The organism is Streptomyces sp. NPDC101152, from assembly GCF_044768275.1.
Lineage (GTDB): Bacteria > Actinomycetota > Actinomycetes > Streptomycetales > Streptomycetaceae > Streptomyces.
In genome coordinates, this window is record NZ_JBIWPO010000021.1 from 1 (window position 1) to 54,683 (window position 54,683).

The 54,683-nt window shown below is 70.6% G+C and carries 55 protein-coding genes and 3 pseudogenes (1 of these 58 running past the window's edge); 38 read left to right on the forward strand and 20 right to left on the reverse strand.

Annotation, left to right across the window (positions count from 1 at the left end):
- Positions 1–584: 584 nt before the first annotated feature.
- From ACIRVK_RS25155 to ACIRVK_RS25165, 3 genes and pseudogenes are all read left to right on the forward strand, one after another.
- Complete coding sequence (locus ACIRVK_RS25155; RefSeq protein WP_404250678.1) at positions 585–737, forward strand: hypothetical protein; 153 nt, start codon at positions 585–587, stop codon at positions 735–737.
- A gap of 322 nt (positions 738–1,059) precedes the next feature.
- On the forward strand, positions 1,060–2,847 hold the full coding sequence (locus ACIRVK_RS25160) for a cellulose binding domain-containing protein (RefSeq protein ID WP_404250680.1): 1,788 nt from the start codon (positions 1,060–1,062) through the stop codon (positions 2,845–2,847).
- A 264-nt stretch (positions 2,848–3,111) separates the two neighbouring features.
- A pseudogene (locus ACIRVK_RS25165) lies at positions 3,112–3,321 on the forward strand (hypothetical protein); the annotation flags it as partial.
- 252 nt (positions 3,322–3,573) lie between these two features.
- Here the strand turns inward: ACIRVK_RS25165 and ACIRVK_RS25170 are convergent.
- On the reverse strand, positions 3,574–4,158 hold the full coding sequence (locus ACIRVK_RS25170) for an RICIN domain-containing protein (protein ID WP_404250682.1): 585 nt from the start codon (positions 4,156–4,158) through the stop codon (positions 3,574–3,576).
- Between the two features lie 115 nt (positions 4,159–4,273).
- Positions 4,274–6,823, reverse strand: coding sequence for an ATP-binding protein (locus tag ACIRVK_RS25175; RefSeq protein WP_404250684.1), 2,550 nt, complete (start codon positions 6,821–6,823; stop codon positions 4,274–4,276).
- A 301-nt stretch (positions 6,824–7,124) separates the two neighbouring features.
- Between ACIRVK_RS25175 and ACIRVK_RS25180 the strand changes: the two genes are divergently transcribed.
- The 3 genes and pseudogenes from ACIRVK_RS25180 to ACIRVK_RS25190 all read left to right on the forward strand — a co-directional run.
- Positions 7,125–7,397 (forward strand): DUF4242 domain-containing protein, encoded by a 273-nt coding sequence (locus ACIRVK_RS25180; protein WP_404250686.1) that lies wholly within the window; start codon positions 7,125–7,127, stop codon positions 7,395–7,397.
- Between the two features lie 620 nt (positions 7,398–8,017).
- Positions 8,018–9,367 carry a hypothetical protein gene (locus tag ACIRVK_RS25185; protein ID WP_404250688.1) on the forward strand — a complete coding sequence of 450 codons (1,350 nt, stop codon included), beginning with the start codon at positions 8,018–8,020 and terminating at the stop codon, positions 9,365–9,367.
- A 295-nt stretch (positions 9,368–9,662) separates the two neighbouring features.
- Positions 9,663–10,250, forward strand: a pseudogene (locus tag ACIRVK_RS25190) (MFS transporter); the annotation flags it as partial.
- Positions 10,251–10,438: 188 nt separating this feature from the next.
- Here the strand turns inward: ACIRVK_RS25190 and ACIRVK_RS25195 are convergent.
- Complete coding sequence (locus tag ACIRVK_RS25195) at positions 10,439–12,910, reverse strand: SpoIIE family protein phosphatase (protein ID WP_404250690.1); 2,472 nt, start codon at positions 12,908–12,910, stop codon at positions 10,439–10,441.
- A gap of 136 nt (positions 12,911–13,046) precedes the next feature.
- Between ACIRVK_RS25195 and ACIRVK_RS25200 the strand changes: the two genes are divergently transcribed.
- Complete coding sequence (locus ACIRVK_RS25200) at positions 13,047–14,510, forward strand: aldehyde dehydrogenase family protein (RefSeq protein WP_404250692.1); 1,464 nt, start codon at positions 13,047–13,049, stop codon at positions 14,508–14,510.
- A gap of 118 nt (positions 14,511–14,628) precedes the next feature.
- On the opposite strand, the gene ACIRVK_RS25205 is transcribed toward ACIRVK_RS25200, so the two are convergent.
- From ACIRVK_RS25205 to ACIRVK_RS25215, 3 genes are all read right to left on the reverse strand, one after another.
- Complete coding sequence (locus tag ACIRVK_RS25205; protein WP_404250694.1) at positions 14,629–15,042, reverse strand: PIN domain nuclease; 414 nt, start codon at positions 15,040–15,042, stop codon at positions 14,629–14,631.
- Positions 15,039–15,302 carry a type II toxin-antitoxin system VapB family antitoxin gene (locus ACIRVK_RS25210; protein ID WP_404250696.1) on the reverse strand — a complete coding sequence of 88 codons (264 nt, stop codon included), beginning with the start codon at positions 15,300–15,302 and terminating at the stop codon, positions 15,039–15,041. The genes ACIRVK_RS25205 and ACIRVK_RS25210 overlap by 4 nt, the downstream gene beginning before the upstream one ends.
- 689 nt (positions 15,303–15,991) lie before the next feature.
- Positions 15,992–16,369, reverse strand: a complete 378-nt coding sequence (locus tag ACIRVK_RS25215; RefSeq protein WP_404250698.1) for a MerR family DNA-binding transcriptional regulator — start codon at positions 16,367–16,369, stop codon at positions 15,992–15,994.
- A gap of 76 nt (positions 16,370–16,445) precedes the next feature.
- On the opposite strand from ACIRVK_RS25215, the gene ACIRVK_RS25220 reads away from it, so the two are divergent.
- Positions 16,446–17,174, forward strand: a complete 729-nt coding sequence (locus ACIRVK_RS25220) for an SDR family oxidoreductase (protein ID WP_404250700.1) — start codon at positions 16,446–16,448, stop codon at positions 17,172–17,174.
- Positions 17,175–17,521: 347 nt separating this feature from the next.
- Here the strand turns inward: ACIRVK_RS25220 and ACIRVK_RS25225 are convergent, their stop codons facing one another.
- Positions 17,522–17,821, reverse strand: coding sequence for a hypothetical protein (locus ACIRVK_RS25225; RefSeq protein WP_404250702.1), 300 nt, complete (start codon positions 17,819–17,821; stop codon positions 17,522–17,524).
- On the opposite strand from ACIRVK_RS25225, the gene ACIRVK_RS25230 reads away from it, so the two are divergent.
- From ACIRVK_RS25230 to ACIRVK_RS25240, 3 genes are all read left to right on the forward strand, one after another.
- The gene (locus tag ACIRVK_RS25230) at positions 17,816–17,965 is read left to right on the forward strand and encodes a hypothetical protein (protein ID WP_404250704.1); all 150 of its coding nucleotides are present in this window, start codon (positions 17,816–17,818) and stop codon (positions 17,963–17,965) included. The two genes, ACIRVK_RS25225 and ACIRVK_RS25230, sit on opposite strands and share 6 nt — an antisense overlap.
- Positions 17,962–18,240 carry an LLM class flavin-dependent oxidoreductase gene (locus ACIRVK_RS25235; protein WP_404250706.1) on the forward strand — a complete coding sequence of 93 codons (279 nt, stop codon included), beginning with the start codon at positions 17,962–17,964 and terminating at the stop codon, positions 18,238–18,240. Before ACIRVK_RS25230 ends, ACIRVK_RS25235 begins: the two co-directional genes overlap by 4 nt.
- 61 nt (positions 18,241–18,301) lie before the next feature.
- Positions 18,302–19,210: a M56 family metallopeptidase gene (locus ACIRVK_RS25240; RefSeq protein ID WP_404250708.1), complete on the forward strand. Its 909-nt coding sequence runs from the start codon at positions 18,302–18,304 to the stop codon at positions 19,208–19,210.
- A 266-nt stretch (positions 19,211–19,476) separates the two neighbouring features.
- On the opposite strand, the gene ACIRVK_RS25245 is transcribed toward ACIRVK_RS25240, so the two are convergent.
- The 3 genes from ACIRVK_RS25245 to ACIRVK_RS25255 form a co-directional block, all read right to left on the reverse strand.
- Entirely contained in the window at positions 19,477–21,759 is a 2,283-nt protein-coding gene (locus ACIRVK_RS25245; protein WP_404250710.1) for a heavy metal translocating P-type ATPase, read from the reverse strand.
- A gap of 111 nt (positions 21,760–21,870) precedes the next feature.
- Positions 21,871–22,173, reverse strand: a complete 303-nt coding sequence (locus ACIRVK_RS25250) for a heavy-metal-associated domain-containing protein (protein WP_404250712.1) — start codon at positions 22,171–22,173, stop codon at positions 21,871–21,873.
- 143 nt (positions 22,174–22,316) lie between these two features.
- Positions 22,317–23,093, reverse strand: coding sequence for a DUF5134 domain-containing protein (locus tag ACIRVK_RS25255; protein ID WP_404250714.1), 777 nt, complete (start codon positions 23,091–23,093; stop codon positions 22,317–22,319).
- 895 nt (positions 23,094–23,988) lie between these two features.
- Here ACIRVK_RS25255 and ACIRVK_RS25260 point away from each other — a divergent pair.
- The 6 genes from ACIRVK_RS25260 to ACIRVK_RS25285 all read left to right on the forward strand — a co-directional run bounded on the left by ACIRVK_RS25260 (position 23,989) and on the right by ACIRVK_RS25285 (position 30,468).
- A complete protein-coding gene (locus ACIRVK_RS25260; RefSeq protein ID WP_404250715.1) occupies positions 23,989–25,119 on the forward strand; it encodes a PLP-dependent cysteine synthase family protein in 1,131 nt (376 codons plus the stop codon).
- Positions 25,116–26,396 (forward strand): MDR family MFS transporter, encoded by a 1,281-nt coding sequence (locus ACIRVK_RS25265; protein ID WP_404250717.1) that lies wholly within the window; start codon positions 25,116–25,118, stop codon positions 26,394–26,396. The genes ACIRVK_RS25260 and ACIRVK_RS25265 overlap by 4 nt, the downstream gene beginning before the upstream one ends.
- Positions 26,397–26,565: 169 nt before the next feature.
- Entirely contained in the window at positions 26,566–27,204 is a 639-nt protein-coding gene (locus ACIRVK_RS25270; RefSeq protein ID WP_404250719.1) for a hypothetical protein, read from the forward strand.
- A gap of 132 nt (positions 27,205–27,336) precedes the next feature.
- Positions 27,337–27,792 carry a hypothetical protein gene (locus ACIRVK_RS25275; protein ID WP_404250721.1) on the forward strand — a complete coding sequence of 152 codons (456 nt, stop codon included), beginning with the start codon at positions 27,337–27,339 and terminating at the stop codon, positions 27,790–27,792.
- Positions 27,793–27,891: 99 nt separating this feature from the next.
- Complete coding sequence (locus tag ACIRVK_RS25280; RefSeq protein WP_404250723.1) at positions 27,892–29,544, forward strand: multicopper oxidase family protein; 1,653 nt, start codon at positions 27,892–27,894, stop codon at positions 29,542–29,544.
- A gap of 129 nt (positions 29,545–29,673) precedes the next feature.
- The gene (locus ACIRVK_RS25285) at positions 29,674–30,468 is read left to right on the forward strand and encodes a polysaccharide deacetylase family protein (protein ID WP_404250725.1); all 795 of its coding nucleotides are present in this window, start codon (positions 29,674–29,676) and stop codon (positions 30,466–30,468) included.
- A 5-nt stretch (positions 30,469–30,473) separates the two neighbouring features.
- Here ACIRVK_RS25285 and ACIRVK_RS25290 read toward each other — a convergent pair whose 3' ends face one another.
- Positions 30,474–31,514, reverse strand: coding sequence for an NlpC/P60 family protein (locus ACIRVK_RS25290; protein ID WP_404250727.1), 1,041 nt, complete (start codon positions 31,512–31,514; stop codon positions 30,474–30,476).
- 319 nt (positions 31,515–31,833) lie between these two features.
- Entirely contained in the window at positions 31,834–32,205 is a 372-nt protein-coding gene (locus tag ACIRVK_RS25295; RefSeq protein WP_404250729.1) for a BlaI/MecI/CopY family transcriptional regulator, read from the reverse strand.
- A gap of 818 nt (positions 32,206–33,023) precedes the next feature.
- Between ACIRVK_RS25295 and ACIRVK_RS25300 the strand changes: the two genes are divergently transcribed.
- From ACIRVK_RS25300 to ACIRVK_RS25315, 4 genes and pseudogenes are all read left to right on the forward strand, one after another.
- The gene (locus tag ACIRVK_RS25300) at positions 33,024–33,401 is read left to right on the forward strand and encodes a VOC family protein (protein WP_404250730.1); all 378 of its coding nucleotides are present in this window, start codon (positions 33,024–33,026) and stop codon (positions 33,399–33,401) included.
- Positions 33,402–33,433: 32 nt separating this feature from the next.
- A pseudogene (locus ACIRVK_RS25305) lies at positions 33,434–33,664 on the forward strand (VOC family protein); the annotation flags it as partial.
- A 286-nt stretch (positions 33,665–33,950) separates the two neighbouring features.
- Positions 33,951–34,220, forward strand: coding sequence for a hypothetical protein (locus tag ACIRVK_RS25310; RefSeq protein ID WP_404250732.1), 270 nt, complete (start codon positions 33,951–33,953; stop codon positions 34,218–34,220).
- An 85-nt stretch (positions 34,221–34,305) separates the two neighbouring features.
- A complete protein-coding gene (locus ACIRVK_RS25315) occupies positions 34,306–34,602 on the forward strand; it encodes a hypothetical protein (RefSeq protein WP_404250734.1) in 297 nt (98 codons plus the stop codon).
- Positions 34,603–34,853: 251 nt separating this feature from the next.
- Here ACIRVK_RS25315 and ACIRVK_RS25320 read toward each other — a convergent pair whose 3' ends face one another.
- Together ACIRVK_RS25320 and ACIRVK_RS25325 are read right to left on the reverse strand one after the other, a co-directional pair.
- The gene (locus ACIRVK_RS25320; RefSeq protein WP_404250736.1) at positions 34,854–35,531 is read right to left on the reverse strand and encodes a GPP34 family phosphoprotein; all 678 of its coding nucleotides are present in this window, start codon (positions 35,529–35,531) and stop codon (positions 34,854–34,856) included.
- Between the two features lie 120 nt (positions 35,532–35,651).
- Complete coding sequence (locus ACIRVK_RS25325; protein WP_404250738.1) at positions 35,652–36,560, reverse strand: serine/threonine-protein kinase; 909 nt, start codon at positions 36,558–36,560, stop codon at positions 35,652–35,654.
- Between the two features lie 104 nt (positions 36,561–36,664).
- On the opposite strand from ACIRVK_RS25325, the gene ACIRVK_RS25330 reads away from it, so the two are divergent.
- The 5 genes from ACIRVK_RS25330 (at position 36,665) to ACIRVK_RS25350 (ending at position 40,555) form a co-directional block, all read left to right on the forward strand.
- Entirely contained in the window at positions 36,665–37,210 is a 546-nt protein-coding gene (locus ACIRVK_RS25330; protein WP_404250740.1) for an RNA polymerase sigma factor, read from the forward strand.
- Positions 37,211–37,271: 61 nt separating this feature from the next.
- Positions 37,272–38,018, forward strand: coding sequence for a hypothetical protein (locus ACIRVK_RS25335; RefSeq protein ID WP_404250742.1), 747 nt, complete (start codon positions 37,272–37,274; stop codon positions 38,016–38,018).
- A 133-nt stretch (positions 38,019–38,151) separates the two neighbouring features.
- Positions 38,152–38,787 carry a hypothetical protein gene (locus ACIRVK_RS25340; protein WP_404250744.1) on the forward strand — a complete coding sequence of 212 codons (636 nt, stop codon included), beginning with the start codon at positions 38,152–38,154 and terminating at the stop codon, positions 38,785–38,787.
- A 141-nt stretch (positions 38,788–38,928) separates the two neighbouring features.
- Positions 38,929–40,353 carry a cytochrome P450 gene (locus tag ACIRVK_RS25345; RefSeq protein ID WP_404250746.1) on the forward strand — a complete coding sequence of 475 codons (1,425 nt, stop codon included), beginning with the start codon at positions 38,929–38,931 and terminating at the stop codon, positions 40,351–40,353.
- On the forward strand, positions 40,313–40,555 hold the full coding sequence (locus ACIRVK_RS25350; protein ID WP_404250748.1) for a helix-turn-helix domain-containing protein: 243 nt from the start codon (positions 40,313–40,315) through the stop codon (positions 40,553–40,555). Before ACIRVK_RS25345 ends, ACIRVK_RS25350 begins: the two co-directional genes overlap by 41 nt.
- 7 nt (positions 40,556–40,562) lie before the next feature.
- On the opposite strand, the gene ACIRVK_RS25355 is transcribed toward ACIRVK_RS25350, so the two are convergent.
- Genes ACIRVK_RS25355 through ACIRVK_RS25365 form a run of 3 tightly spaced genes read right to left on the reverse strand, consistent with a single transcriptional unit; the run spans position 40,563 to position 43,355 of the window.
- The gene (locus ACIRVK_RS25355; RefSeq protein WP_404250750.1) at positions 40,563–41,354 is read right to left on the reverse strand and encodes a MerR family transcriptional regulator; all 792 of its coding nucleotides are present in this window, start codon (positions 41,352–41,354) and stop codon (positions 40,563–40,565) included.
- Positions 41,355–41,369: 15 nt separating this feature from the next.
- On the reverse strand, positions 41,370–42,131 hold the full coding sequence (locus ACIRVK_RS25360) for an ABC transporter permease (protein ID WP_404250752.1): 762 nt from the start codon (positions 42,129–42,131) through the stop codon (positions 41,370–41,372).
- Positions 42,132–42,140: 9 nt separating this feature from the next.
- Positions 42,141–43,355, reverse strand: coding sequence for an MFS transporter (locus ACIRVK_RS25365; RefSeq protein WP_404250754.1), 1,215 nt, complete (start codon positions 43,353–43,355; stop codon positions 42,141–42,143).
- Between the two features lie 136 nt (positions 43,356–43,491).
- Here ACIRVK_RS25365 and ACIRVK_RS25370 point away from each other — a divergent pair, with 136 nt between their 5' ends.
- Both ACIRVK_RS25370 and ACIRVK_RS25375 read left to right on the forward strand, forming a co-directional pair.
- On the forward strand, positions 43,492–44,739 hold the full coding sequence (locus tag ACIRVK_RS25370) for an MFS transporter (protein ID WP_404250756.1): 1,248 nt from the start codon (positions 43,492–43,494) through the stop codon (positions 44,737–44,739).
- A 226-nt stretch (positions 44,740–44,965) separates the two neighbouring features.
- Entirely contained in the window at positions 44,966–45,856 is an 891-nt protein-coding gene (locus tag ACIRVK_RS25375; RefSeq protein WP_404250758.1) for a polysaccharide deacetylase family protein, read from the forward strand.
- On the opposite strand, the gene ACIRVK_RS25380 is transcribed toward ACIRVK_RS25375, so the two are convergent.
- Entirely contained in the window at positions 45,850–46,248 is a 399-nt protein-coding gene (locus ACIRVK_RS25380) for a hypothetical protein (protein ID WP_404250760.1), read from the reverse strand. The two genes, ACIRVK_RS25375 and ACIRVK_RS25380, sit on opposite strands and share 7 nt — an antisense overlap.
- Before the next feature lie 16 nt (positions 46,249–46,264).
- On the opposite strand from ACIRVK_RS25380, the gene ACIRVK_RS25385 reads away from it, so the two are divergent.
- From ACIRVK_RS25385 to ACIRVK_RS25395, 3 genes are all read left to right on the forward strand, one after another.
- Positions 46,265–46,507, forward strand: a complete 243-nt coding sequence (locus ACIRVK_RS25385; protein WP_404250762.1) for a hypothetical protein — start codon at positions 46,265–46,267, stop codon at positions 46,505–46,507.
- 24 nt (positions 46,508–46,531) lie between these two features.
- The gene (locus tag ACIRVK_RS25390) at positions 46,532–47,185 is read left to right on the forward strand and encodes an anti-sigma factor family protein (protein WP_404250764.1); all 654 of its coding nucleotides are present in this window, start codon (positions 46,532–46,534) and stop codon (positions 47,183–47,185) included.
- An 88-nt stretch (positions 47,186–47,273) separates the two neighbouring features.
- A complete protein-coding gene (locus tag ACIRVK_RS25395; RefSeq protein WP_404250766.1) occupies positions 47,274–47,741 on the forward strand; it encodes a hypothetical protein in 468 nt (155 codons plus the stop codon).
- A gap of 7 nt (positions 47,742–47,748) precedes the next feature.
- Here ACIRVK_RS25395 and ACIRVK_RS25400 read toward each other — a convergent pair whose 3' ends face one another.
- Entirely contained in the window at positions 47,749–48,639 is an 891-nt protein-coding gene (locus ACIRVK_RS25400) for a UbiA family prenyltransferase (RefSeq protein ID WP_404250768.1), read from the reverse strand.
- 100 nt (positions 48,640–48,739) lie between these two features.
- Here ACIRVK_RS25400 and ACIRVK_RS25405 point away from each other — a divergent pair, with 100 nt between their 5' ends.
- The 5 genes from ACIRVK_RS25405 to ACIRVK_RS25425 all read left to right on the forward strand — a co-directional run bounded on the left by ACIRVK_RS25405 (position 48,740) and on the right by ACIRVK_RS25425 (position 52,360).
- On the forward strand, positions 48,740–48,997 hold the full coding sequence (locus ACIRVK_RS25405) for a hypothetical protein (protein ID WP_404250770.1): 258 nt from the start codon (positions 48,740–48,742) through the stop codon (positions 48,995–48,997).
- Positions 48,998–49,000: 3 nt separating this feature from the next.
- Positions 49,001–49,549 (forward strand): isoprenylcysteine carboxyl methyltransferase family protein, encoded by a 549-nt coding sequence (locus ACIRVK_RS25410; protein WP_404250772.1) that lies wholly within the window; start codon positions 49,001–49,003, stop codon positions 49,547–49,549.
- The gene (locus tag ACIRVK_RS25415; protein ID WP_404250774.1) at positions 49,534–50,565 is read left to right on the forward strand and encodes an NAD(P)/FAD-dependent oxidoreductase; all 1,032 of its coding nucleotides are present in this window, start codon (positions 49,534–49,536) and stop codon (positions 50,563–50,565) included. The genes ACIRVK_RS25410 and ACIRVK_RS25415 overlap by 16 nt, the downstream gene beginning before the upstream one ends.
- 104 nt (positions 50,566–50,669) lie before the next feature.
- Positions 50,670–52,037, forward strand: coding sequence for a DEAD/DEAH box helicase (locus tag ACIRVK_RS25420; protein WP_404250776.1), 1,368 nt, complete (start codon positions 50,670–50,672; stop codon positions 52,035–52,037).
- Between the two features lie 80 nt (positions 52,038–52,117).
- A complete protein-coding gene (locus tag ACIRVK_RS25425) occupies positions 52,118–52,360 on the forward strand; it encodes a DUF5302 domain-containing protein (protein WP_404250778.1) in 243 nt (80 codons plus the stop codon).
- Between the two features lie 103 nt (positions 52,361–52,463).
- Here ACIRVK_RS25425 and ACIRVK_RS25430 read toward each other — a convergent pair whose 3' ends face one another.
- Positions 52,464–53,327, reverse strand: coding sequence for a LysR family transcriptional regulator (locus tag ACIRVK_RS25430; protein WP_404250908.1), 864 nt, complete (start codon positions 53,325–53,327; stop codon positions 52,464–52,466).
- 93 nt (positions 53,328–53,420) lie between these two features.
- Between ACIRVK_RS25430 and ACIRVK_RS25435 the strand changes: the two genes are divergently transcribed.
- Together ACIRVK_RS25435 and ACIRVK_RS25440 are read left to right on the forward strand one after the other, a co-directional pair.
- Positions 53,421–54,158 carry an SDR family oxidoreductase gene (locus tag ACIRVK_RS25435; protein WP_404250780.1) on the forward strand — a complete coding sequence of 246 codons (738 nt, stop codon included), beginning with the start codon at positions 53,421–53,423 and terminating at the stop codon, positions 54,156–54,158.
- A gap of 141 nt (positions 54,159–54,299) precedes the next feature.
- On the forward strand, positions 54,300–54,683 hold the start of the coding sequence (locus tag ACIRVK_RS25440) for a glycosyltransferase family 2 protein (protein ID WP_404250782.1). The gene runs 1,599 nt beyond the window's last position; 384 of the gene's 1,983 nt are visible here — the first part of the coding sequence; it begins with the start codon at positions 54,300–54,302; its stop codon lies beyond the right edge, outside the window.

Below are 54,683 nucleotides of genomic sequence, written 5' to 3' on the forward strand. Positions count from 1 at the left end.
GGCACCCCTGCCCGGCCGAACGCAAGCATCATACGAAGCCTGCCCGACCCCAACTCCACCAACCAGAAAGACACTTAGTCGCGACAGTCTACTAGGTTCGCTCAGACAGAAGCCCGAACGACGCGGTTCACGCTCGAAAGCCTCGGGCACGCCCGGCTGATCCCGCATGGGTGTTGAGCCAGAACCACTCGTTCATGCGAACGAGACTCCGCGACTGGCGTCCTCGGCGAACGTGACGTCTCTGACGTGGTGATGCGCCTCGATCCCCCAGTGCCCTCGAACGATCTTCGCCAGCCGTGCCGGGGTGGCCTGGGCCGCGGTGAGGTCGGTGAGGGCGTAGACGCACTACAGGGTGACCTTGCCGGTCTGCAGGGCCTGTACGGCGCGCGGGAAGGCCGGCCGCTTGGGCACGGTGGCGGCCTTGAGATGGCGGATCTCATCGCGTCCGTGCGCGCGGTCGCGGGTGCGGTACCCGAGCGGGATGTCGGCCCAGGGCAGTTCGCGCAGAACGCCGCGAGCTTTGGGTGATTGTCCTTGATCAGCGCGACGTAGTGGGCGTTCTTCGTCTCGACGAGGTAGCGGGCGTGCTCGTGCTGAGAGTGCAGGGCGTCGAAGGTGACGGTGCGGCCGGCCAGGTCGAGGTCGGCGCGCGGCGGGCGAAGCCGGGCGAGGAACAGCTTCAGCGGCTGGCCGGCCTCGGGCTGGACTGGGCGGCGCGGGCCTTGGGCACGGCGTAGCCGGACGGGGAAGTCATCGAGGTCCCTACCTCTGCTGCATCAGGCTTTGGCCATTTCGCGGTGGTGGCCGGGGGGTTCGGGATGGTGGGCCCGCCGGACACCCAGCCACCGCCTGGGAGCCCCCATCCCGCTGACCAGGTAATTCTCACCCAGTGACCAGCAATCCTCACTTCACTGTCCACACCCCGCCCCCTCGAGACCGGGTTGCAAGAGTGGTGGATGAGTGCCGTCCATCCTTTTTCCGGTGCGCGGCAACCTTTCGGCGACCCGGGGCCACTAGATGGTGTGCGCGTCCCCGCGCGACGATCATCTTCTGGATGGAATGCTCGCAATGCCCCTGCATAGAAAATCCCGACGCCGCTTTGCCGTCGCCGCCGGTGTGCCGGCCGTGCTGGCGCTGACCGCGGGCGGTTTCCTGTTCGCCCAGGGCGCGAAGGCGGCCAACACGATCGCGGTCGACGTCAACGCGACCCAGCGCCTCGGCACCGTCTCGAACATCGCCAACGGCCTGAACACGGCGACGTTCGACGGCCACCTCAATGACAGTGCGATCATCCCCGCGCTCTCGACCGCAGGCATCAACGCACTGCGCTACCCCGGCGGCTCAACCGCTGATGCCTACCACTGGCAGACGAACACGACGGTCGACGGGCTGGGCTACGCCAACCCGAACAACGGTTTCGACGACTTCATGGGCATCGCGCGGAAGACCGGTGCGAGCCCGATCATCACCGCGAACTACGGCTCGGGCACCGCGGAAGAGGCGGCGGCGTGGGTCAAGTACGCGAACGTCACCAAGCACTACGGGGTCAAGTACTGGGAGCTCGGCAACGAGATTCCTGGCGACGGCACCTACGGTTCGCACTGGGAGGAGGAGAAGAAGCCTCTGGGCGCCACAACCTACGCGAACAACATTGCGGACTACATCACCCGGATGAAGGCCGTCGACCCGAGCATCAAGGTCGGCGCCGTGCTGACCACCTACAACAGCTGGCCCGACGGGTCGATCGCCACCCGATACGGCGACACGGCGGACTGGAACACCACCGTGCTCAAGCGCGACGGCGCCAAGCTCGACTTCGTGATCGTCCACGACTACCCGAGCTCGAACTCCGAGTCACAACTGCTGGGCCAGTACCAGCACATCGCCTCGGTGATCTCGCACACCCGCGCCGAGATCAACCGGTACGCCGGTAGCAACGCCTCGAACGTGCAGATCATGATCACCGAGACGAACGCGAGCTACGAGTCCGACTCCGTTCCGGCCGCCCTCTACGCCGCCGACAGCTACATGACGTACCTGCAGCACGGAGTCGCGAACGTCGACTGGTGGGACCTGCACAACGGCCCCTCGAACATCAGCAAACTGCCCGACGGTACGACGGACTTCGGCGACGGCGGCGTGCTCTCCGCCGGCGGCTGCACCGGCAGCGTGTGCGAGCCCGCTGCGAACACCCCGTTCCCCGTCTACTACGGTCTTCAGGCCGTGGGCGGATTGGCCACCCCGGGCGCCGAGATGGTCGGCACCAGCACCTCCAGCTCCACGGTCACCTCCTACGCGGTCAAGACTTCGACCGGCCTGAACCTCATGCTCGTCAACCACAACGCGCAGACCAGTGAGCCGGTCAGCATCGACTACGCCGGATTCACCCCAGGCAGCGTCACCTCCGCGCAGCAGTTCAGCGAAGCGAACCGGAAGCTCGTGCCGATCAGCGGCCTCGACGCGCGCGGCCTGACCCTGCCGCCCTACTCCATCACGATCCTGAAGCTCTCCGCCGGCTCCACCCCCAGCGCCTCGTGCACCGTGACCGCCAGCACCGGCTCGTCCTGGTACGGCGGCTACGTCGAGAACGTCAAGATCACCAACCACGGCCCCGCCACCAGGAACTGGACGATCACCTTCGGTCTCCCGGCCAACACCCGCGTGACCAACAGCTGGAACCTGACCCGCAGTCAGGACGGCGACACCATCACCGCCCGAGCCGTGAGCTACGACAAGACCATTCCCGCGGGAGGCACCCTGCCCTTCGGCTTCGTCACCGCCGGCTCCGTCCAGAAAGTGGCCCAGCCCACCTGGTACGCCCTCAACGGCGTGCGCTGCGGCAGTTAGCCGCGCCCCGTTACCTATTTGGTGGCCCCGGAAATGGGGCTCCCGGCCTCCGGGCCCGGCATGACTGAGTCCCCCTGTCGCACGGATGATCCGGGGGGTGGTGTCACCGGGCATCGGAGGCACCGGTAGACCGCTGATCAGGGGCACGACCGCCGACCCGGCGACGGGTACGGCAACGTTGCGCTTGGGGGCCGGTCGGAGAACGGTGGAAGCGGTCGTTGATGATCAAGGTGTCTGACGCCTCATCAACAACAACCGCTTCCGATGCCATCATCCTCGATCATCGCGCTCGAGCGCCACCGCGACCACGATGCGGCCGCCTCCCTCGACTCCGCCGGCCTCGACCAGGCGGTCGACCTCGCCGAGGTCCTGGACGGCCTGCCCGATCCCCGGCGCCGCCAGGGCCGCCGCTACCGTCTCGGCTCGATGCCCGCGCTGTGCACCCTGGCCGTACTCGCCGGTGCCCGCACCCTCTCCGCGATCGCCCGACATGCCGCCGAACTCCCACCCCACCTGCACGATCGACACCGCCGTCGGCGCCTGGCGCGCCCACCTTGCCGACCCCGGCGAGGCCGTGGCCCTGGACGGCAAGGCCCTGCACAGCTCTCGTATCGCCGAACAACGCGCGATCCACCTCGTGTCCGTGATCAAGAGTGGCGAGATCACGCAGACCTGCCAGAACATCGAAAGGCGAGGCTTGGTGTCGGACGGGGTTTTCAGCCGTGGTCAGGCCTGGGAGAGGTGCCAGAACTGTCCACTGGTGGTGCTACAACCGTTGATCACGACGGCGGTGCCGTTCTTGGACGTGTTGGGGAACAGCGCGATGCACTCGCTGCTCAGCCCGGAGGCCAGCCACAGGTGGCCGAACCCGTCGGCGGGCCGCAGCTGCCAGGACTCCTGCGGGAGGGAGGCGTTGCACGCCTCCTGGTCGAGCTGGGCGCCGTCGACGGGTTCGGTCACGCTCATGCAGTAGCCGCTGCCGGTGTTCTCCAGCAGGAAGAACCCGTTGCCGAGGTCGATCGGCCGCCACACCTGGTTCAGCTCGCCGTCGCAAGACCACTCGTGGACGAGCGTGCCGGGGTCTAAGCGGCCGTTGCCGTCGACCTCGGCGCACTTGCCGGCGTGGTCGTTGACGATGGTGTAGTTCTGGGCCGCCGCCGGCCGCGTCCCGCCCGGCGCCCGGCCGGCGGCGTGCGGTGCCGCCGGTACGGCGCCGGCGGCCTGGGCTGACCCCGCCCCGGTCAGCGCGGCCCCCGCCACCAGGACGCCGGCCAGTAGGATCCCGGCGCTTCCCGTCCTCGTTCTGGTCATTTGGTTTCCCCTCCCGTAGTGAAAGTGACGGGACGTCACCGCCTCGTCGCGCCCGAACGGTGCGCCGGCGGCGGTGGAACGGCGGTACGGAAGACCGCCGGTCCGTCGCCCGCTCTCATGGACGGGAACCAGTGTCCGGCGCGCGGTGCGGCGGGACATCGGGAGCCGCTCCCCATCCCGGGGCGACGATCTCCCTACGCCTGGTCACGTCGCGTCGGCTGCGCACGCCGAGTTTGGCCAGGACGGCGGAGACGTGGTGGCCGACTGTCTTTGTGGAGATGTGCAGCCGCTGCGCGATCTCCGTGTCGCGCAGACCCGCCTCGAGCAGCGCGAGCACCTCGGCCTGCCGGGCGGTCAGCCCGTCGGGGTGGCTGAGCGTGGACCGGCGGGGCGCACGTCGGCCCTGCCGGCGCAGCTGTTCGGCGATCCGGTCGGCGGCGGCGCGGGCACCGAGCCGTTCCAGCTGGTGCAGGGCCCGGGGGAGCTGCTCCGGGTCGCGGGCCAGCGCCAGCCCGGCCTCGTACGGGCAGCCGAGCGCCTCCCACGCGGCGGCGGCCTCGGCCGGGGGCAGCCGGTAGGGCTCCGCCGCGGCATGAGAGCACGGTGTCCGGCCCGGGTCGAGCCACTGCCCGAGTTCGCCCACCGCCCAGCCGTGGTCCAGCCGTACGGCCAGCTCGTAGGTGGGGCGGACCAGGTGGTCGGTCGGCCTTCCGGCCAGCCAGGCCAGCTCCGCGCGGGCCGCCGCGACGGGCCAAAGGCGTTGCAGGGATTCGGTGCGCTCGGCCAGGTCCCATGCGGAGTCGAGCGTTCCGGCGGCTCGTGGGTCGCCGCGTCTGGCCTGCAACCGCCCGAGCACGGTCAGGGCGACGATCCGGGCCGACGTACCCGCGGTTGGATCGACGTCCGTCAGCGCGGCCTCGGCCTCGGCCCAGCGGCCGCGCTCGAACAGGCAGCGCGCCCACCAAGCGGCGGCGTACGACCGGTGCGCGTCGAAGTCCCGGGCCCCGCACCAGGCGATGGCTTGGTGCAGCCAGGGCTCGGCGGTGGTGTAGCGGCGGATCTCACCTGCGCCCGTGCCGATGTTCGTCATCGCCATACCGACGGCCGCGTCGTCGCCGACGCTCCTGGCCGCCTCGAGACTCCGGACGAGGGTCGCCTCCGCGAGTTCGGGTTCACAGAACCACTGGGCTGAGCCGACCGCGTTGAGGGCCTGCGCGAGCAGGTGCTGCTGTCCGTACCGCTCGGCCAGCTCAGCCGCCTGGCGCCCGGTCCGGACGGCCTCAGGGATCTCCCGGGAGAGCATCAGCAGGACGGCCAACCAGGCATAGGCGGCGGCTTGGCCGGGCCCCGGGCGTGACCGGTCGGCCGCCGCGCGGGCGAGGCGGCCGTTCTCCAACGCCTCGGCGCCCCGGCCGTTGCGCCACAGGTAGTAGGCGCCTCTGGCGAGCAGCGCGGCCTCCTGGGCCCGCTCGCGCCGCTCGCTCAGGCACTCCAGGGCCTGCCGCAGGGCGTCGACGGCCTCGTCGTCCCGGCCCAGGCGTCCACAGGCGTCGCCGTAGGCCTCCAGGAGCTCGGCGCGATCCGCCGCGGGCAACGGGTCCGCGAACCGCAAGGCCTGCGCGTAGTGCTCGGCGGCCTGCCGGTGGGCCCCGAGCGCCGCGGCACGTCGAGCCGCCGCGGGAGCATGGCACAACACCGCGGGGCCCTGGTCCGCCTCTTGGGCGTGGTGGGCCAGCCGGGCGGGCTCCGCGCCCGCAGCGGTCAGGCCGTCCAGGGCGTCGCGGTGCAGGGCGACCCGCCGGCCGGGCGGGGTGCTCTCCTCGACGGCCAGCCGCGCCAGCTCGTGTCGGAACCGGACGTGGTTTCCCTCGACGACGAGCATGCCGGCGTCCACGCAGGCGTCGACGGACCGCGCCGGGACCAGCGACAGCGGAGCGCCGTCGGGGAAGACCGCCACCGCTTCCAGGGCCTTCCGCCGGTCGGCGCCGAGCGCGGCCGCCCGGGCCAGCACGGCGTCCCGGACGGTCTCGGGTAAGCGCCGTCCCGGCTCGGCGAGCGCCTCGGTGACGAAGAAGGGGTTGCCGCCGGTCCTGGCGTGCAGATCGGCGACGTCCCGCGGGTCGCCGGGGCCCGCCAGTGCGGCGACGGCCGCGACCGAAAGCGGCGCGAGACGGACCCGGACGACGGTCCGGTCGGTGGCGAGCGATCCCAGCAGCCTGCGCAGCGGGTGGGTGGAATCCACCTCGTCGTCGCGGTAGGTGACGACGAGCAGGCTGCGCGTCGCGGCGATCCGCCGTCCGACGAAGACGAGCAGGTCGACGGTGGCCTCGTCGGCCCAGTGCGCGTCCTCCACCACGACCAGCCACTCACGTGCCGTCAACTCGTCCAGGAGCGCGGTGAAGAGAGCGTGCCGAGGGCCGTCCGCCCGAACCAGCCCGGCCAGCGCACCGCCTGCCGTGGCGGCCATGTCGTGCAGCGGGCCGAGTGGCCGCGGCGTGTGGAGCGCGTCGCAGACACCGCGCAGGACCGGTCTGGCCGCCTCCTCGCAGAACGCCCGCACCACCGCGGTCTTGCCGATCCCCGCCTCTCCCCCGACCAGGGCGATCCGGCCCGGCGGGCAGTTCCGTAACGCAGCTATGGCATGTTCACGCTCCAGCAGTCCCATGCCGGGAGTCTAGGTGTCGATGGGCGGGGCCAAGGCGGAAGCGGCCGCGCGGAAGCCCGGCGGGTGCCCGAAGATCGTTTCAGTCGGCAGGCGGGCGGGGTCGGCAAGGCGCTCGCGATCGTCGGTCCGGGTCTGGGTCTGGGTCTGGAGGTCGGCGCAGGGGGCGGTTTCGGCTGCAACTGCGGCTGGCTTCGCCACTCCGGCCTGGCATGGGGAGTGAGCGGAACACAGATAGGGATGTGTTCCCGATGAGGCGAGGCCGTCGCTGCACGATGCTCGTGGTGAGAAGGGAGCGTGGGACATGCCGCGATACCTCGTTCAGAGGCACTTCACCGAAGGGCTGCACATCCCGGTCGACGCCGAGGGCGCCAAGAGCTGCTCGATGGTGGTTCACACCAACGCCGAACTCGGGGTCACCTGGGTCCACTCCTATGTGAGCATCGACAAGAGCGTGACGTGCTGCGTGTACGACGGGCCGTCCGAGGACGCCATCCGGAGGGCTGCGGACGCTTCCGGTCTGCCGGCCGACCAGATCACCGAGGTCAGGGTCCTGGATCCGTACTTCTACCACTGAGCCTCGGCTCATTGTCGGCTGGCACTGCCCAGGGTCGCCGGCGGCTTCGGCGCCCCGGGGTGGCCGCGATGGTGCCGCCCGCGACATCGATGCCGGAAACCGGACGCTCGGCGGGATCGCAGGCCTGTGATGCGGTGCGGCAGCACGCAACAGCACCACCCGCGCACCGCGGCGGCGGTTATGCACCTCGCGGACCTCGACGCACCGCCCCATCGCACCGCCCGAGCCGCGACCAGGGCCGGGCCCGAGCGTTTCGCGTCGCGGGGAGCCGCCACGGCCCGGCTCCCCGCCGAACTGCTCGCCACCTGAGAAGGCGGCCGCCGGCGGTCACGACACACAGGCCTGGTAGCCGGCCGCTCTCCTGACGACCAGCCTGCGGAGCGTCCGGTGCTGGGCCGAGCCGCCCCCGTCTGAGAGATCGGCTCGGCGGCTGCGCGGCGCTCCGGTTCCGACGTCGGACTCGTACTCGTGACGCGGTCCGCGGACCTCGCCGCCACCCGCCTTCGGCCCGCCACCGGCGGTTTTGGACCGGATCCAGCGCCATTTCAGCGCACCGGACGGGAGTGAAGAACGACACCGCGGCACCGTCGCCGCGGAACACCTCGAAAAGGAGTACAGCCATGCGTGTTCCATCGGTGCGGGCCGGTCGCCTCGGCGCCGCCGCAATTCTGGTGCTGACCGCCGGGAGCCTGGCCGTAGCGGCAGGGCCCGCAGGGGCCTCGCCGACGACGGTCGCCGACTGCGACCCGGCCGGCAACATCATGCTGAACCCGACGACGGTCGTGTCCGGTGGCTCGGTGAACGTCGGCTGGCACGTCGTCAACATCGCCGGCTGCAATCCGGCGATCATCTCCGAGCGGATCTCCGGACCCGGCTTCCAGGGCGACGAAGCCGTGACGACGTCCGGCAGCCGCACCGTGACGCTCTCGCAGCCCGGGCCGAGCACGGCGACGTGGACGCTGAGCGTCGCCACCCGGTTCGGCGAAACCGCACTGGACGAACAGTCGGCCACCGTGGAGCCGGCGTTCACCGTGAACGGTCTGGCCGGCGCGACAATCGCCTTCCCCGATGCCTCGGGCACCGAGACCAAGACGCAGATCCACTCCGAGGCCCGGAGCACGGGCGCCCCGGTCAAGTCCGGCACCCGGGTGTCACTGTTCAATGTCGGCGCCGACTACGAGGCCGCCTACCAAGGCGCCAACGGCGACCTGTGGGTGGTGGCGCCGGACGGCACCGCGACCGACACCGGCCTCGGAATGGCGGCGGGGACCGGTCCGAGCATCACAGCCACGGGCGCGAGCAGCTTCACTGTCGCGTTCCAGGCCAACACCGGCGCCTTGTGGACCTACTCCTCCGTCACCGGTGGACGCAGCGTCGGCTTCGGGATGGCCCAGGGCACCAGCCCGAGCGTGACCCTGACGTCCGCCGGCGTCGCGATCGCATACGTCGACCCGAACGGCAACCTGGCCGTCATCGACCCCGTGACCGGGTTCGGCGGGTACGGCACGCCGCACGCGCCGGTCGCGCCGGGGACGAGCCCCGCGATCACGTACATCCCGAACCAGAAGGACGCCTACGAGATCGTGTACCAGGCCCCGGACCACAGCGTGCGCACCGCTGACCACGCCCACGCGCAGACCTTCCCGACCCCGCTGACCGCGGCGGCGGGCACCAGCCCGGCGATCACGACCCTGCCCTCCGGCGAGATCGACATCGCTGTCAACGGTTCCGACGGCACTGTCCAGACCCTGACCTCGACCGGCACCGCGACCACCATCGGCTTCGCGTTCCCGGCCGGCACCAGCCCGGCGATCGCCCCGGCGGCCGGCGGCGGCGCGGTGGTCGCGTGGGAGGACGTGGACAACACGATCAACACCTTCGTGACCGGCGTCGGCGTCACGAGGACCGGCGTGAGCATGTTCCCCGGCAACAGCCCGGCCATCGCGCAGATCACCAGTCTGACGCGCTGAACGGGTTCCGGGAGACGTGCGGCATCTCGGCTTTCGACGTTCTGGCAAGTCTGGGTGACCAGGCTGCGCCGACTGCAGCCCATGCCTGCTGGACGGCGCGGATTTCCTCATCCGGCGTCGGCCAGGTGGTGGCCGTGGGCCTTCTGCGATCCTGTGCATGCTGGATCCCGAGCTGCTGGATCGGATCGCCGCACGGCGTGCGGAACTGGACGAACTCGAACATCAGCCGGCCAAGCAGCCGGCCGAGGTACGGGCGGAGCGGGCCGAAATCGCGGTCGCCGAACGGGGCCTTGAGGGCAACGTCGCCGGTCTGATCGCCTTCCTCACCGAGACCTCCCTGGTCTTCCTGCTGACCCTGTACCTCCAGGAGGTGCTCGGCTTCTCCCCGCTGGCCGCCGGTCTGTCCTTCGGTGTGTTGGGTATCGGCACGGTCGTCGGCGGGTCTGTCGCTCCGAAGGTCATCGGAAAGATCGGCAGCAAGCAGACGCTGATCACCGGCGGTGTGCTGCAGACCGTGTTCACGGCCGCTCTGCTCGGCCTCGGCGCCACTCACTCCTCGCTGTGGCTGCTGCTCGTCGCCGCTTTCGCCGGGGGTGTGGGCAACATGCTCGTCCTCGTCGGATTCATGGTCACCGCCACCTCCGGTCTCGCCGACCACGAACAGGGCCTGGCCACGGGGCTCGCGACCATGATCCAGCAGATCGGCATCACCATGGGCACGCCGATCATGAGCGCCATCGCGACCGCCGCGATGACCGGCACGGGAGCGTCGGCCATCCTCGGCGGACTGAAGACGGCCATCGCGGTCAACGCCGCCCTCGTTGTCCTCGGCGCCCTGACCAGCGCCGTGTTCCTGCGTGGTGCGCGGTCGAGTGCGCAGTGACTCGCGACGGTACGAACCCCGCGCCGACCTGGCCGCTCCTGACGAGGACAGGGCCGTACGTCCGGACGGGCGGCGACCCGGTGAGGTGCGGTGGCGGGCCGCCTGGCTCGACGCGGGAAGGGCCGCCAAGATCCTCAAGGGCCGTCAGGATCCTCAAAGGACTTGAAGCAGCAGGACTGCGGCATCGATCAGTCCGTCTTCGTCGACGGTGAAGAACGCGGGGAGAGGGCCTGTTCGGCCCAGATCGTCTTGCCGGTGTACGTCTGGCGAGTACCCCAGCCCTGGGTGAGCTGAGCGACGAGGAGCAGGCCGCGGCCGCCTTCGTCGAAGGTGCGCGCGCGGCGCAGATGGGGAGTGGTGTTGCTGGCGTCGGAGACTTCGCAGATGAGGTTGCGGTCGCGGATGAGCCGGAGCTGAATGGGGGCGCCGCCGTAACGGATGGCGTTGGTGACGAGTTCACTGACGACCAGTTCGGTGACGAAGGCGGCCTCGTCCAGGCCCCAGGCGGACAGCTGACGGGTGGCGTTCTTGCGGGTCTCGGCGACCGCTGAGGGATCGGGTGGCACGTCCCAGGTGGCGACATGGGCCGCGTCCAGAGCGCGGGTGCGGGCTATCAACAGCGCCACGTCATCGGCGGGGTGGTCCGGGAGAAGCGTCTGAAGCACGGTGTCGCAGGTGCTCTCCAAGGACGAGGCCGGCCGGGCCAGCACCTTGCGCAGTGCGTCGAGACCTTCGTCGATGTCGTGGCCGCGGGCCTCGATGAGGCCATCGGTGTACAGCGCGAGGATGCTTCCTTCGGCCAGCTCGAGCTCGGTGACTTCGAAGGGCAGGCCGCCAAGCCCCAGCGGCGGGCCCGCAGGTATGTCGGGGAACACGACGGCGCCGTCCGGGGCCGCCAGCGCGGGTACGGGGTGGCCCGCGCGAGCCATGGCGCAGCGCCGGGAGACCGGGTCGTAGACGGCGTACAGGCAGGTCGCGCCGATGTCGCCGACGATGCCGGCCGTGCTTTCGGCCTCCGCGGACAGGTGGATGACCATGTCGTCCAGGTGGGTCAGCAGCTCGTCGGGCGGAAGGTCGACATCGGCAAGGGTGCGCACGGCGGTGCGCAGTCGTCCCATGGCGGCCGAGGCCTGGATGCCGTGGCCGACGACGTCGCCGACGACGAGCGCGACCCGGGCGCCGGACAGCGGGATCACGTCGAACCAGTCGCCGCCGACGCCGGCTTGCGTGCTGGCGGGTAGGTAGCGGGAGGCGACGTCGACGGCGGCCTGCGGGGGCAGCTGCTGCGGCAGGAGACTGCTCTGAAGAGTGAGGGAGGTGCGGCGCTCGCGGCTGTAGCGGCGGGCGTTGTCGATGCAGACGGCGGCCCTGGCGGTGATCTCCTCGCCCAGGAGCAGGTCGTCCTGCTCGAAGGGTTCCGGGTTCCGGTGGCGGGAGAACGTGGCCACGCCGAGGGTGATGCCGCGGGCGCGCATCGGCACGGCCAGCACGGAGTGAAAGCCGTAGCGTCGCATCCGCTCGGCCCGGTCCGGAGTCTGGCTCGCCACCCGGTCCATCGCGGAAGCTGTCACGTTCTCGATAAGCGGCCGGCCGGTGGTCAGGCACCTGGCCGCAGTCGAATCGTCCGGGTACGCGGCCACTGTTCCGCGCTTCACGACGACCTCGGGGCAACCCTCCAGGACCGACTGGTAGGCGACACGGCGCAGCATGACGGGGCTGGGTGGCGAGCCGGCGCGTGGGTCGTCGCCGCCTTCGATGGCGGGAAGCAGGTCGACGGTGACGAAGTCCGCGAGTTGGGGGATGGCCACATCGGCGAGTTCCTGCGCGGTCCGGGCGAGGTCCAGGGTGCTGCCGATGCGGATGCTGGCCGCGTTGAGCAGGGCCAGGCGCCCTCGGGCCAGGTGCTCCTCGGTCATGTCGTGTGCGGAAAGGAGCACTCCCCGTATCGTTCCCTCGGCGTCCCGCAGGGGGGTGAGCAACGTCGTCCAGACGCTCTCGCTCTCATGCCCCGCCAGGTGCAGGGACTGCTGCAGATGCTGCTGTTCGCCGGTCACCAGCGCCCGCCGCATACACTGTTCCGTCCGGTCGCTCTCCGGGTCGACCACGATCTCCGACACGCGCAGCCCCTGCATCGCCGCTTCGGGCAGACCGATCACCCGCTCCATGTCCGCGTTGGCCCGCCGCAGCCGCAGGCCGGCGTCGTAGAGCGCCGTCGTGAACGGGGACCGGGTGAACGCCCACATCACCAGCGCGTCGTCGTGGAGCGGCGACGCCGGCCGGGCCAGGGGGGAGACCAGGAGCCACTCGCCGCCTCCTTTCTCCTCGCCGTCGCGCTCCCCGCGGTGGGCCAGCAGGTTCACCGCGAGGTGGTGGCCGTCCCGGTGCAGGAGAGTCGCCGTCCCGTTCCACCTCGGCAGTGTTTTCAGGGAACGAAGCGTCTCGGCGGGCGGCGGCTCCCCTGCGAGCAATGATGCGCCGGGCCGGCCGATGATCTCAGTGGACCGGTATCCGAGCAGCCGCCGTGCTCCCTCGCTCCACCCGGTCACGATGCCGTTCGAGTCCACGCGGGCTTGGGCCGTTGCCGACTCGTCGATGGGGTCGTCCGGCCGCCACGCCGCCCGGTCGTCGCCGACGGTGTCAGAACCCGTCATCGCGTTCATCCGCCTCACTTCGGTCTTTCCACCGTGCGTCCCGGCCCGGCCACGAGCAACCCAGGGGGGATGGTCGGACATATATCCTCGATAAGGGCATAAATGCAAAAGAGAGACCAATGCATCGGGGCTGGAGGGTCGTGCCATGATCGTCACCGGCAAGGAGACGTGGCCGGACGCGGCTGAATGGACCGGGAAGATCTACAGCGGCGGTTGGCGGCAGTCCCAGGGCGGTGTTCAGCCGGTGAACGAACCCGCCACGGGGGAGCGGCTGGCTGAGGTGGGTGTGGCAGCGCCCACGGATGTCGCCCGGGCCGGCGCCCTGGCCGCCCGTGCCCAGCGGGCCTGGGCCGAGGCGGTGCCCCAGGAGCGCGCCGAGGTCCTGCTCCGCGCCGCCCGGGCATTGCGCGACAACGCCGATGCGATTCGCGAGTGGATCGTCAGGGAGTCCGGCGGCGTCCCGGCGAAGGGCGACTACGAGATCGCGGCCGGACTCAGCCAGCTCGCGCAGGCTGCCGGACTCGCGTCGCTGCCCCGAGGCGAGATCCTGAGCCCGTCGGCACCCGCCCAGACCAGTTACGCATGGCGGGTCCCGCTGGGGGTGGTCGGCGTCGTCAACCCCTGGAACGCCCCCTTGCTTTTCGCCATGCGGGCCCTGGCCCCCGCACTCGTGCTGGGTAACGCCGTTCTGCTCAAGCCCGATCCCCACACACCCGTGTCCGGCGGTGTCGTCGTGGCGCGGCTGTTCGAGGAGGCCGGACTGCCCGAGGGGCTGCTCCACGTCCTGCCCGGAGGCCCCGGCACCGGTGAGGCGGTCGTGGCCGACCCCCACGTCGCCCTGGTCGTCTTCACCGGCTCCACCGAGGCGGGACGGGCGGTCGCTCGCGCCGCGGGCGACGGGCTCAAGCGGGTGGCCCTGGAACTGGGCGGCAAGAACTCGATCGTCGTGCTCGACGACGCGGACATCGACGCCGCCGCGGCAGCCGGGGCGATGAGCTCCTTCGGCTACCAGGGGCAGGCCTGCGTCGCCGCCGGACGTCACCTGGTGCACGCCGACGTCGTGAAGCCCTACACGGAGGCGCTGCTCAGGCAGGCGGGTGCGCTGCGGGTCGGCGACCCGCGCGAGGAGGGAGTGGCCCTCGGTCCTGTGATCAGCGAGGGCCAGGCCGCGAGGATCGAACGCATCGTGGACGAGAGCGTGGCCGCCGGCGCACGGGTACTGGCGGGCGGACGCCGGGACGGGCTGTTCTACCCGCCCACCGTTCTGGACCGCGTCGAGCGGACCATGCCCGCCTTCACCGAGGAGATCTTCGGGCCGGTCGCTCCCCTCGTCGCCTTCCGTACCGACGATGAGGCCGTCGAGATCGCCAACGACACCGAATACGGCCTGACGGCGGCCGTGCACTCCGGTTCGACCTCGAGGGCCGTGGCCATCGCCGAGCAGTTGCGCACCGGCATGGTGCACCTCAACGACGTTTCCGCCAAGGACGCCGCGAACGCCCCCTTCGGCGGGATGGGAGCGTCGGGCAACGGCTCCCGCATCGGCGGCACCGCCAACCTGGAGCAGTTCACCCAGTGGCGCTGGATGACGGTCCTGGGTTCCGTGTGATTGCGGGGACGACTGACGGCACCAGCGAGGGTGACGATGGGTGTCGGTAGACGATCCAGGTCACCGCGGACTGATCGTCAGGGTCAGAAGCTCGGTGGCCGTCGGCGCCGCGCGAGTTCTACCGCCTGAGGTCGATCGTGCGGACCGGCTGACCTGTCGTGCGGGCGATGGTTTCGAAGTCGCGGTCGTAGTGGAGGAGGGTGAGCCCGGCTTCCTCGGCCGCGGCGGCCACCAGGAGGTCGACGGGGCCCGCGCTGCGGTGTTCTCCCTTGGCGGTCAGCTGTTCCTGGACGATGCGGGAGCGGCGGTAGACGCCGTCGGGCATGGGGCACCAGGCGTAGTGGGCGTCGAGGGCTGCTTTCAAGCGGGTGCGGTCCGTGGCGGAGCGTGCCGAGTAGAGGACTTCCAGTTCGGTGAGGTCACAGATCGCGACGAGGCCGGCGGCGATCCTGTCGTCCCATTCGGTGGTGTTGTGGCGGAGCAGGACACGGGCGAGGGCGGAGGTGTCGATGAGGTAGTCGGCGACGGTCACGCGTCCGCTCCGGGCTCGTCGCCATCGGTTGCCGCGCCCGCGCTCGTGGGGCGGTATGTGCGCTTGTCCAGGAGCAGGTCGATGTCCAGGGCGCCCTCGGCCACCAGTTCGCGGGCTTCGTCGAGTGCCCGCAGGCGCCGGTAGCGGGCCGTGACTTCCCGCAGCGCGGTGTTGATGGTGTCGCGTTTGGTGGAAGTGCCGAGCTCTCTGGCTGCTTCTTCCAGCGCCTCGTCGTCGAGATCGATGACCGTCCGGCTCATGGTGGCCTCCTCCGCTGGGGTGCATCAGAAAGAGTGTATCAAGATACAAGATCATTGATATATCCTCTTCGGCTGCGACCCGCTGAGGGCGGGCTGCACACGCCTCACCGCCCGGGAGTGGGGAGGGGGTGGTCGAGTCCGCGGTGATCTTCTCTCGGCGGGAGACTATGCGCAGCCGCCCCACCGGCATAACAAGAATCCTCGGTGACGCAGGGGCTGACGGCTGGCCTTCGGCCGCGGTGTCCCCGGATCGGCGGCAACAACCTGATCGGTTGCCCCGGCCCGCGACTGGTGCAGCACGACCGCGTCCGCCTGAACCGCGGCGGATGGTTCATGACCCCGAGATGTTCGTTCCGTGCTGGCTCCGCCCTGCCCGAACACCGAAAAGCGGGCCCTGTCTCACATTCGGTGGTGACGTTAAGTAGCTGCGGCGGCTGACAGCAACATCGCCAGTCCAGCATGGGTGAAGCGACTGTCGACCCCGTTCACGCCTGCCTCGACGACGCGTCTGCGACTGCTCTCCCCCGGAGCTCGGACCTGGCGCATTAGTGGTTACTTTCTGTCACCGACGAATGTGAGACAGGGCCGAAAAGCGTCGGCCACCGGACAACGGTTCCCCTCAACGACTGCTCATCGCCCCAACCAACACAGCGAGACCAGATGGCTGATGAGACGTCTTGTCGGCCGGGCTACGGGTGCGTGTCCGTGATCGCGATGACCTCGTCGAGGCGATCCAGGGCGGCCTGCAGGTCGTCGATCTTGGCCTGGATGCGCTCGCGCTCGGCTCGCAGCATGGCTCGTTGCCCGGCGTCGGTGTGCCCGGAGTCCCAGCACGGAAGGAGTTCGGCAATCCTTCGGCTGGTCAGGCCGACGGCGAACATCTGCTGGAAGAAGCGGACCAGGGGGATGGCGTCCTGCCGGTACAGGCGCTGGCCGGACGGGCTGCGCTCCGCCACGAGCAGCCCTTGCTGCTCGTAGTAGCGCACCGCGCGCACCGAGACACCGGCACCCCGTGCCACCTCGCCGATGCGGATCAACTGCTCGGCCGCGGCCACTGTGACAGTCATGGTGATTCCTCTCACCCCTGGTCCCGGCGACCAGCACTTGCCTCTGACGCCAACGTCAGGTTCTAGCGTCCCTGACATGGATATCAAGAACTCCGTCGCCCTTGTCACCGGAGCCAACCGCGGCCTGGGTCGCGCCTTCGCCCAGCGCCTGCTCGAACGAGGTGCCCGCACGGTCTACGCCACGGCCCGCCGACCGGAGACCGTGGACCTGCCCGGGGTCGAGGTGCTGCCCCTCGACATCGCCGATCCCGCATCCGTGAGGGCTGCCGGCGAGGCCGCCCCGGACGTCTCGCTACTCATCAACAACGCGGGGATCAGTACGGGGACCGACCTGGTGACCGGTTCGCTGGACGCGGTGCGGCACGAACTGGAGACCAACATGTTCGGCCACCTGGGAATGATCCGGGAGTTCACGCCGACGCTCGCCAGGAACGGCGGGGGCGCGATCGTCAACGTCCTCTCCGCCATGTCGTGGTTCGGAGGCAAGGGCGCAAATGCCTACCACCTCACCAAGGCCGCCGCTTGGGCCATGACCAACGGCGTCCGCCTGGAGCTCGCCGAGCAGGGCACGCTCGTCACAGCGGTACACCTCGGCCTGGCCGACACCGACATGGCCGCGGGCTGGCCGGTGGACAAGATCGCTCCGTCGGACCTGGTCGACGCGGCACTCGACGGTGTCGAGGCGGGCTCCGCCGAGGTCCTCGCCGACCAGTGGAGTCGGGACGTCAAGTCCCGCCTGCCGCTGACGCCGGAAGAGTTCAACGCCGCGATGGACCGCGCCCTGGCGGCGCTGATGACCCCCTGAGGGGGCCCTCGGGCCGCACTGACTTCGGTTGGCCGCTTCTCCATCAGCCTTTCGAACTCCTCTACTTGAGGTTGAGCTCGTGGTGTCGTCTCGCACATCAGGCGGGTCCGACGGCAGGCCCGGTCTCGGCAAGGCAGCCGTCCATGAGGTGACTGCGGTACTGGATGAGGCGTACGCCGCGTCGGATGCGCTGGTCGAGGTGTTCGGGAGGCGGCGTACGCCCATCTGCGTCTGGCGGACTTCGGGTATCCGTCCCTGCCCTATCTGGCCGGGCAGCGCGGAGCCTGAGAGGCAGCGGCCGGGAGGCGATGTACCTCGCCCGTCCGGCCAGTTAGAGCGATCTGGCCTCACAGTGCCGCGGAGGTGCTCTCGACCTCAGGTGCGGCTGCGCTGCCCAGCAGGCGCAGAGCGGCCTCGGAAGGCGAGCCCGGTTCGGCCGTGTAGGCGATCAGGCGCTGGCCGGACGAGCCGGGGATGACGAGGTTCTCGAAGCTCAGGTCCATCGTGCCGACCAGCGGGTGACGCAGCTGCTTGACGCCCGAGGTGCAGGTGCGTACCGGATGGCGGGCCCAGCGGGAGGCGAACTCGTCGCACTGAACGGTGAGTTGGCCGACCAGTTCGGTCAGCCGGCGGGCGCGACGGTGCACGACTGGCCGCTGAACGTGTTCACGCCCGAGCAGGCGGCGGCCGAGGTGCCCACGCTGCGCGCGATCGCCACCGGTGATCCGCACAACCTGGTCTTCCAGCGGGACTACCGGATCGTGCCGGCGATCACGCGAGGCGCGCGATGAGCGGGGCGGCGTCGGCCCTGCGTCTGTCGGTGCTGGACCAGTCGCCCGTCGGCGCGGGCTTCTCACCGGCCGACTCACTGCGAGCCTCGGTCGAACTGGCGCAGGCCGCCGAGGAGTTGGGATACGTCCGCTACTGGACAGCGGAACATCACGGCTCCCCGGGGTTCGCGGGCTGCGCCCCGGAGATCCTCGCCGCCGTCCTGCCGGACATGGCGGATGCCTCCCTGGGGACGTGGCTGAAGCCGAGCATGGCTCCCGGATCCTGGAACAGTTGAGTGCGGAAGAAGTGGGCACGCTACGCTCGGCGCTCCGAGCGGTGAAGAGGCGGAGCAGCGGATGATCACAGCCCTGGGGCTGGCCGGATACGCGGGCCTGGTGGGTGCCGCGGTGCCTCCTCTGCTGGCTCGTGCGCGATGGGCGCACCGCGCGCCGGGCGTCGCGGTCCTCGCGTGGCAGGGCCTCATGGTCACGTTCGTCGTCGCCACCGTTCTCGCGGTGTACCACCTGGTGACGGCCGAACAGCACATGCATGACGGACTGGTCGGTCTGCTCACCGCGTGCGGAGTGGCCGCCGACGCTCCGGCCGGCAAGGCGTCGCCCGACTTCGGGGACGCGCTGGTCATCGCCGCCCCCCTCACGGTCCTGCTGTTGCCGATCGGCTGGCTGGTCCGGTGCGCCTGGCGCGCTCGACGCGCTCGCGCCCGTCAGCTGGACCTGCTCACTCTCGTCGGCGAACCGGCGCCCGAGTACGGCGCCACGATCGTCGACTACGACGTCCCTGCCATCTACTGCCTGTCGGGACGCGGTTCCCACATCGTCGTCACTCAGGGGGCGCTGGACGCCCTGTCCGAGGAACAGTTGCGGGCCGTGGTGGACCACGAGCGCGCCCACATCGTGGGGCGGCATCATCTGCTGAAGGTCCTCGTCGACGCGTTCTCCCGCGCGTTCCGGGGCCTGCCGCTCGCCCGGCTCGCCAAGGAGCAGACGAACCTGCTGCTGGAAATGATCGCGGACGACCGCGCGCTGCGGTTCCACTCCCGGGAGGTCCTGGCCACCGCGATGTACGAAGTCGCGGCCGGGCGGGTGCCGCAGGTGGCTCTGGGAGCCGGTGGTTCGGGCGCCCTCATCCGGCTGCGACGCGTGCTCACCCCGCAGCCCCGGCCGCATCGAGCGGCGTGGCTGGGGATCGTGGCGGCGAGCGTCGCGGCTCCGTTGCTTCCCTTGCTGGTGGCGTGCGGGCCCTGACTCCTGCAGGACCCGCACTGTCCCCAACAGTCGCGCATCTCTGCGCAGTTGTGTGTTTCCACACAGCAAGAGCACCTCACCGAAGATCCCGACCGCTTCCTGAAGCGCCGATGGGGCTCAGCACACGACCCGGGTCTCCCGGCGTTCCTTGAGATGCCTCGAATCATTCTACTGTTTGCTTGCTAAGTAGACTAGTTGATTCCGGTGGGCCCGGTGCAGCGTCGCCTTGAGTGCTCCGTACGACGCGAATTCGCCGTCCGGCGTGGTTACTTGAAGGACCGCAGCCGCAGGCTGTTGGTGACGACGAAGACCGAGGAGAAGGCCATCGCCGCGCCGGCGATCATCGGGTTGAGCATGCCGAAGGCGGCGAGCGGCAGGGCGGCGACGTTGTAGCCGAAGGCCCAGAAGAGGTTGCCCTTGATGGTGGCCAGGGTCTTCCTGGACAGACGGATCGCGTCGGCGGCCACCCGCAGGTCGCCGCGGACGAGTGTCAGGTCGCCCGCCTCGATCGCCGCGTCCGTGCCGGTGCCCATGGCCAGGCCCAGGTCGGCGGTGGCCAGAGCGGCCGCGTCGTTGACGCCGTCACCGACCATCGCGACCGTCCGCCCCTCGGCCTGCAGCCGCTTGACCACGTCCACCTTGTCCTGGGGCAGAACCTCGGCGATCACCTCGTCGATCCCGACGGCCCGGGCGACGGACTCGGCGACGAGCTGGTTGTCGCCGGTCAACAGGACTGGCCGCAGACCCAGCCGGCGCAGCTCGGCCACCGCCTCGGCACTGGTCTCCTTGACCGCGTCGGCCACCGTGAGAACGCCGCGCGCCTCACCGTCCCAGGCGACGGCGACCGCCGTGTGCCCCTCGGCCTCCGCGGCGGCCTTGGCCTCGGCCAGCTCGCGGGGAAGCTCGACGCCCCACTCCCTGAGGAGCTTTTCGCGTCCGACGAGCACCGCGTGTCCGTCGACGACGCCCTGGACACCGAGGCCTGCGATGTTCTCGAAGTTCTCCGGCACCGGCAGGCTCTCGACCCGCTCGATCGCCCCGGCCGCGATCGCCTGGGCGATCGGGTGCTCGGAGGCGTGCTCCAACGCGCCCGCCAGCCGCAGCAGTTCGTCCTTGCCGACGCCGTCGGTGACGTACACCTCGTGGAGGGTCATACGGCCGGTCGTCACGGTCCCGGTCTTGTCCAGCACCATGGTGTCGACGCGGCGCGTGGACTCCAGGACCTCGGGACCCTTGATGAGGATGCCGAGTTGGGCACCGCGCCCGGTGCCGACCATCAGCGCGGTCGGCGTGGCCAGGCCCAGCGCACACGGGCAGGCGATGATGAGGACCGCGACGGCCGCCGTGAACGCGGCGGTCGCGTCACCGGTGACCAGCAGCCAGGTCAGCAGGGTACCCAGGGCGATGAGCATGACCACGGGCACGAAGATGCCGGAGATCCGGTCGGCCAGCCGCTGCACCTCGGCTTTGCCGTTCTGCGCGTCCTCGACCAGCCTCGCCATCCGGGCGAGCTGGGTGTCGGCGCCGACACGGGTCGCCTCCACGACGAGCCTGCCGCCCGCGTTGACCGTGGCGCCGGTGACCGCGTCGCCGACGGTGACGTCCACTGGCACGGACTCCCCGGTCAGCATGGAAGCGTCCACGGCTGAGGTGCCCTCGACGACGGTGCCGTCGGTGGCGATCTTCTCGCCGGGCCGTACGACGAACCGGTCGCCGACCGCCAACTGCGCGACAGGGACGTGTACTTCCTTGCCACCGCGCAGTACGGAGACGTCCTTGGCGCCGAGCTCCAGCAGCGCCCGCAGTGCCGCCCCTGCCTTGCGCTTGGACTTCGCCTCCAGGTAGCGCCCGGCCAGGATGAACGCAGTCACGCCGGCCGCCGCCTCCAGGTAGATGGAGGAGGAGCCGTCGGTGCGGGAGACGGTGAGGTCGAAGCCGTGCCGCATGCCCGTCATGCCTGCGTGGCCGAAGAACAGGGCCCACAGCGACCAGCCGAACGCGGCGAGCGTGCCGATCGACACCAGAGTGTCCATCGTGGCGGATCCGTGCCGGGCGTTGGTCCAGGCAGCCTTGTGGAAGGGAAGGGCGCCCCAGACGACGACCGGCGCCGCCAGCGTCAGGGAGAGCCACTGCCAGTTGTCGAACTGCAGGGCGGGGACCATCGCCATCAGGATGACGGGCACGGACAGGACGACCGAGACGAGCAGGCGCCCTCGGAGCGAGAGCAGTTCGCCGTCCGGTGCCGGAGCCGCCTCGACCTCGGCGTCGTCGCCGGCCGGGTGAGCGGGCGGCGGCGGTTCCGCGGCGGTGTAGCCGGTCTTCTCCACGGTGGCGATGAGGTCGGCGACCTCGATGCCCGCCGGGTAGGCGACCTTCGCCTTCTCGGTGGCGAAGTTGACCGTGGCGGTGACGCCGTCCATGCGGTTGAGCTTCTTCTCGATGCGGGCCGCGCAGGAGGCGCAGGTCATGCCGCCTATGGAGAGCTCGACGTCGGAGGTGGGGGCAGGGAGCGTACTGCTGTGCGTCGTCTCGGGTGCGGTGCTGGTCATGCGTATCTCCTGAAGGAGGCCGGGACGTACGGCGTCCGTATCAGCGGAGCGGTACGTCCCGGCGCGGGGAGGTGAATCGCGTGATGGTCGGGGGCGAGCCCCGAAGGAGCGTCAGGCCTGGCCCACGAGCTCGTAGCCGGCCTCGTCGACGGCGGCGCGCACCGCCTGCTCGTCGAGCGGGGCGGTGGAGGTGACGGTGACCTCGCCGGTCTTGGCGACGGCCGTGACCGCGGTGACGCCGCCCAGCGCGGAGATCTCCGTCGAGACGGCGCCTTCGCAGTGGCCGCAGGTCATGCCGGACACCTTGTAGACGGTCGTGACGCCTGTGCCCTGGATCTGGACATCGGTCGCGGTGCCCGAGCCACAGGAGGAGCCGCCGCAGCAGGAGGTGGAGTTCGTCGTCTGATCGGTCATGGTTTCTACCTCAAGGTGTGGATGCGTGGGGTCGGTCGGGGTCGGCCGCTTCTTCAACCCGTCTCGACGATATGGACAATATACCCCCTGGGGGTATTCATCCACCCGTCATGCCGACCGCGTGGCGTCGAGACCCTCAGCCATCAGGCGGCCATCATCAGCAGCATCCCGGACATGGTCGCGCCCATGCCGATGTGTGCCGCCAAGGCCGCGTCCGGTGCGGCGCCGACCTTGCGGCGGCGGCCGCGACCGGTCCCTTCGCCCGCCCGGGCCTTGTCCCACACGGAGAGGGTCAGCGACGCCAGGAACACCACCAGCGTGTCCGGCACGGCGAGCAGCCGGCGCCCCCAGCTCCGGCGCGCGGCGAGGTTCTTGTCCGTGCCGCGTGCTCGCGCCATCACGGAGGCGGCGATCGAGAGCAGGAAGTACACGGCGAGTGTCGCGATCAGGTAGCGCCACACGGAACCCGAGTCCCCGGAGGCGCCGGCATCGGCTGCCGCGTCGCTCATGCCCGGCATGTTCATTCCGGGCATCGCCTCCATTCCCTGCATTCCCTCCATCCCCTCCATGGAGCCCATGCCGGCCATGCTGCCGGTGCTCGGGGTGCTCGGGGTGCTCGGGGTGCTCGGGGTGCTCGGGGTGCTCGCGGTGTTCTCCATGCCGGGCATGTCGGCCATGGAGGACCCGAGGGTGAGGACGGGTCCGGACGGCGTGGTCGTCATCGCAAGCGTCATGATCACCATGCCGGCGCTGCCGACGATGAGGTGGACCCAGTGGCGGCCGTGCTTCCACCCGCAGGTGCGGGTGTGCTTGACCGCCGGAGCCACACCGCCCAGGCCCAGCAGGGCGAACACCCCCGCCCACCACATGCCGTGGTCCGCGTACCAGGCGATCGTCGCGGGCAGGGTCATGAGGGCCATGCATAGACCCATGAGTAGATCGCCGCCGGCCGCGAACCGTGTCTCCGGTGGTCACCGCTCGGACCGCGCTGACGGCGGCCACCAGGGCGGCGACCGCCGCGATGGACCAACTGGGCGCCACGTTCCCCATCGTCACCTTCCCGAGCGTCCCCGTACGGCCATCAACTACTAGTGTCCTTAGTATGTTTGGTGGTCCCGGGGGTGTTCAGGAGACCGGCGACCAGGTTGCGGGCGCCGAGCTCGGTTCCCATGTACCGGTCTGCGTGGCGGGATTTTTCACTCATACGTGGCCGTAAGCTGCCGTAACATGATGATCCGCTTACGATCTGTCACATGCCGCAGGAACCCGCTGGCCGTGCGAGGGGGCGCAGGCCGGCGCTCGCCCTCCTCATGGGTCTGGTGCTGATGCTCCTGGCCCACGTGGTCGCGTGCGCTGCGCACTCGGCAGAGAGGCACTCGCACACCACGACACTGGCCGCACCAGCTGTGCACGAGCAGGTCGGAGCGGACAGCCTGCGGTCCGTGGGGGAGATGGCGTACTGCGACCTGACCCACGGAGCGGACGGGCATTCGGACCACGGCATGGCGTGCTGCGACCCGGCCGACTGGCCCGCCGACCCGCGTGTTCCCGCCGGGACCCTGCTCCTCGTGTTCACGCTCATTGCGCTGCTCTGCCTACGTGACCGCGTTACGGGCCCCGTGACGTCCGGTGCCCCGCCAGGGGGAGGGGATACGGCACCCGTGCCGATTCCCAGTGGCTCCCACTTGCTGCGTCTCGTCTGCGTCAGCCGTACCTGATCGTGCCCGCCCGGCGTAAACCACGGGCATGTCGCCACCTTCACCTGCACGGCAGACACGCGACCCCGACGTGAGCGGGGCGCGAGAGGACCTCCACATGAGCACTGCTCTGCGCAGCATCACGCCGCACGACATCACCTCCTTCCTCGCGGCACACGAACTCCCCGAACCGGCCGGAGCTCCGCGCCGTTCACCGGCCGGCATGGTCGGCAACACCCCCGTCCTCTGGATCGGGGAGCCCTTCAACCCGTCAGGCCGTGGCTTCTGGGCGAAGTTGGAGGGCGCCAATCCCGGCGGCATCAAGGACCGTCCCGCACTCCACATGGCCGCCGCCGCCCGCAAACGCGGCGATCTCGCTCCCGGTGCCCCGATCATCGAGTCCACCAGCGGCACCCTCGGTCTCGGCCTCGCCCTGGCCGGGATCACCTACGGTCATCCGGTCACCTTGGTCACCGATCCCGGTATGGAGCCGCTGATGGTGCACCAACTGCGCGCGCTCGGAGCGCATGTGGACATCGTCACCGAGCCGCATCCGGTGGGCGGCTGGCAGGAGGCCCGCTGCGGGCGCGTGCGTGAGCTGCTCGCCCGTACGCCGTCATCGTGGTGCCCTGACCAGTACAACAACCCCGACAACGTGGCGGCCTATGCGCCGCTCGCCCTGGAACTCATGGTCCAGCTCGGCCGGATCGACGTCCTGGTGGCGGCGGTCGGCACCGGAGGCCACTCGGTCGGCATCGCGCGCACCCTGCGCACCTTCAACCCGGACCTGAAGCTGGTCGGCGTCGACTCGGTGAACTCGACCGTCTTCGGCCAGCCCGCCGGCCCGCGCCTCATGCGCGGCCTCGGCAGCAGCATCCACCCTGGCAACGTCGATCACGCGGTTTTCGACGAGGTCCACTGGGTGGCTCCCGGCGAGGCGGTGTGGGCCTGCCGCGAGTTGGCGCGCGGGCACTACGCCAGCGGTGGTTGGAGCGTGGGCGCCGTCGCGCTCGTGGCCAGTTGGCTTGCCCGCACCCAGCAGGAGCGCACCCGGATCGCAGTGATCTTTCCCGACGGCGTGCACCGGTACTGGAACACCGTCTACAGCGACGCCTACTGCCGCCAGCACGACCTGCTCGGCCACTCCCCGGCCTCCGACCCGGCCGAGATCACGCACCCCGCGGAGCGCACGGTGGAGCGTTGGACCCGCTGCACGAACGTCGCCGTTCCCGAGGGAGCCGCGCGATGAAGTCCCTTGCCGCGCAGTTCCGCTCGTTCAACGGGTGCGCCCGGCTGCTGATGCTCCAGCAGTTCACCATCAACACCGCCTTCTACATGCTCATGCCCTACCTGGCCGTACATCTCGCGGACAGCCTGGGCATGGCCGCCTGGGCGGTCGGCCTGGTGCTCGGGGTGCGCAATTTCGCCCAGCAGGGCATGTTCCTCGTCGGGGGCACGCTCGCCGACCGGCTCGGCTACAAGCCCGTGATCATGACGGGGTGCGTGCTGCGGACGGTCGGCTTCGGACTGCTCGGCTTGGTGAACTCGCTGCCGGCTCTGGTCCTGGCGTCGGCGGCGACCGGCTTCGCGGGGGCGCTGTTCAACCCGGCCGTCCGTGCGTATCTCGCCCAAGAGGCAGGGGAGCGGCGTGTGGAGGCGTTCGCTGCCTTCAACGTCTTCTACCAAGCGGGGATGTTCGTCGGTCCGCTGGTCGGGCTCGCCCTGCTGACAGCCGACTTCCGGCTCATCTGTTCCGTGGCCGCACTGCTGTTCCTCGCCCTGACGGTCGTCCAGCTGCGCATGCTGCCCGCGCGCACGGGCACGTCGTCGTCCGAACCGGCCGGGGTGCTGGCGGATTGGCGGACGGTCGTCGCCAACCGTCCGTTCGTCCTCTTCGCCTTCGCCATGATCGGCTCATACGTCCTGTCCTTCCAGGTGTACCTCGCGCTGCCGTTGCAGGCGCACCGTGTCGCCCCGGACGGGGGCGACGCGGTGACGACAGCCCTGTTCGCGGTCTCCGCGGCGGTCGCCGTGGCCGGTCAGCTGAAGATCACCGACTGGGCACGGGCACGCTGGTCGTCCCAGCGCGCCATCGTGTACGGCCTCGCGCTCATGGGTGCGGCCTTTCTGCCCTTGCTCATCGACGCCGGACCGGGCACCCGGGACGCCGGCCCACTGGTCCCTGCAGAGGCGCTCGCACCGCTGTTCGTGGCGGTCGGCCTGCTGGGTCTGGGCACCGCGATGGTCTACCCCTTCGAGATGGACACGGTCGTCTCCCTCGCCGGTGGACGCCTGGTCGCCACCCACTACGGGCTGTACAACACCGTCGCCGGCCTGGGCATCACGCTGGGCAACCTGACCACCGGCGCCGTCTGGGACGCCGCCGACCGCCTGGGGCACCCAGAGCTGACCTGGTGGGTGCTCTCGGCGACGGGCGCGTTCTGCGCGGGGTGCGTCGGGCTGCTCGCGCGCTCGGGCCGCCTGGCTGCACGCCCCGAACCGGAGCTCACGACGGTGGCCCCGTGACCTGGAACACGGAGTCGTCCCAGCGGGCGGACCTGTGGCGACCCCGCTGAGCGCCAGGTGCGCCGCAGGCAAAGGCTTCGTCATGTGCAGGCGGTGGCTGAGCGGTTGGCGGCGAGAGAACGTACTAAGTACGTCAGTAGATACAGGAGACATCACAAGGGAGAACCCCGTGTCCCGGCACCGCATTGCTCTCGCCATGGCCTCGAGCGTCGCCTCCGCGCTGCTGCTGGCGGCGTGTGGCTCGTCCACCGACAACTCCGCCAACACCGGTGCCGCCGCGCCAGCAGCCTCCGCTCCCGCCGGGACTACCGCTCCCGCCGGGACCACCGCTCCGGCCGGCAGTGGAACGGCGACCGCCGGCGGCGGCATGGGCATGGTCAGCACCAGCATGCTGATGACCAAGAAGACCTCCGACGGCATGGGGACGGTCGTCACCGACGCCAAGGGCTGGACGCTCTACCGCTACGACAAGGACCGGGCGCGCCCCTCCATGTCGATGTGTGCCGATGCGTGCGCCAGGACCTGGATGCCGGTCATGGCGGACGGCAGTGTCCAGGCGATGGGCGTGCAGGCCAAGGTCGGCACCGTGACCCGTTCCGACGGGATGAAGCAGGTCACCCTCGCCGGTTGGCCGCTGTACCGCTACATGGGTGACACCAAGGCCGGTCAGATGAACGGACAGGGTAAGGGCGGTGCGTGGTACGCCGTCACGCCGAGGGGCAAGAAGACGGCCATGCCCGGCGGTTCCGGCTCGACCGGGAGCAAGTCCGGCTCGAGTAGCGGCATGTCAGGAATGCCGGGCATGTGACGGGGGCCGGTCATGCCGGGTGCCGCGACGGGCCGCACAGGACCCCATCAACATCCTGGAATCAAGGAGAAGAGATACCCCCGCCGGGTATAGTGGGCGGGTCCTGTCAGATCGAGCAGGGTACGGAAGGCGATGACGACAGCCACAGACCGGCGGGCCAGATCCCGCGGCAGTGCCGTCCGCTGCGCGCGGGCCGTCGTCATCGCCCTGCTCGCAGCACTCGCCGTACTCATCCACCACGACACGACGACCGCGGCCATGCCCGCCCGCGCCATGAGCGCGATGGCCGGCATGGACCACACCCCGGCCACCGTCGCCATGACGACGAAGGCCGCCTCCGCGGGGCACGACACGGCACTCCAGGCCACGAACACCGCCACGGACGACGACATCGGCGCCTGCTCGGGTCCCGCCATGCAGCACTGCTCAGCTGGGGACGTCACCACGGCAAAGCCGGCCCCACCGCCCGCAGCCGCGCACGTCGGCCGGTCGGACGCATCCCACGGCCTCTTCGCCGGCCATGGTCTGCCCGGCACGTCACACCGTGCGCCACCCGATCTTTCCGTCCTCTCTCGGCTGTTGATCTAGGCCGCATCCTGCGAGCCGCCGCCGCGTTCCCACCCGGACGTGAGCGGTGCTGCCCGCGCGCGGTCAGAACAACGGCACATCGAGAACAGGACTTTCCCCATGAACAGCATCGACCGCCGCTCCGTCCTGCTGGCCGGTCTCGGCATTGCAGGTACGGGCGCACTCGCCGCGTGCAGCAGCGGCTCCGGCGACTCCAGCGCCACCCCTTCCCTGGTCAGTCCCAACAGCAAGGTGGTCGCCGCCACCGACAGGAAGCGCAACAGCACCGGCAAGGTGCAGAACGTGACCCTGACCGCCGCGTCGGCCATGCTCGACCTCGGCGGCGGGGCCATGGCCAAGAGCTGGGCCTTCAGCGGCCGCACTCCCGGCAAGGAGATCCGCCTGTCGGCCGGCGACACGCTCGCCGCCGAACTCTCCAACCAGCTGCCGAACAGGACCACGACCTCCATCCACTGGCACGGCATCGCCCTGCGCGCCGACATGGACGGTGTGCCCCCGGCCACGCAGGCCGCCGTCAGGGCCGGCCGCAACTTCACCTACCGCTTCATCGCTGACGCCCCCGGCACGTACTTCTTCCACCCCCACGTCGGCGTGCAGCTCGACCGCGGCCTGTACGCCCCGCTGATCGTCGAGGATCCGAAGGAGCCGCTGTCGTACGACGAGGAGTGGGTGGTCGTCCTCGACGACTGGGTCGACGGCGTCACCGGCACCCCCGACGACGTCTTCGCCGAGCTCAAGCAGGGCATGGGCGGCATGGACATGGGGGGCATGGACATGGGCGGCTCCAGTGCGAGCCCGGGCAGTTCCTCCTCCGACGCCATGGGGGACATGGGCGGGATGGACATGAGCGGCGGGAGCATGGACGGAACGAGCGCCTCACCGTCCGCGTCTTCCCCCAGCGGTGGCATGTCGATGAAGTTCATGCTCACCGGCGCTGAGAGCAAGCTGCTCGGCGGTGACGCCGGCGACGTCAAGTACCCGTACCACTTGGTCAACGGCAGGGTCCCGGCCGACCCGGAGGTCTACACGGCCAAGCCCGGCAAGCGCGTGCGGCTGCGCATCATCAACGCAGGCGGCGACACGGCGTACCGGGTGGCGCTCGGCGGCCACAGGATGACCATCACCCACACCGACGGCTTCCCGGTTCGGCACCAGCAGGTCGACGCCCTGCTGATCGGCATGGGGGAGAGGTACGACGTCCTGGTCACCCTGGCCGACGGTGTCTTCCCGCTCGTCGCGCTGGCCGAGGGCAAGGATGCGAGTGGCATGGCCCTGGTCCGAACCGGCTCCGGCAGCGCGCCGACGCCGACCGTCCGTCCGAAGGAGCTCGACGGCATGATCATGACCGCCGCCCAGCTGAAGTCGGCCGACGACGTCCGACTGGCGACGAAAAAGACCGACCGGGTCCACCGGATCGAGCTGACCGGCGGCATGGGAAGGTACAACTGGGGCATCAACGGCAAGCGGTTCGACATGAACGACCCCACCGCGAACCCCGTCCTCGTCGAGCAGGGCGAGCGGGTCCGGCTGGACTTCGTCAACAGGACGACCATGTGGCATCCGATGCACCTGCACGGCCACACCTACCAGCTCGGCACCGGCGGCCCGCGCAAGGACACCACCATCGTGCTGCCGAAGAGGACCGTGTCCGTGTACTTCGACGCGGACAACCCCGGCCAGTGGATGCTGCACTGCCACAACGCCTACCACGGCGAGGCGGGGATGATGGCGCTGGTGGCCTACCGGGCGTGACACCGCGACGGGGAGCGGGCCTTCGCGCCTGCTCCCCCTTCTTCACGCGCCGGCCACAGAACACACGCGCGCGGACGAACCCAGGGACCGGAAAAGACGTCAATCAGCACGTCGGCCATCATCCGATCCATGGAAAGGTCCTCCGTGCCTCCATTCGCGCGCACAAGACGGTCGCGCATACTCATCGCTCTCGCGGCCGTTGCGACCGTCGCCCTGGCCGTCGTGCTGACGATCGCTCTGACGGTCACGACGTACGATCACACATCGCCGCGCGCCGCGCGGAACAAGGCATCGGGATCGGTGGCCGGACCCGTCGACTGCCGTAAGGCCAAGTGCGTGGCCCTCACCTTCGACGGTGGCCCCAGCCCGACGACCGTCAGGTTGCTGGACATCCTCAAGGAGGAGCATCTGCACGCGACGTTCTTCGTACAGGGCGAGGGGCACATCGGGAGGTATCCCGAGATACTTCGTCGCATCTCGGACGAGGGACACGAGATCGGGAACCACACCTGGACCCACAAGGTCCTGACACGGATCAACCAGGAGGAAGCGCGTCAGGAGCTGAGCCGGACGCAGAACGCCATCGAGAAGATCACTGGCACCAGGCCGGTCCTGATGCGTCCGCCTCAGGGCCGAACCAACCGTGACGTGGCCAAGGTATGCAAAGAACTGGGCCTGGCGCAGGTGTTGTGGAGCGTCACGGCCAAGGACTACGAGACGACCGACTCGGCGCTGATCACCCAGCGGGTGCTCGACCAGACGCACCGCGACGGTGTCATCCTGCTGCACGACCTGCACAAGGGGACCGTGCCCGCCGTCCCGGGGATCCTCAAGGCGCTCAAGGAGCGCGGCTACACGATCGTCACGGTGTCGCAGCTGCTGGCCCCGGCCAAGCCGCGGCCGGGGATGGTGTATCGGCCCTGAGCCGGTCAGACGCGGACGCCGAACATGAACGGTCCGCCGATGGTGTCCATCGACTCGTAACGGACGACCGCACCTGTGCGTGGCGCGTGCAGGATCTGTCCGTTGCCGGCGTAGAGACCCACGTGGTGCAGGTCGTTGAAGAAGAACACCAGGTCGCCGACCTTGAGATCGCTCGCCGAGGAGATGCGGGTGCCTATGGTGGCCTGCGCCTCGGAGGTGCGGGGTATGGTGACGCCGGCCTGCGCGTAGGCCCATGAGGTGAGGCCCGAGCAGTCGAACGAGGTGGGGCCGGAGGCGCCGTAGACGTACGGTGTGCCGAGCTTGCCCTGGGCGGCGGCGTAGGCGGCTGCGGCGCGGCCGGACGCCGTGCCGGTGTTCCCGCCGAGAACGCTGCGCTCGCTCTCACGGCTGGCGCGGTTCTCCTCGGCGGTCAGCGCGGTCTTCTCCCGCGTGGTTAGGGAGTTGAGGAGCTTCTGCGCCGCGGCCAGCTTGCCCTGGACTTCCTTCTTCTTCTGGCCGAGCTCGGTGCGGGTGGCGGCGAGGTCCTTCAGTTTCTCGGTGGCCTCGGTACGTTGCTGGGCGAGTTCACGCTGTTTCGCCTGGACCTTCTTGAGCGCCTGGACCTGCTGAGCGCTCAACTGGTCAAGTGTGGATGCCCTGTCGAGGTAGTCGTTCGGGTCGGAGGAGAGGAAGAGCTGGACGGACGGGTCGATGGAACCGGTGCGGTACTGGGAGGCGGCCGCCAGTCCGATGCTGTCGCGCAGCTCGTTGAGCTCCGCCTGGCTCCGAGCGACGTCGTCCTGGATGGTGGAGATCTCCTGCTGGAGCTTCCCCTGCTTCTCCTTGGCGCCGTCGTACTCCTCGGTGGCCTTCTCGGCCTCCTCGTAGAGTCTGTCGACCCTGGACTTGACCTCGTCCTTGTTCGGCTTGGGGCTCGGTGCGGCATTGGCGGCGTTCGCGCTCAGTGCGACGGCGGCCGCAGCAGCGGTGGTCAGCACGGTCACACGTGCGCGGCTCGGCTGCTTGGGCAGACGGTGGGACGCCACAGGGGCGAGCTCCTTCTTCCTCAGCCGCCTACCGACACGCCGGTGGCGGTGCCCTCCACCGCCACTCACCGGGTGTGAGTGGTCACCTGTGCGGAGGTCCGAACAAGACCCTGGTGACGGTCTCATGATCGGTTCATACTATACAACTAAAAAACTTAGTAGTTACGAAGGTGCCTCTGCTCGCCCAGTTGGCGAGCAGTAGGCGCCCATGACGCTGCGGGCCGACGACCGGGTGGTGTGACCTCAGGGCACCCGGACCGCGCCGGTCGGCGGGTCGGTTATGCGTCCTGCGCGCATGGAGGGCAGGTGTTCACCGCGTCTACGTGTCCGCGCGCTTTCCTGCCTGCCGCAACGCCTTGCGCAGGGCGGCGATTTCGGCGGACGACATCTGGCCGACGAAGTGCGTCAACGCCACGGGACGGTCCTCACTGGCACTGAGGGCGTCCTCCATGAGAGCGGCCGAGTATTCCTCACGGGTGCGGACCGGCTCGTACAACCAGGCGCGCCCGTCCTTCTGCTCACGCAGCAGCCAGCCCTTGCTGTGAAGGATGTTCGCCACGGTCATCACCGTCGTGTAGGCCACGGGCCGCGTCCGGTTGATGTCGTCCACTACCTCGCGCACAGTCGCCGGGCGCCTCCACCTCCACAGGCGGTCCATGATCTCCGCCTCCAGATCACCCAGCCTTCGCATGCCCGGCGTCTCCCTCTGCAGTAGGCCAATCAGAGTCATCGTAAGGGGTTGAGGAGGGCTGGCGGCGCGGCCCACGTGCTGCCGATGGCTGCCACACGCAGGGTCCGCAGCCCATCGGCCCGGGAGGCCAATCCTCGCCCCGAGCCTCCAAGCAGCGGTCGACGTGACCACCGACTCTGATGCGCTCGGCCCCTCCTGCGAGGCCACCTCGGGCAACCTGCACGGTGAACGGTGTGAGGTGGCCCGGTGCGCCGCCACGGGGGCAGCGGAGCGGCTGCGGTCACGGAGGGTGCGGCTGCAACACCGTAGGGACCGGCCAGCAATCCGGGTTCCCCGTGGCTGTCGGGTATGGCTTCTACGCGCGCGCCTGGTTCTCGGCCGAGGCTGGCAGGAGCCTCCTCACTGCCCAGCAGCCCCCGTTAGGCAGATTTCTATATGCAGATTCAAAATCTGCATTTCAAGGCGGGGGCGGTCGGCGCACCGCCTCCGGCTGCTTCTGGCGGTACTCGCGGGCGGCGGGCTCGGCAAGCACTCACGCGGTGCTGACGTGGGCGGCGGGGCCGTTCTCAGGCATCACGTTACGCAGACCTGCCCTCCCGCAGGTGGGGTGAGCGTTTCTTCAGCGTCTTCCACGGCGTCCCGGGCCAGGGCCCACCCTCACGTCCGACCGGGAAGGGGAGCCGTCATGCGGGGGCCGGAAGCGGCGGTCACAGATCGCCTATGGCTGTCTCTTCGATCATGTCTAGAGCCTGGTGAGGAGGTCGGCGTCGAGGCGGCCGCCCCTGGACGGTGGGTGGCATTCATGATCGGCTTGGGGCATGAGTTCTTTGATACGCCATGTCACCATCGACGCCGCCGACCCGTTCGTTCTTGCCCGCTTTTGGGCCCAGGCCCTGGACGGCTCGCTGGCTGATGATGACTTTCCTGGGGATCCGGAAGCCGTGGTCACGACTGCTGCTGCCACCTTGCTGTTCGTCAGGGTCGATGACCGCAAGGCGGTGAAGAACCGTGTGCATCTGGATCTCCAACCCCAGGACCGCACCCGGGACGAGGAGGTCGAGCGCCTGCTCTCGCTCGGTGCGACGCTTCAGGGGGACCACCGAAGGCCCGACGGAACCGGGTGGGTGACGCTGTATGACCCCGAGGGCAACGAATTTTGTGTGGAACGCAGCGCGGCGGAGCTAGCGAACGGTTGATCTCCTGTCTCGTTGAGGAGGTCAACGGTGACCTCCTGGAGCCCGCCGGTCACCCGGCCGTCAAGCCCTACCGCGACGCGCTCGTCAAGGACGGCATCCCGCTGGCCCAGTTCGCCGTCGCCGACGTGGAGGCGGAGCACGAGCGCCTGCACGCCCTCGGCGTCCGCTTCACCCAGGAGCCACTGGCGATGGGCCCGGTCACCACCGCCGTCTTCGACGACACCTGCGGCAACCTGATCCAGATCGCGTCACGGCCGCAGTGAGCGGATCTGGGCGGATCGGATTTCAGCTCGGCCTGGATGCGGCCCGGGTCGGAGGAGAACGGGGAAGGGCCGTTTGACCTCCCCAGGTCCAGCCCTTCCCCGTCCAGCGCCACTCGCTTACCCCGTCACGTCGGACGCATGCGCGGTTGCTGTCGTGCGCGCCACCGGGCATGTCTGTCCGAGCGCCCCTGGCCCCTGGCCTGGATGGCCGACCCCCTGAGGGGAGTTCATCAGTTGCGCAATAATGAAAGCATTGTCTGAGCGGAGCCAGGGGGAGGGCCGGACCATGCGAGGTACGTCCGCTGCGGAGCGCCTGCTGGAAGAACTGGCGCAGGGGCACCCGCCGCCTCCCTCGAACGCCCAGGTCCAGCTCACCTATCGGCCGGTGTCCGTGAACGAGCGGGCCGGATGGCCGCGGCCGGGCGCCGTCACCGCCTGGTGGACAGCCCCGGACGGCGCCACCCTCTGCCGCCTGCGCCTGTCCGGAGCCCCGGCGCCGCGCTGGGTGGTCTACGACCCCGACCGGATCGCCCTGCTCGTCGGAGACGGGACGTAACGGTCCCGGCCCGCAAGCAAGTTGCCATACGGCACAACTACGAAGTCAGCCTGGGCGATAACGCCCTCGGGGAGGAAGACCACCCATGGTGCACGGCGATGTTCAGCGACGCGAGGCGAATCTCCGGCTGGGAGCCGCCGTAGCCGAGATCGAGGGGCTCTACACGGCCCTGCTGAACACCACCTCCCCCGGGCGGCGCCGGCGGCTACGGGCCGAACTGTCGGGCGCAGCCGAGCGGCTCGCCGGGCTCGCAGCCGCTCCCGTCCGGGGGCGGGGAGCCTTGCCGGCGGCTCCGAGACGTTCCCGCAGGGAACGCCGGAAGGCACTGGCCGAACGGGGCGCCGCGTGGATCATCGCGCGCTATGGACGGAACGTCCGCTGAGGTCATGCCGCGAGGAACGTCGAGCGTGTCAGCAGGGGCCCGCTCGACGCCCCGTGACGCATCCACCCGATCAACGGACCAGTGCCGCGGCAGGCGACGTCTGCCCGGTAAGGAGCGGCGTCCGGGGCGTCCTCTATCGGCGTGCCGGACGGAATGCCCCGTTGATGGACCGGACGTACTTGGGGTTTCGGCCGGTGCGGCGAGCGGGCGTGCCGGGCGTCGCGACGGGGCGAACGGTGCCTGCCGCGGCACTAGCCACCCTGGTTGCGCGACCGCTTGGGTACCAATGCGGCGAGTACGGCGCTGGTGTCCCGCAGCGGCTCCGGAACGAACTCCACCGCCCCGGTGCCGCGGGCTCGGTCCAGTACGTGCCGCTTGGGCCACGAACCACCGAGGTCCCTGGTCAGCCCGCTTGCGCTCACCATGTCGGACAGGAACATCATGTGCGCGTCCAGCCGGTGTTCCCCGGTCTTGGCCAGGCGTAGCGCGTCGATCAACCCCTGGCGCACGGCCGCGTCCGGGTGGTACCGCTCTCGCCGCAGCAGCCCGCTGCCCGGCACGCGCCGGATCAGGCCACGCCCGACCAGTGCGCCGCGATGCCGTGGGAATGCGGTGCGACGCCGCCGTACCCACTGATGGGGTGCCACCGTCTCGCCCGCATGCGCCAGTTCGGCCAGCAGTTCGTCGGCCCATGCCAGGCCGGTGGCATCGGTGTCGAGCAACTCGATCTCGGCCCGGTGCGGGCGATACGCGTCCAGGCCGAACACCCTGGCCTTGCGCGTGCGGACCGTCAGCCTGCCGCGGAGCGCGAGCTCGCCGAGTTCGGCCACCGCACAGCCGACTTCGGCCTGGCCGGAGTCGATCACCTTTCCGGTCTCGGTGAGCGAGAGCAGGGCGAATTCCTCGGGCAGCGTCAACGGACCGGCCATGGACTCATCCTGCACGGTGACGGCAGCCGAAACGGCAGCTCTGATCTACCAGGCTCGCCCAGATGCGTCCCAAGCACCGCGCTGCGGCATGGCGCAGTGACGTCCCGTCACCCTCCAGGCTCAACGGACCGACCACGTCAGCACCGTTGTCACCAGGAACAGGGCGAGGGCCGCAAGCCAGACCACCAGGGGTGTCGGCCCTGAGGGCGTGGTCGGTGCCCGCTCCTCTTCCTCGTGGGACAAGAGCGCGTCCGCGAACGCCCGTGCTGTGTGCGGTCGGTTCTCGGGTTCCACGGACAGCGCGGCACGAAGAAGAGTGTCGACGGCTTTCGGGACGCCCAGTTCTGCGGGAATCGCCGGCGGCGATGACGGCGGTGCCTGCTCCGTCGCCAGGGTTGCGCGGCCGCCCGGGCCGAACGGCTTGCGCCCGGTCAGCAGTTCGTAGGTGACGACACCGAGGGCGTACACGTCGGCTCGACCGTCGAACCCGCCGGTCTGCAGGGCCTGTTCGGGCGCCATGTACGCGGGCGTGCCCGTGGTCACGGTCAGTCCCGACGCGTCAGCCAGTCGCTTCGCGCTGCCGAGATCCGCGACGAGCACGGCAGGGGGCGTACGGCCGACGTCGAGCAGGAGGTTGGACGGCTTGACGTCACGGTGGACGACGCCCGCGTCATGGAGGACCTGGACGGCGTATCCGGCCTCGGCCGCCAGACGGAGTGCCTCCGCGGGCCGGCAGTGCCCGACCTGTTCGGCCAGCGTGCCGCCTCGGACGTAGTCCATGACGAAGAAGGGGCGATCGTCCTGGACACCCACGTCGTGGACGCGTACGACACGGGGGCTGGAGATCTTTCGGAGCAGCCTCGCTTCCGCCAGGAACCGCTGTCGTACGTCGGCGTTCGCGGCCCAGTTGTCGGCCAGCACCTTGACCGCGACGTCCGTGTCGAGTTCGGGATCGTATGCTCTCCAGACGGTCGCGAACGAACCGGCTCCCAGCCTGTCCTCGAGGAGGTAACGACCAAGCTTCCGCATGCGGCGACATTCTGCCCGAGGCGCCGGTGCCGGGAACTGCGGGGCCGCCAGGTGGAGTCCAGGCCAGTGGAGTCCGAGGTCGTGCGTGAACGGGGGAGAACAGGATGATCGACGAAGATGAGCTGATGCAGCTCGTGGCGGCCGCCCAGGCAGGTGACCGGGCCGCCCTGGAACGCCTTCTCGTCAGGCTTCGCCCCACGGTCATGCGCCGCTGTTCCAGATTCCTTCCGCACCACGCCGACGCCGAAGAGGCCGCGCAGGACGCCCTGCTGTCCATCAGCACCCATCTGCAGGACTACAGCGGGCGAGGCTCGTTCCTGGGGTGGGTGACGGTGATCGCCTCGAACGCCGCCAGGTCCACGTACCGCTCGATGCGCCGACGCGCGGAGGACAGCCATGCGTTCCTTCCCGAAGGTGCCGACCCTCGCACGACGAGCGTCATCGCGGGGACCCGCTTGGACCTGATGGACTCGCTGGCCGCACTGGAGGAACGGCATCCGGCCCTGGTGGAGTCCTTCGTGCTCCGCGGTCTGGGAGACCTGACCTATGCGCAGGTCGCGGAGATCACCGACGCTCCCCTGGGTACCGTCAAGGACCGTATCCACCAGGCTCGTCGGTTCATGCGGGACCGTCTCGGCAGTGGCTGCTGACGCGTCCCGGCTCCGCACCGCCGAGCCGCCCCAGCCGACCGGGACCCGGGGGGGTGCCGCCGTGCGAACCCGGACGATCGCCGTCATCCTGACGTCAGCCGTCGGACTCGGCCTGCTGACGGGCCGGTTCGTCCTGCCCGGTCACTCCGCTCCGGGTCGCCCGTCGCCGACGACAGGCGCTGCGGCGTCCTCGCCCGGTACCCCGTCGCCGACGCCGAAGCCCGCCGACGGACCCGTGACGTACGGGAGCCTGCTCGCGGCCGACGCGTTCACGAAGGCCGGGGTCGCCCGGCCCATCCACGTACGGGATCGGTTCGGCGACGGCAGGTACGCCAACGCGGCCAGTGCCGGAGAGAAGACCCTCGGCCAGACCCTGGGAGGGCCCGGCGCGCACTTCCGCGGGTTCGTGACGACCGAGAACACGGACCCGGAGGATCCGACGCTGGCGGTCGACATCAAGGGTCAGGTGGCGCGTGAGGTCGCCGCCGACGCCGGGACCCCGACGTTCGCGGAGAACTACGCCGAGCGCCTGCTGCTGGAGGAAGTCCCGTGCCAGACGGAACCGGCCGGTCACTGGATCTACGGGCCGACGCACACGATCGGTGTCGCACCGGGGATCACCGCGAACTGGATGGGCTCCTACGGCGGTGACCTGAACACCACAGGAACCGCACCGCGCGGCAAGGAACCGTGCGGCGGCATCGCCGTCCTCCGAAGCGGCTCCCACTACGGGGTCCTGGAAGTCGACTCCTGCCTGAACACGGCCGCGATGACGCGGATCGTCCGTGCGGCCGCGACACGGCTCTGAGACCGCCCAGGTCCGCTCGGGGAAGTGATCTGGATCATAGTAATCGTCGAGGGCGTCCATCCAACATCTCGCGGACCCGCCGCATCTCCCTGGTGTACGACGCCCCCTGCGTCGCCGCCAGACAGGAGATGAGATGTTCAACCAGAAGTTGTCGCGTCGCGGTCGTACGGCCGGAGCGGCCGCCTCCGCCTGCGCCGCCCTGATCGCGATCGTCATCGGCACGCATCCCGCTGCCGCCGCTTCCGCCGAGCCCGTCCTCGGCTCCGGCAACCTGATGCAGAGTGAGGACTTCTTCCAGCAGGGACTGTCCCCGGTCGGTGCGACGGTGGACCTGACCGGGAAGCAGGCTCTCTCCGCGTGCTCCGGCGAGGAGACGTTGCGAACGCTGACCAAGGGGAAGGGCGTCGCCTACGCCGACGTGGCCTGGTCCTTCGACACCAAGGGCACCTTGCTGACCGAGGCCGTCACCGCCGGTTCCACCGGTACGTCGGCGGCCTCGTACCAGAAGCAGCTCGACAAGCTGGTGCGCGGCTGCCAGGACGAGCCGGCGGGGCACTGGCACTACGGCACGGCCCATGCGATCAAGGTCAAGACCGGCGAGGGCAGTTGGTACCCGGCCTACAACGGCGACGGCAAGGTCGCGGGCGGTGTCGCGGTGATCCGCAGCGGTCGCCGGGTCGGCATCGTCGAACTCACCGGTCAGCCCAGCGACGACGCCGGCTACATGTCCGGCATCGCCGCCGCTGCCATCAACCGGCTGGCCGGCTGACCGACTGATCCCGCCGCGCGGGGGCGCAGGCCCGGCGGACCCGGTCCGAAGCAACGATCGCCGTCACGGTGCATCGTAGGTAGCTGTCATGGGCATGTATTTACGCCGTCGATCCCTCCCCCACGAGGAGTGAAGCGCGTGATGAGCGCTCCCACCACGGCACCCATCCCCGACCCCACCCCCACCCCCACAGCCCCCGGCGGACTGCCCCTCATCGGGCACGCACTCCGCCTCGCCCGCGGCCCGCTGCCGTTCTTCACCTCGCTTCGTGAGTACGGCAGTGTGGTGCGCATCCGCATCGGACCCACGCCCGCCTACGTGGTCACCGACCCCGCACTGACCCGGCGTGTCCTGGTGACCGACGCCGCCCACTTCACCAAGGGCGGCCGGTACAACGACGCGCTGCGGGTCTTCCTCGGTGACGGAATCGCGACCGTCGCCGACGGCGACACCCATCTGCGCCACCGCCGTCTGATGCAGCCCATGTTCAACAAGGCGCACATCGCCGAGCACGGCAACGCCATGATCGATCAGGTGCGGACGATGGTCGGCTCCTGGCCCGCGGCCGAACCGCGCGACGTGCTCGCCGACATGAACGAGCTCACCCTCGCCACGTTCCTCGTCGCCGTGTTCGGCGCGGACCTGCCCGCCCACCTGGAGGGCGAGTTCACCGCCCTCATGCCCGACATCATGAAAGGAACGATTCGGCAGGTCATTCTCCCGCCCTGGATCACGCGGCTGCCGCTGCCCGCCAACCGCGCACACGCCGACCGTGTCGCCCGCCTGCGCACTCTCATCGACCAGGCCATCGACCACCAGATCCATGTCACCGCACCCGGATCCGCTCCGGCGGACGGTGCGTCCGATGCGGAGGCATGCCCGTATGCCTCCGAGGCGCGTCGGCGGCAGGGGGGTCTGTTCGAGACCCTGATCGGCGCCGAGGACCAACTCGGCCGCCGGCAACTCCAGGACGAGACCATCACCCTCCTGGCCGGCTCGATCGAGACCACCGGCACCGCACTCGCCTGGGCGCTGTACGAGATCGCCGGCCGTCCCGCCGTCGAACGACGTCTTCGCGAGGAACTGGCCTCGGTGTGCGGGGACCGGCCGCTGCGCTACGACGACCTCGACCGACTCCCGTACGCCCGACGGGTTCTGCAGGAGGCCATCAGGAAGTACGGGGTGCTCTGGATGGTGACGCGGACCGCCGCCCGCGACGTCGTCCTCGGCGGACACCTCATACCCGAGGGCGCCGACGTCATGTGGAGTCCCTATCTGCACCAGCACGACTCCGCCCATTTCCCCGACCCGGACTCCTTCGACCCGGACCGTTGGGAGGCGGACGGCGGCGCGGACACCCGGGGGTCCTTCCTCGCCTTCGGCGAGGGCCGCCGCAAGTGCATCGGAGAGAACTTCGCGTGGGTCGAACTCCAGATCATCCTCGCGACCGTCCTCCAGGCCTGGCCCCGGTTCAAGGTGACCTCCCGTGCACCGCGAGCCCAGGCCGTCATCACGGTCGAACCCGATGCCCTGGCCATGCAGTTCCACGCGGACCCGGCCGACTGAGGAAGCCGGCAACCCGAGCGACGCCGCCCTGTGGACGGAACTCGGCGCCGCCATCCGGCAGTTGCGCAAGGAGCCTGGCCTGACCCTGGTCCAGCTCGCCCGACTCGCCGAGCTCTCCCACCCGCTCCTGAGCCAGCTCGAACGGGGGCTGACCCGGCCCAGCATGCCCTCGCTGCACCGCATCGCCCGTGCCCTCGGCTGAACGGCGGTCAAGATTCCGGCGGCTCACGGTTGAGTCTGTCGTCAGGGACGCGTTCGATGCGGGTCCAGCCTTTCCAGCCACGCTCCTCCAGGATGGCCACCAGCCGCGCGGCGCCCGGTGCGGACTGGACCATGGTCGAGTCCAGCAGACGGACGAACCGGTCGTCGAAGGGGTCGCCGCCCACCTCGCCGGCGTTCACCGCGCGGATCATCATCCGTTCCACGATGTCGGCGATCTCGACACCCCGGGGATCGTCGACCGGCCAGTCGAGCGCCTCGCTGAGCAGGCTGTAGAGCTTCACCATGTCGGGGTCGTCCAACTGCTCGTGCTTCTTGGCGATCACGGCGTCGATCTGCTGCGGTACCTGGGCCGCGATCATGATCCAGGCATCCCGCTCCATCTCGATGTACCGCTCGACGACGCCGAGACCGCGCAGCCGGTCGAGGTAGTCGACGACGCTCTGCGGCAGCGCCAGATGCTCTCCGGCGGCGAGCCTGGCGAGCCGTCTGCGGGTGCCCTGTAAGCGCCGGATCTCGGCGCGCAGATCCTTGTCGATCTCCCGGACGCCGTCGGCGAACTCCTCCGGGCCGGCGTCGAGGAGTTCCTGCACCCGTCCCAGCGGCACGCCGGCGTCCGCCAGGCTGCGGATCCGGATGAGTCGTACGACCGCCGCAGCGTCGTAGGTCCGGTAACCGGACCGGTCGCGTTCGGGCTCCGGAAGCAGTCCGATGTGGTGGTAGTGGCGTACGGCCCGCACCGTCACCCCTGCGTACGACGCCAGTTGGCTGATGGTGAGCATGGCTCCCAGACTGCCTCAGGTGATCTTCCTGCGATAGGCGGCCATCGCGAAGACGTACGCCACGACGAGGATGCCGACGCACCAGGCGAGGGCGGTCCAGAGGGCGTCGCCGACCGGCCGCTGGGCGAACAGGTCGCGGATCGCGTTGACGATCGACGTCACCGGCTGGTTCTCGGCGAAGGCGCGCACGGGGCCGGGCATGGTCCTCGTCGGCACGAACGCCGAGCTGACGAACGGCAGGAAGATGAGCGGGTAGGCGAACGCACCCGCTCCCTCGACCGACGACGCGGAGAGCCCGGGAATCACGGCGAGCCACGTCAACGCCAGGGTGAACAGGAACAGGATGCCGGCGACCGCCAGCCACGCGGGCACTCCTGCCCCCGTGCGGAAACCCATGAGCAGAGCCACGCCGACGACGACCACGAGCGAGATCAGGTTGGCCACCACAGAGGTGACGACGTGTGCCCACAGCACACCCGACCTTGCGATCGGCATGGACTGGAACCGCTCGAAGATCCCGCTCTTCATGTCGGTGAACAGCCGGTACGCGGTGTAGGAGATGCCCGACGCGATCGTGATGAGCAGGATGCCGGGCAGCATGTAGTTGACGTACGACACCGACCCGGTGTCGATCGCGCCGCCGAACACGTAGACGAACATCAGCATCATGGCGACCGGCGTGATGACGGTCGTGATGATGGTGTCCACGCTGCGCGTGACATGGCGCAGGGTCCGGCCCGTGAGAACGGCGGTGTCGCTGAGGAAGTACGCGGTCATTCCTGTCCCCTAGGAGTTCGTGGTGGTCGCGCCGGCCTCGAGTCCGCCGCCGGTGATCGCCAGGAAGATCTCCTCCAGGGTCGGCTGCTTCTCGACGTACTCGACCGTGGCGGGCGGGAAGAGCCGCTTGAGCTCGGTGACCGTGCCGTTCGCGATGATCCTGCCCCGGTGGAGGATCGCGATCCGGTCGGCGAGGTGTTCGGCCTCGTCGAGGTGCTGCGTGGTGAGAAGCACCGTCGTGCCCTGCCCGGTGAGCTCCTTGACGGTCTGCCAGACCTCGATGCGGGCCTGGGGGTCGAGCCCGGTCGTCGGCTCGTCCAGGAAGATCACCGGCGGACTGCCGATGAGGCTCATCGCGATGTCCAGCCGGCGGCGCATACCGCCCGAGTACGTGGACACCTTCCGAGCGCCGGCATCGGTCAGCGAGAAACGCCTCAGCAGGTCGTCCGCGACCGCGCCGGGATCCTCGATGTGGCGCAGCCTGGCGACGAGGACGAGGTTCTCCCGGCCGCTGAGGATCTCGTCGACGGCCGTGAACTGACCGGTCAGGCTGAGGGAGTTCCGCACCTCCGCCGGTTGCGCGGCGACGTCGAAGCCATGGACGTGGGCCGTCCCCGCGTCGGCCTTCAGCAGCGTGGCGAGGATCCTCACGGTCGTGGTCTTGCCCGATCCGTTGGAGCCGAGCAGGGCGAAGACGGTGCCTCGCGCCACGTCGAAGTCCACGCCCCGCAGCACGTCGAGCTTCCCGTACGACTTCTCCAGACCCTGCACGCGGATCGCCGGACCGGCGATCGATGGGGCCGTCATGGTCATCTGCCTCCTTCGCGGAACTGCTCCACCTGCTTCACCTGCTCCACGCGTCTGCGAGGAAGCTCCTGCCAGGAGGATGGGGGGTTGACCCTGCGTCAGGGTCAAGAAGGAGGTGGGCATGGTGACGGCCGCGCCGACGCCCTGCACCGCGCGTGCGGCGATCAGCACCGGCAGCGACGGTGCCAGCCCGCACGTCACCGAGGCGACGACGAACAGACCCAGGCCGCCGGCGAACGCCCTGCGAGCGCCGATCCGGTCCGACAGGGCACCGGCCGACAGCAGCAGGGCGGCGAAGATCAGCGTGTAGGCGTCGACCACCCACTCCAGGCCGGTGATCCCGCCGACCAGCGCGTGGCGGGACAGGTACGGCCGGCGGACTCGTCGGCTCGGTCGCCCGTCCAGAGGGCCACGCACCCACTCTGAACTGGGAGTCCTTGGGAGGAGGGGTACGGGCAGGGATCCCCCCGGGGTACCTTTGTTCGAGCCGGGTGGGGTGTCGGGGCCCGGCCGGGAGCCGCCCCAAGCCCGCCTCGGACGGAGAAGTGTTCTCATGGACCTGGCCGTGCGTCGGCGGCGTCACGCGCTGTTCCTGCTCTTCCTGCTGGCCGGGATCGCGATGTCCTCCTGGGTGACGCGTACGCCGGCGATCCGGGACCGGCTTGACCTGTCCACCGCGCAGATGGGGCTGGTGCTGTTCGGGCTGTCGCTCGGATCGATGGCGGGGATCTCGTGTTCGGGGCGGTTGGTGTCCAGGTTCGGGACCCGGCCCGTCATCGTCTGGGGGACCTGGCTGCTCATCGCGGGGATGGCCACGATCTGCTGGGGGAGTGTCCTCGCGTCGGTGCCGACGGTGACCGCGGGCCTGTGCGCCTTCGGCGCCGGGCTGGGCGTCGGCGACGTCGCCGTGAACGTCGACGGCACGGACGTCGAGCGGGTCGGCGGCAAAACCACCCTGCCCGCGCTGCACGGCTGCTTCAGCCTGGGTACGGTGCTGGGCGCCGGCGCGGGCATGGCGGCGACGGCGGCCGGCGTGCCGGTGCACTGGCATCTCGCGGCGGTCGTTCTGCTCGCCGCCGGACTCCTGCTGTACGCGGCACGGGCCGTCCCGGAGGGCACCGGCCGTACCGCGCCCGCCGCGCCGCACGAGGCCGCCGCGGGCACCCGCCGCCCCGCAGTCTGGAAGGACAGGCGGCTGCTGCTCATCGGCGCGATCGTGCTGGCGATGGCGCTGGCCGAGGGATCAGCCAACGACTGGCTGCCGCTGCTGATGGTCGACGGCCACGGCATGGACGCCACGGCCGGCTCCCTCGTGTACGCCGGTTTCGCCGCCGCGATGACGCTGGGCCGCTTCGCCGGCACCTTCTTCCTCGACCGCTACGGCCGTACCACCGTCGTCCGCGCCAGCGCCCTGTCCGGCGCGCTCGGCCTGCTCGTCGTCATCGTCTCCGACAACGCCGTCCTGGCCGGAGCGGCCGTCCTGCTGTGGGGCCTGGGCGCCGCGCTCGGCTTCCCCCTCGCGCTGTCGGCCGCCGGGGAGTCCGGCCCGGACGAGACGGCCCGGGTCAGTCTCGTCGCCGTCATCGGCTACGTCGCCTTCCTCGTCGGACCGCCCGGACTCGGCTTCCTCGGCGGCCAGGTCGGCCTGCGCCCCGCCATGTTCGTCGTCCTGGCCTGCGTCGCCTGCGCCGCCTTCCTCGCGCCGGCCGTGGAGACCGGGACGCGCGGTCGGCGCCCGGCCGCCCGGCAGCCCGCGGGGAAGGACGTCCCCGCGACCGCCGACGAGACGGGCCCGGCGTAGACCGCCGTCGGCACCGCCGAGCCGGGCAGCACCTCCGAAGAGCGCCTCAAGCTCCTCGTCGGCCTGGCAGCCACACCCACCCACCCCGGTCGAGGGTGAGGTTCGCTCGGGCGCGGCAAATGATCCACAAAGGATTGTTGGACAAGCCTTGTGCCGTGTCCCGGCGGGTCGGGGAGCCGGCGTTGCCTAGCCTTGCCGGAGTACGTCCGAGCAGGCGAGGGAGCACATGAGTACGAGTCGACGCACGGTGCTGGCGGCTCTGGCCGGGGGAGCCCTGGCCGGCTGCTCCGCATCGACGCAGACGACCGGTGCGCAGCCGGCCTCCTCGCCCTCCTCGTCCCCCACGTCCGCCCCGCCGTCCGCGTCACCCTCACGCACCGGGAAGGCGGGATCGCCGCGCCCGGCCGGCGCCACCCGCGCCGAGATCCTCGCCCGCTACGGCAACGCCGTGCCCCACTCCTGGGGCTTCGACGCGCCCGGCGTGCTGCACCGGCTGCCCGCCGGTCAGCGGGGCATCGCGCTGACCTTCGACGCCTGTGGTGGCCGGGGCGGCAGCGGCTACGACCAGGCCCTGATCGACTTCCTGCGCAAGCGGGAGGTCCCGGCGACCCTGTTCATCAACTCGCGCTGGATCGACGCCAATCCGGCCATCTTCAGGCGGCTGGCCGCCGAACCGCTCTTCGAGATCGCCAACCACGGCACCCGCCACCTGCCCCTGTCCGTCACCGGCCGCTCCGCCTACGGCATCCCCGGCACCCGCGGCGCCGGCGAGGTCTACGACGAGGTCGCCGGCAACCGGGCGAAACTCACCCGCCTGCTGGGCAGCCCGCCCCGTTTCTTCCGCTCCGGCACCGCGTACTGCGACGACGTCGCCTCCAGGATCGTCACCGCGCTCGGCGAGCGCTTCGCCAGCTTCTCGGTCAACGGCGACGGCGGGGCGACCTTCACCCCGGAGCAGGTCCGTGCGACGGTCGGGGCGGCGCCCGCCGGGTCCGTCGTCATCTGCCACATGAACCACCCCGAGGGCGGCACGGCCGAAGGCATCGCCGCCGCCGTACCCCGCTTGCTGGCCTCCGGCCACACGTTCGTACGGCTCTCGGACGGTGTCCGTCAGTAACTCCCGTAGCTGCCCGAGGACCCGCTGGAGGAGGGGCTGGATCCGGAGCCGGTGATCGCCGTGCCGCTCGGGCCGACCACGTACCAGGTGCCTCCGAAGGCCGTGAGGCCCTGACCCGTGGTGTCGCCGGGCTTGGCGTCCTTGGCGAAGCGGTAGAGGGGGTGGCCGTTGTAGGTGACCTGGGTGGTGTGGTCGTGCCGGGCGGTGGTGCCCACCAGGGTGGCGTTCAGGCCGTGGGCGCCGGGGTGTCCGGTGGTGGTCTCGGGGGGCCAGGCCTGGGCGCAGGTGCCGTAGCAGTGCGAGGCGCTGCCGCTGTCGGCCCGGAACAGGTACAGGGTCCGGCCGGACGCGTCGACGAGGATCCGGCCGAGGGGGGAGTCGTGTGCCTGCACCGTTGCCGATCCGCCGGTGGCGGGAGCCGAGCTGGTGGGCGGAGACGACGGGCTGCCGGCCGGCGACGACGAGGCGGGGGGCGACGACGAGCTGGTGGTGCCGGAGCTTCCGCATCCGGCGGCGAAGGCCGCGACGGCGGTCGCGGCCGCGGCGATGACGGCGGCGCGGTTCATGACGGTGCTTCTTTCCGCAGGGTGGTTCTTCGCTCGTAGCTCGATACGCACCGAAAACCCCTTTTGTTCACTTCTGAACGCGTGACGCCATAAATCCGTATATGGGGTCATGGCATGTCACGAGAGTCTCGCTCTCGGCGCCTACGTGCTGGGCGCGCTCGAGCCTGCGGAGTGCTCGGTGGTGGAGCGGCACGCGGCCCGCTGTGCGGACTGCCGTGCCGAGTTGCTGGAGATGGCGGCGCTGGTCGGGATGCTGCAGCGCCTGCCCTTCGAGGAGCTGCGGCAGGTGGCGGAGGACGGTTCCGCCCGGACGGTCCCGGTCGGCACGGCTCGGGCCGCGTCCCGCGTGGTGCGGCGTGCGAAGGCTCGCCGAGCCCTGATCGCCTGCGTGCTCGCGGCCTCTGCCGCCTTCTCGGGCGTCGGCGCCTACCTGAGTTCGCGGGCCCCGCAACCGGCGGCCGCTCCGTCGGCGGTCACGTTCTCCGCCACCGACCCGGCCACCGGGGTGACCGCCTCCGCCGGGCTCACCCCCGACCCGACCGGCACGTCGATCAGCCTCCGTCTGTCGGGGCTGCCCCCGGCCGTGTGCCGGCTGGTGGTACACGCCCGCGACGGCCACACCGAGACGGCCGCCGGATGGACGTCCCGCTACGACACCGCGGTCAGCGTCCCGGCGTCGTCCTCGCTCGGCGTGCGGGACATCGCCCGCATGGACGTCGTCACCGGCTCCGGCCATCTCCTCGTCGAGCTGCGACCCCGGTGACCGAGATCAACTCAAAGAGGTCGTACAGGTCGTGAACGCTGATGTGTCCGGACACGTACCTGTATGGGGGTGGATGGAGGAGGCGGGCATGTCAGTCCTCGGATCAGGAACACGCGTACCGCTCAGGGAGCGGCGGACGACCGCCCTCGACGTCTGGCTGTGGGTGCTTCGCCTGCTCACCGCCGCCGGTCTGGCCGTGGACGCCTATGTGCACGCCGACCTCGCCGCCACCTACGACCCGGTCGCCAAGACGATCGGGCAGGGCGACCTTTTCCGCGCCGAGGCCGGAGCTGCGGCACTGGCGGCCGTCCTGCTCCTCCTCTTCGGCACACGGCCCCTCGTGTGGGTCTTCGCGCTGCTGGTGGCCGCCGCCGGCCTCGCCGCGGTGCTGCTGTACCGGTACGTCGACATCGGCGCCTTCGGGCCGTTGCCCAGCATGTACGAGCCCGTCTGGTATCCGGAGAAGACGGCGTCCGCCGTCGCCGAGGCGGCGGCGACGGCAACGGCCGCCGCAGGGTTGCTCCTGGCCCGCCGCCGGCGTACGCGGACCCGGTGAGCCGGGGTCAGGCGAGACGGGCGCCGCGCAGGAGCAGGAGGGCGACGTCGGAGGCGGCGAGCGCCAGGCAGATGAGGAAGGGGGCCCGGGTCCGCCCGGCCGGCCACAGGGCGACGGTCAGCGAGAGGACGCAGGCCGCCGCGAGTCCGGCCCGTGCGGGGAGGCCGACGGGTCCGGCCGGGCCCAGGACCAGGACGGCCGACCCCGCGGCCAGCGCCGCCGCTGCCAGCGTGCGCGCGCCGTGGTGGCCGCCGCGCTGGGGCAGGCCGCGGACGTCCGCCGCGAGGTCGGCGTCGATGTCCGGCAGGACGTTCGCTGCGTGGGCGCCCACACCCAGCAGAGCGGCACCGGCCGACGCCCACCAGCGCGGCCACGGGGCGCCCGGCAGGGAGAGGGTGACGAACGCGGGCAGCAGCCCGAAGGCGAGGGCGTACGGCAGCCACGACCAGACGGTGCGCTTGACGCCGAGGTTGTACGCCCAGGCCGCGGCCACGCCGACCAGATGGGCGCCGCCCGCGAGCCACCCGTTCGCCAGGGAGAGCGGCACACAGGCCGCGAGGGCGCAGCCCGCCGCGACCGTCACCGTCCGCGCGGAGACCGCCCCCGTCGCCAGGGGCTTGTCGTGCCGCGCGGCGGCCACATCCCGGTCGGCGTCGATCAGGTCGTTGCTCCAGCCCACCGACAACTGCCCGGTGAGCACCGCCGCCCCGATCAGTGCCGTACCGGCGGCGGTACGGCCGGACGTCGCGGCCAGCGCGGTGATCACCGCTGTCACGGCCGCCGAGGGCGCTGGGTGAGCGGCGAGCAGCAGACCGACGGCCACCCGCCCGGCACCTGGGCGGTGAGCCCCTGCCACGATCGAGGCCGGCGAGGTTTCGAGGCTGCGCACATTCCGCATGCTAGGCGCGGCCGGCGTGCTCCCTCGAGCGCCACGCAAGCGAAATGCCGGTGATGCGGGTCTTGTGAGGATTCATCAATATCATCCGTATTCTTGCGGGATGACGCGTATCGCCGCTGTTCACGGAGTGCTGCCGGCCCACCGCTACCAGCAGCGCGAGATCACCGATGCGCTCGCGGCGATGTGCCCTCCCGGCGCCGGTGCCCAGCGGCGGGACCGGGGCGTGCTGGACCGGCTGCACGCCACGGCCGGAGTCCGCACCCGCCCCCTCGCCCTGCCGCTGGAGCGGTACGGCCTGCTGGCGGCTTCGGGCAGGCCGACGACCTGTCCGAACTCGTCCTGCTGCGGTGGTAGGTGACGGATGACCGGCTACACCGTACTGATCCTGCTGGTGGCCGCCGAACGGGTCGCCGAACTCGTCGTCGCGCGCCGCAACGCCTCCTGGAGCCGAGCCCACGGCGGTGTGGCGTACGGCGACGGCCACTACCCGGTGATGGTGGCCCTGCACACCGGGCTGCTGGCCGGCTGCCTTGCTGAGACCTGGCTCGCCCCGCGGCCCTTCCAACCGCTGCTCGGCTGGCCGATGCTGGCCCTCGCCCTCGGGGCACAGGCGCTGCGCTGGTGGTGCATCGGCACCCTCGGACCGCGCTGGAACACCCGCGTCATCGTCGTGTCCGGCCTGCCGCTGGTAAGAAGTGGCCCCTACCGGCTACTGCGCCACCCCAACTACCTCGCGGTGGTCGTGGAGGGAATCGCCCTGCCGCTGGTCCACGGGGCGTGGCTGACCGCGACCGGCTTCACCCTGCTCAACCTGCCCCTCCTCGCCGTCCGGCTGCGCTGCGAGAACGCGGCACTGGCCCACTCCGCCCCGGCCACGGCCGCCGTGCCCCCGCCATGCTCGACCTGCTGATCGTCGGCGGCGGGCCGGCCGGACTCGCCACCGCGATCCACGCCGCACGCGCCGGACTCGACGTGGCCGTGGCCGAACCCCGGCCCACACCCGTCGACAAGGCCTGCGGCGAAGGGCTGATGCCGGGCGCGGTGCGGACCCTCGCCGCGCTCGGCATCGCCCCGCCCGGGCACCCGCTGCGCGGCATCCGCTACCGCGATGCCGAGGACGACACCCGGCACGCCGAGGCCCGCTTCCACCACGGATCCGGGCTGGGCGTCCGGCGTACGGACCTGCACGCGGCCCTGGCCCGGCGGGCGGCGGAGCTGGGCGTCCCGGTGCACCCGGTCAAGGTCGACGCGGCGACGGTCCGGCAGGACGCGGACGGCGTCACCGCGGCCGGGTTCAGGGCCCGTTACCTCGCCGCGGCCGACGGCCTCCACTCGCCGGTACGCCGGCACCTCGGCCTGGACCTGCCCGACCTCCGCCCGTCCCGCTACGGGCTGCGCAGACACTTCACCGTCGCGCCCTGGACCGACCATGTCGAGGTCCACTGGTCCGCGCGAGCCGAGGCCTATGTGACCCCGCTGGGGCCCGAGTTGGTGGGCGTCGCCCTCCTGACCTGCGTGCGGGCACCGTTCGACGTCCAGCTCGCCGGCTTTCCGTCGCTGGCCGCCCGCCTGGCCGGACGACGCGCCTCCTCGGCCGTCCGCGGCGCGGGGCCGCTGCGGCAACGGGTCCGCGGGCGCGTGGCCGGCCGGGTCCTGCTGGTGGGCGATGCCGCCGGCTACATCGACGCGCTCACCGGCGAGGGCATCTCCCTCGCCCTGGCCGGCGCCGCCCAACTCGTCCGCTGCGTCCACAGCGACCGCCCGCTGGACTACGAGGACGCCTGGCGCCGTGCCTCACGCCGTCACCGCCTGCTCACCGACACCCTGCTGCGCCTGCGCGCCCGGCCCCGGCTCGTCCCCCTGATCGTCCCCGCCGCCATGCGCCTGCCCGCCTTGTTCACCGGGCTGGTCAACGGCCTGGCATGAAGCCCGGTCCCACCGATGGGGCGAGAGCCGGCAGGGAGGGTGGGCGGCGGCGGGTGTTAGGGTCGTGCTTTTGGACGCCCGCGACGGTTTGCGGAAGGCTCTTCATGAATCACCCGGACCGCCCCGGCACGTCCGCCTCGTTCGCCGGCCTGGACCTGCCCGCCGAGGTGCTGCGGACCCTTGACGAACTCGGGGTGCGCGAACCCTTCCCGATCCAGGCGGCCACCCTGCCCAGCTCCCTCGCGGGACGCGACGTCCTGGGACGCGGACGCACCGGATCGGGCAAGACCCTCGCCTTCGGCCTGCCGCTGCTCACCCGGACGGCCGGCCGCCGCGCGGCACCCAAGCAGCCCCTCGCGCTGGTCCTGGTGCCCACCCGGGAGCTGGCCCAGCAGGTCACCGAGGCACTTGCGCCGTTCGCCGACGCGCTCCGGCTGCGGATGGCCACGGTCGTCGGCGGCATGTCCGTCGGCCGACAGACCGCAGCGCTGCGCGAGGGGGCCGAGGTCGTCGTGGCCACGCCCGGCCGGCTGCACGACCTCGTCGAGCGCAGGGCCTGCCGCCTGGACCGGGTACGGATCACCGTCCTCGACGAGGCCGACCAGATGTGCGACATGGGCTTCCTGCCGCAGGTCACCGAGGTGCTCGACCAGGTGCACCCGGAGGGGCAACGGATGCTGTTCTCGGCCACTTTGGACCGCGACGTCGACCACCTGGTCGACCGCTACCTGCACGACCCGGTCGTCCACTCGGTCGACCCCTCCGCCGGCGCGGTCACGACCATGGACCACCATGTCCTGGTCGTCCACGGCCCCGACCGGTACGCCGTCACCACGGAGATCGCCGCCCGCGACGGCCGCGTCCTGCTGTTCCTGGACACCAAGCACGCCGTCGACCAGCTCACCCGGCATCTGCGCGCCAGCGGAGTGCGCGCCACCGCCCTGCACAGCGGCAAGTCCCAGCCGCAGCGCACCCGGACCCTCGCGCAGTTCCGGAACGGCGAGATCACCGCGTTGGTGGCGACCAACGTCGCGGCTCGTGGCCTGCACGTCGACGACCTCGACCTCGTGGTCAACGTCGACCCGCCCACCGACCCCAAGGACTACGTGCACCGCGCCGGGCGCACCGCACGGGCCGGCGGGTCCGGCACCGTCGTCACCCTGGTGCTGTCCGGGCAGCGCCGCGAGACGAGCCGTCTGATGGCCGAGGCCGGCATCGAGCCGACGGTCACCAAGGTGCGCTCGGGCGAGGCGGAGCTCAGCCGGATCACCGGGGCCAGGGCCCCCTCGGGCGTCCCGCTCGACGGTGGGCCCGCAGTACCCCGGCCCAGGAACACCAACACGCCGTTCCGCGGCCTGGGCACGAGCAAGGACGCCTCCCGGGGCGCGGGCGGCAAGTCCTCGCGCCGGGCCGACGAGGCCCGCAAGCTGGCGGAGGCCCGCAGGGCGGCCCAGGTGCGGCGCGGCGGCTGAGAGTCGCTGTTGTCGGCGGCCCCCGCACGGCCCTCTCCATGACAAGCTGTGCTTTCCACTGCCGAACCCAGGAGGTCACCATGGCCGAAGAGTCCGCGTCCACGGAAGGTTCGGAGCCGGCCGCCGCCGAGACGTCCGCCCTGGAGCCCGACCGCGACGGCAACTACGACCTGAAGGCGAAGTTCCGTGAGGCCCTGGCCCGCAAACGGGGCCTGCAGGCGGACGCCGCCGACGTCGCGGCGAACGTCGACGCCTCGAAGGTCCGCGGAGCGCACGGCCCGGCATCGAGCCAGCGCTCGTTCCGCCGCAAGAGCGGCGGCTGACCCGCCCGGTCACCCCCCGCGCTCCGGAGCCACCTCTGTGTCCGAGCGCCGGGGGGAGGGCGCTCGACGATCTCGGCTGTCGCACGGGCGCTGGTCTCCCCGGTCACAGCTCGGTCGCCGTGCGGACCAGTTCGGCGAGGGCCCGGGAGCGGCTGTGGGCCGGCCAGGCGATGTGGGTGACGACGGGGGGTGCGTCGGTCACCGGGACGGCGGCGTGCTCGGCCCACAGCCAGGCGCGTGCCGAGTCGGGCAGGACGGCGACGGTGCGGCCGAGGGCGATCAGCTGGGCCAGTTGCGTCTGGTCGTGGATCTCGGGGCCGGGGCCGGGCGCGTACGTGCCGTGGCTGGGCCAGCGGGCGAGCGGGAGGTCCGGGAGGTCGGCGATGTCGGCCAGGCACAGCGTCCCGCGCGCGGCGAGGGGGTGCGCGGCGGGCAGGACGGCGATCTGCCCCTCCGTCATCAGTTCCTCGCTGTCGAACCCGGAGAGGGAGTTGAACGGCGTGTGCATGAACGCCACGTCGGCGCGGCCGTCGCGCAGCATCCCCTCCTGCTCGCACATGCCGCTCGGCAGCACCTCGATCTCGGCGGCGCCGGGCACGGCCGCGTAGGCGTCGAGGAGCTTCTGCAGCAGTTCGTGGGCCGCGCCGGCCTTCACCGCCAGCACCAGGCGGTCACCGGACGCGCCCGGGGTGTCGGCGCTGCCGGCGCGGCGGGCGCGGCGCGCGGCGGCGGTGGCCGCGTCGAGGGCCGCGCGGCCCTCGTGCAGCAGCACCTCCCCGGCGCCGGTCAGCAGCACGCCACGCCGGTCGCGGTGCAGCAGCCGGACACCGAGGCGCCGTTCGAGCTGCTGGATCGCGCGGGACAGCGGGGGCTGGGCCATGCCCAGGCGCTCGGCGGCGCGGCCGAAGTGCAGTTCCTCCGCGACGGCCAGGAAGTACCGCAACTCGCGGGTCTCCAGGGTGTCCAGGGCCACAGCGAACCTCCGTGATACCTGCCGGGTATGACAGGACACCGTATCGGTGTTGGCCGCGCCGCACGCCCCCGAGTGAGCATCGACGGCATGAGCGAAACGAGGACCGCGCTGGTGACCGGCGCGAACAAGGGCATCGGGTACGAGATCGCGGCGGGGCTCGGCGCCCTCGGGTACCGCGTGGGCGTGGGCGCCCGCGACGAGGGGCGGCGGGAGTTGGCGGTGGAGAAGCTGCGCGCCGCCGGGGTGGACGCGTTCGGGGTGCCGCTGGACGTGACCGGCGACCGGAGCGTCACCGAGGCCGCGGAACTGCTGGAACGGGAGGCCGGACGGCTGGACGTCCTGGTCAACAACGCCGGCGTCTCCGGGGAGGTCGGCCCGGGCTGGGAGCAGGACCCGACCACCCTCGACCTGGACCTGGTCCGCGAGGTCGTGGAGACCAACGTCATCGGCGTCATCCGGGTGACCAACGCGATGCTGCCGCTGCTCCGCCGCTCGGCGTCGCCGCGCGTCGTCAACGTCTCCAGCTCCGTCGGCTCCCTGACCCGGCAGGCGGACCCGGACATCGAGGTGGGCCCGGTCATGGCGGCGTACGCGCCGTCGAAGACGTTCCTCAACGCCGTCACCGTGCAGTACGCCCGGAAACTCGCCGGAACCGGCATCCTGATCAACGCCGTCTGCCCGGGCCTGGTGGCGACCGACTTCAACGGCTTCTACGGCCCCCGTACCCCCGAGCAGGGCGCGGCCACCGCGATCCGGCTGGCCACGCTGCCCGACGGCGGGCCGACGGGTTCGTTCTTCGAGGACGACGGAGTCGTCCCCTGGTGAGCCGGGATCCGGGCGTGGGGGGCGACCGCGGTGACGGCGGCGCCCCCGGCACCCGCTAGCCTGGCGCGGACGTTCACCGAGCGGCGGCCTGCCCCGGGTCCCGACGACGTGACTCCCAGCAGCTGAGGCGGAAGAAGACACATGCCCATCAAGGTGAGCGTGGTGATCCCGGTCTACAACCCGGGCGAGTACATCGAGGAGTGCATCGCCTCGCTGCTGCGCCAGAGCCTCCCGGACGACGAGTACGAAGCGATCTTCGTGGACGACGGTTCCACCGACGGGACTCCCGAGCGGCTGGACCGGCTCGCCGCCGAGCACCCGCACATGCACGTCATCCACCAGGAGGCGTCCGGCTGGTCGGGCAAACCCCGCAACACCGGCATCGCCGCCGCCAAGGGCGAGTTCATCCAGTTCGTGGACAACGACGACTGGCTCGGCGACGAGGCCCTGGAGCGGATGTACGAGTACGGCGTGCAGAACGACGCCGACGTCGTCGTGGGAAAGATGGTCGGCAAGGGCCGCGGG

What these genes read in the sequence shown, in the direction of transcription:
- ACIRVK_RS25160 (WP_404250680.1), top strand. Translation starts at nt 1,060, where the DNA reads ATGCTCGCAATGCCCCTGCATAGAAAATCCCGACGCCGCTTTGCCGTC.
- ACIRVK_RS25170 (WP_404250682.1), bottom strand. Translation starts at nt 4,158, where the DNA reads ATGACCAGAACGAGGACGGGAAGCGCCGGGATCCTACTGGCCGGCGTC.
- ACIRVK_RS25175 (WP_404250684.1), bottom strand. Translation starts at nt 6,823, where the DNA reads ATGGGACTGCTGGAGCGTGAACATGCCATAGCTGCGTTACGGAACTGC.
- ACIRVK_RS25180 (WP_404250686.1), top strand. Translation starts at nt 7,125, where the DNA reads ATGCCGCGATACCTCGTTCAGAGGCACTTCACCGAAGGGCTGCACATC.
- ACIRVK_RS25185 (WP_404250688.1), top strand. Translation starts at nt 8,018, where the DNA reads ATGCGTGTTCCATCGGTGCGGGCCGGTCGCCTCGGCGCCGCCGCAATT.
- ACIRVK_RS25195 (WP_404250690.1), bottom strand. Translation starts at nt 12,910, where the DNA reads ATGAACGCGATGACGGGTTCTGACACCGTCGGCGACGACCGGGCGGCG.
- ACIRVK_RS25200 (WP_404250692.1), top strand. Translation starts at nt 13,047, where the DNA reads ATGATCGTCACCGGCAAGGAGACGTGGCCGGACGCGGCTGAATGGACC.
- ACIRVK_RS25210 (WP_404250696.1), bottom strand. Translation starts at nt 15,302, where the DNA reads ATGAGCCGGACGGTCATCGATCTCGACGACGAGGCGCTGGAAGAAGCA.
- ACIRVK_RS25215 (WP_404250698.1), bottom strand. Translation starts at nt 16,369, where the DNA reads ATGACTGTCACAGTGGCCGCGGCCGAGCAGTTGATCCGCATCGGCGAG.
- ACIRVK_RS25220 (WP_404250700.1), top strand. Translation starts at nt 16,446, where the DNA reads ATGGATATCAAGAACTCCGTCGCCCTTGTCACCGGAGCCAACCGCGGC.
- ACIRVK_RS25235 (WP_404250706.1), top strand. Translation starts at nt 17,962, where the DNA reads ATGAGCGGGGCGGCGTCGGCCCTGCGTCTGTCGGTGCTGGACCAGTCG.
- ACIRVK_RS25240 (WP_404250708.1), top strand. Translation starts at nt 18,302, where the DNA reads ATGATCACAGCCCTGGGGCTGGCCGGATACGCGGGCCTGGTGGGTGCC.
- ACIRVK_RS25245 (WP_404250710.1), bottom strand. Translation starts at nt 21,759, where the DNA reads ATGACCAGCACCGCACCCGAGACGACGCACAGCAGTACGCTCCCTGCC.
- ACIRVK_RS25250 (WP_404250712.1), bottom strand. Translation starts at nt 22,173, where the DNA reads ATGACCGATCAGACGACGAACTCCACCTCCTGCTGCGGCGGCTCCTCC.
- ACIRVK_RS25255 (WP_404250714.1), bottom strand. Translation starts at nt 23,093, where the DNA reads ATGGCCCTCATGACCCTGCCCGCGACGATCGCCTGGTACGCGGACCAC.
- ACIRVK_RS25260 (WP_404250715.1), top strand. Translation starts at nt 23,989, where the DNA reads ATGAGCACTGCTCTGCGCAGCATCACGCCGCACGACATCACCTCCTTC.
- ACIRVK_RS25265 (WP_404250717.1), top strand. Translation starts at nt 25,116, where the DNA reads ATGAAGTCCCTTGCCGCGCAGTTCCGCTCGTTCAACGGGTGCGCCCGG.
- ACIRVK_RS25275 (WP_404250721.1), top strand. Translation starts at nt 27,337, where the DNA reads ATGACGACAGCCACAGACCGGCGGGCCAGATCCCGCGGCAGTGCCGTC.
- ACIRVK_RS25280 (WP_404250723.1), top strand. Translation starts at nt 27,892, where the DNA reads ATGAACAGCATCGACCGCCGCTCCGTCCTGCTGGCCGGTCTCGGCATT.
- ACIRVK_RS25285 (WP_404250725.1), top strand. Translation starts at nt 29,674, where the DNA reads ATGGAAAGGTCCTCCGTGCCTCCATTCGCGCGCACAAGACGGTCGCGC.
- ACIRVK_RS25295 (WP_404250729.1), bottom strand. Translation starts at nt 32,205, where the DNA reads ATGCGAAGGCTGGGTGATCTGGAGGCGGAGATCATGGACCGCCTGTGG.
- ACIRVK_RS25300 (WP_404250730.1), top strand. Translation starts at nt 33,024, where the DNA reads ATGAGTTCTTTGATACGCCATGTCACCATCGACGCCGCCGACCCGTTC.
- ACIRVK_RS25310 (WP_404250732.1), top strand. Translation starts at nt 33,951, where the DNA reads ATGCGAGGTACGTCCGCTGCGGAGCGCCTGCTGGAAGAACTGGCGCAG.
- ACIRVK_RS25315 (WP_404250734.1), top strand. Translation starts at nt 34,306, where the DNA reads ATGGTGCACGGCGATGTTCAGCGACGCGAGGCGAATCTCCGGCTGGGA.
- ACIRVK_RS25320 (WP_404250736.1), bottom strand. Translation starts at nt 35,531, where the DNA reads ATGGCCGGTCCGTTGACGCTGCCCGAGGAATTCGCCCTGCTCTCGCTC.
- ACIRVK_RS25325 (WP_404250738.1), bottom strand. Translation starts at nt 36,560, where the DNA reads ATGCGGAAGCTTGGTCGTTACCTCCTCGAGGACAGGCTGGGAGCCGGT.
- ACIRVK_RS25330 (WP_404250740.1), top strand. Translation starts at nt 36,665, where the DNA reads ATGATCGACGAAGATGAGCTGATGCAGCTCGTGGCGGCCGCCCAGGCA.
- ACIRVK_RS25340 (WP_404250744.1), top strand. Translation starts at nt 38,152, where the DNA reads ATGTTCAACCAGAAGTTGTCGCGTCGCGGTCGTACGGCCGGAGCGGCC.
- ACIRVK_RS25345 (WP_404250746.1), top strand. Translation starts at nt 38,929, where the DNA reads ATGAGCGCTCCCACCACGGCACCCATCCCCGACCCCACCCCCACCCCC.
- ACIRVK_RS25350 (WP_404250748.1), top strand. Translation starts at nt 40,313, where the DNA reads ATGCCCTGGCCATGCAGTTCCACGCGGACCCGGCCGACTGAGGAAGCC.
- ACIRVK_RS25355 (WP_404250750.1), bottom strand. Translation starts at nt 41,354, where the DNA reads ATGCTCACCATCAGCCAACTGGCGTCGTACGCAGGGGTGACGGTGCGG.
- ACIRVK_RS25360 (WP_404250752.1), bottom strand. Translation starts at nt 42,131, where the DNA reads ATGACCGCGTACTTCCTCAGCGACACCGCCGTTCTCACGGGCCGGACC.
- ACIRVK_RS25370 (WP_404250756.1), top strand. Translation starts at nt 43,492, where the DNA reads ATGGACCTGGCCGTGCGTCGGCGGCGTCACGCGCTGTTCCTGCTCTTC.
- ACIRVK_RS25375 (WP_404250758.1), top strand. Translation starts at nt 44,966, where the DNA reads ATGAGTACGAGTCGACGCACGGTGCTGGCGGCTCTGGCCGGGGGAGCC.
- ACIRVK_RS25390 (WP_404250764.1), top strand. Translation starts at nt 46,532, where the DNA reads ATGGCATGTCACGAGAGTCTCGCTCTCGGCGCCTACGTGCTGGGCGCG.
- ACIRVK_RS25395 (WP_404250766.1), top strand. Translation starts at nt 47,274, where the DNA reads ATGTCAGTCCTCGGATCAGGAACACGCGTACCGCTCAGGGAGCGGCGG.
- ACIRVK_RS25400 (WP_404250768.1), bottom strand. Translation starts at nt 48,639, where the DNA reads ATGCGGAATGTGCGCAGCCTCGAAACCTCGCCGGCCTCGATCGTGGCA.
- ACIRVK_RS25405 (WP_404250770.1), top strand. Translation starts at nt 48,740, where the DNA reads ATGACGCGTATCGCCGCTGTTCACGGAGTGCTGCCGGCCCACCGCTAC.
- ACIRVK_RS25410 (WP_404250772.1), top strand. Translation starts at nt 49,001, where the DNA reads ATGACCGGCTACACCGTACTGATCCTGCTGGTGGCCGCCGAACGGGTC.
- ACIRVK_RS25415 (WP_404250774.1), top strand. Translation starts at nt 49,534, where the DNA reads ATGCTCGACCTGCTGATCGTCGGCGGCGGGCCGGCCGGACTCGCCACC.
- ACIRVK_RS25420 (WP_404250776.1), top strand. Translation starts at nt 50,670, where the DNA reads ATGAATCACCCGGACCGCCCCGGCACGTCCGCCTCGTTCGCCGGCCTG.
- ACIRVK_RS25425 (WP_404250778.1), top strand. Translation starts at nt 52,118, where the DNA reads ATGGCCGAAGAGTCCGCGTCCACGGAAGGTTCGGAGCCGGCCGCCGCC.
- ACIRVK_RS25435 (WP_404250780.1), top strand. Translation starts at nt 53,421, where the DNA reads ATGAGCGAAACGAGGACCGCGCTGGTGACCGGCGCGAACAAGGGCATC.